The 57671-nt window shown below is 73.6% G+C and carries 43 protein-coding genes (2 of these 43 running past the window's edge); 18 read left to right on the top strand and 25 right to left on the bottom strand.

Translation table 11 applies throughout. From position 1 onward, the window contains the following. Together WME95_RS02765 and WME95_RS02760 are read right to left on the bottom strand one after the other, a co-directional pair. On the bottom strand, positions 1 to 15 hold the beginning of the coding sequence (locus WME95_RS02765; RefSeq protein ID WP_437906879.1) for a GAF domain-containing protein. Its footprint begins 1830 nt before the window's first position; the window shows 15 of its 1845 coding nt (coding positions 1-15); it begins with the start codon at positions 13 to 15; its stop codon lies beyond the left edge, outside the window. A 434-nt stretch (positions 16 to 449) separates the two neighbouring features. Next, the gene (locus tag WME95_RS02760; RefSeq protein WP_437906878.1) at positions 450 to 2915 is read right to left on the bottom strand and encodes a thioredoxin domain-containing protein; all 2466 of its coding nucleotides are present in this window, start codon (positions 2913 to 2915) and stop codon (positions 450 to 452) included. A 435-nt stretch (positions 2916 to 3350) separates the two neighbouring features. Here WME95_RS02760 and WME95_RS02755 point away from each other — a divergent pair, with 435 nt between their 5' ends. The 8 genes from WME95_RS02755 to WME95_RS02720 all read left to right on the top strand — a co-directional run bounded on the left by WME95_RS02755 (position 3351) and on the right by WME95_RS02720 (position 15353). Beyond that, entirely contained in the window at positions 3351 to 5762 is a 2412-nt protein-coding gene (locus WME95_RS02755) for a hypothetical protein (RefSeq protein ID WP_437906877.1), read from the top strand. Position 5763: 1 nt separating this feature from the next. Next, positions 5764 to 8196 carry a hypothetical protein gene (locus WME95_RS02750; protein WP_437906876.1) on the top strand — a complete coding sequence of 811 codons (2433 nt, stop codon included), beginning with the start codon at positions 5764 to 5766 and terminating at the stop codon, positions 8194 to 8196. A gap of 38 nt (positions 8197 to 8234) precedes the next feature. Next, positions 8235 to 8675, top strand: coding sequence for an HU family DNA-binding protein (locus WME95_RS02745; protein ID WP_437906875.1), 441 nt, complete (start codon positions 8235 to 8237; stop codon positions 8673 to 8675). Between the two features lie 168 nt (positions 8676 to 8843). Continuing rightward, a complete protein-coding gene (gene tyrS / locus WME95_RS02740; protein ID WP_437906874.1) occupies positions 8844 to 10073 on the top strand; it encodes a tyrosine--tRNA ligase in 1230 nt (409 codons plus the stop codon). Next, positions 10066 to 11112, top strand: coding sequence for a hypothetical protein (locus WME95_RS02735; protein ID WP_437906873.1), 1047 nt, complete (start codon positions 10066 to 10068; stop codon positions 11110 to 11112). The genes tyrS and WME95_RS02735 overlap by 8 nt, the downstream gene beginning before the upstream one ends. A gap of 42 nt (positions 11113 to 11154) precedes the next feature. Continuing rightward, on the top strand, positions 11155 to 13266 hold the full coding sequence (locus tag WME95_RS02730) for an alpha/beta hydrolase (RefSeq protein WP_437906872.1): 2112 nt from the start codon (positions 11155 to 11157) through the stop codon (positions 13264 to 13266). A gap of 58 nt (positions 13267 to 13324) precedes the next feature. Beyond that, positions 13325 to 14662, top strand: a complete 1338-nt coding sequence (locus tag WME95_RS02725; protein WP_437906871.1) for a metallophosphoesterase — start codon at positions 13325 to 13327, stop codon at positions 14660 to 14662. Positions 14663 to 14747: 85 nt separating this feature from the next. Then, a complete protein-coding gene (locus tag WME95_RS02720; RefSeq protein ID WP_437906870.1) occupies positions 14748 to 15353 on the top strand; it encodes a Uma2 family endonuclease in 606 nt (201 codons plus the stop codon). Positions 15354 to 15397: 44 nt separating this feature from the next. On the opposite strand, the gene WME95_RS02715 is transcribed toward WME95_RS02720, so the two are convergent. From WME95_RS02715 to WME95_RS02680, 8 genes are all read right to left on the bottom strand, one after another. Next, positions 15398 to 16009 carry a DUF2914 domain-containing protein gene (locus tag WME95_RS02715; RefSeq protein WP_437906869.1) on the bottom strand — a complete coding sequence of 204 codons (612 nt, stop codon included), beginning with the start codon at positions 16007 to 16009 and terminating at the stop codon, positions 15398 to 15400. A 241-nt stretch (positions 16010 to 16250) separates the two neighbouring features. Beyond that, positions 16251 to 17585 (bottom strand): multicopper oxidase family protein, encoded by a 1335-nt coding sequence (locus WME95_RS02710; protein ID WP_437906868.1) that lies wholly within the window; start codon positions 17583 to 17585, stop codon positions 16251 to 16253. A 1-nt stretch (position 17586) separates the two neighbouring features. Further along, on the bottom strand, positions 17587 to 19062 hold the full coding sequence (locus tag WME95_RS02705; protein WP_437906867.1) for a TolC family protein: 1476 nt from the start codon (positions 19060 to 19062) through the stop codon (positions 17587 to 17589). Further along, positions 19052 to 19402: a hypothetical protein gene (locus WME95_RS02700; protein WP_437906866.1), complete on the bottom strand. Its 351-nt coding sequence runs from the start codon at positions 19400 to 19402 to the stop codon at positions 19052 to 19054. Before WME95_RS02700 ends, WME95_RS02705 begins: the two co-directional genes overlap by 11 nt. 207 nt (positions 19403 to 19609) lie before the next feature. Further along, positions 19610 to 21175: a L,D-transpeptidase gene (locus tag WME95_RS02695; RefSeq protein WP_437906865.1), complete on the bottom strand. Its 1566-nt coding sequence runs from the start codon at positions 21173 to 21175 to the stop codon at positions 19610 to 19612. 132 nt (positions 21176 to 21307) lie between these two features. After that, positions 21308 to 22237 carry a hypothetical protein gene (locus WME95_RS02690; RefSeq protein WP_437906864.1) on the bottom strand — a complete coding sequence of 310 codons (930 nt, stop codon included), beginning with the start codon at positions 22235 to 22237 and terminating at the stop codon, positions 21308 to 21310. Between the two features lie 23 nt (positions 22238 to 22260). Next, positions 22261 to 23793 (bottom strand): S53 family peptidase, encoded by a 1533-nt coding sequence (locus WME95_RS02685; protein ID WP_437906863.1) that lies wholly within the window; start codon positions 23791 to 23793, stop codon positions 22261 to 22263. Between the two features lie 119 nt (positions 23794 to 23912). Next, a complete protein-coding gene (locus WME95_RS02680; protein WP_437906862.1) occupies positions 23913 to 24530 on the bottom strand; it encodes a hypothetical protein in 618 nt (205 codons plus the stop codon). Positions 24531 to 24927: 397 nt separating this feature from the next. On the opposite strand from WME95_RS02680, the gene WME95_RS02675 reads away from it, so the two are divergent. From WME95_RS02675 to WME95_RS02665, 3 genes are all read left to right on the top strand, one after another. After that, on the top strand, positions 24928 to 25818 hold the full coding sequence (locus WME95_RS02675; protein WP_437906861.1) for a homocysteine S-methyltransferase family protein: 891 nt from the start codon (positions 24928 to 24930) through the stop codon (positions 25816 to 25818). Positions 25819 to 25984: 166 nt separating this feature from the next. Further along, complete coding sequence (locus WME95_RS02670) at positions 25985 to 26674, top strand: glutathione S-transferase N-terminal domain-containing protein (RefSeq protein ID WP_437906860.1); 690 nt, start codon at positions 25985 to 25987, stop codon at positions 26672 to 26674. A gap of 504 nt (positions 26675 to 27178) precedes the next feature. Next, entirely contained in the window at positions 27179 to 27844 is a 666-nt protein-coding gene (locus WME95_RS02665; RefSeq protein ID WP_437906859.1) for a hypothetical protein, read from the top strand. Between the two features lie 297 nt (positions 27845 to 28141). Here the strand turns inward: WME95_RS02665 and purU are convergent, their stop codons facing one another. The 3 genes from purU to WME95_RS02650 form a co-directional block, all read right to left on the bottom strand. Next, positions 28142 to 29047 carry a formyltetrahydrofolate deformylase gene (gene purU, locus WME95_RS02660; protein WP_437906858.1) on the bottom strand — a complete coding sequence of 302 codons (906 nt, stop codon included), beginning with the start codon at positions 29045 to 29047 and terminating at the stop codon, positions 28142 to 28144. Positions 29048 to 29140: 93 nt separating this feature from the next. Next, positions 29141 to 29878, bottom strand: a complete 738-nt coding sequence (locus WME95_RS02655; RefSeq protein ID WP_437549220.1) for a histidine phosphatase family protein — start codon at positions 29876 to 29878, stop codon at positions 29141 to 29143. Between the two features lie 122 nt (positions 29879 to 30000). Then, positions 30001 to 30306, bottom strand: coding sequence for a hypothetical protein (locus tag WME95_RS02650; protein ID WP_437906857.1), 306 nt, complete (start codon positions 30304 to 30306; stop codon positions 30001 to 30003). A 347-nt stretch (positions 30307 to 30653) separates the two neighbouring features. Between WME95_RS02650 and WME95_RS02645 the strand changes: the two genes are divergently transcribed. Next, entirely contained in the window at positions 30654 to 31259 is a 606-nt protein-coding gene (locus tag WME95_RS02645) for a hypothetical protein (protein WP_437906856.1), read from the top strand. 78 nt (positions 31260 to 31337) lie between these two features. On the opposite strand, the gene mgtE is transcribed toward WME95_RS02645, so the two are convergent. Both mgtE and WME95_RS02635 read right to left on the bottom strand, forming a co-directional pair. Next, on the bottom strand, positions 31338 to 32672 hold the full coding sequence (gene mgtE, locus WME95_RS02640; RefSeq protein ID WP_437906855.1) for a magnesium transporter: 1335 nt from the start codon (positions 32670 to 32672) through the stop codon (positions 31338 to 31340). A 372-nt stretch (positions 32673 to 33044) separates the two neighbouring features. Beyond that, a complete protein-coding gene (locus tag WME95_RS02635; RefSeq protein WP_437906854.1) occupies positions 33045 to 33824 on the bottom strand; it encodes a Maf family protein in 780 nt (259 codons plus the stop codon). A gap of 178 nt (positions 33825 to 34002) precedes the next feature. On the opposite strand from WME95_RS02635, the gene WME95_RS02630 reads away from it, so the two are divergent. Continuing rightward, positions 34003 to 35754, top strand: coding sequence for a right-handed parallel beta-helix repeat-containing protein (locus tag WME95_RS02630; RefSeq protein ID WP_437906853.1), 1752 nt, complete (start codon positions 34003 to 34005; stop codon positions 35752 to 35754). 16 nt (positions 35755 to 35770) lie between these two features. Here WME95_RS02630 and WME95_RS02625 read toward each other — a convergent pair whose 3' ends face one another. Continuing rightward, the gene (locus tag WME95_RS02625) at positions 35771 to 37960 is read right to left on the bottom strand and encodes a bifunctional alpha,alpha-trehalose-phosphate synthase (UDP-forming)/trehalose-phosphatase (protein WP_437906852.1); all 2190 of its coding nucleotides are present in this window, start codon (positions 37958 to 37960) and stop codon (positions 35771 to 35773) included. Positions 37961 to 38059: 99 nt separating this feature from the next. After that, positions 38060 to 39766, bottom strand: coding sequence for a serine/threonine protein kinase (locus WME95_RS02620; RefSeq protein WP_437906851.1), 1707 nt, complete (start codon positions 39764 to 39766; stop codon positions 38060 to 38062). A gap of 479 nt (positions 39767 to 40245) precedes the next feature. On the opposite strand from WME95_RS02620, the gene WME95_RS02615 reads away from it, so the two are divergent. Continuing rightward, positions 40246 to 41220, top strand: a complete 975-nt coding sequence (locus WME95_RS02615; protein WP_437906850.1) for a tetratricopeptide repeat protein — start codon at positions 40246 to 40248, stop codon at positions 41218 to 41220. Between the two features lie 18 nt (positions 41221 to 41238). On the opposite strand, the gene WME95_RS02610 is transcribed toward WME95_RS02615, so the two are convergent. Further along, complete coding sequence (locus tag WME95_RS02610; protein WP_437906849.1) at positions 41239 to 42612, bottom strand: hypothetical protein; 1374 nt, start codon at positions 42610 to 42612, stop codon at positions 41239 to 41241. A 386-nt stretch (positions 42613 to 42998) separates the two neighbouring features. On the opposite strand from WME95_RS02610, the gene WME95_RS02605 reads away from it, so the two are divergent. Further along, entirely contained in the window at positions 42999 to 43967 is a 969-nt protein-coding gene (locus tag WME95_RS02605; RefSeq protein ID WP_437906848.1) for a hypothetical protein, read from the top strand. 46 nt (positions 43968 to 44013) lie between these two features. Here the strand turns inward: WME95_RS02605 and WME95_RS02600 are convergent, their stop codons facing one another. Then, complete coding sequence (locus WME95_RS02600) at positions 44014 to 44676, bottom strand: hypothetical protein (protein ID WP_437906847.1); 663 nt, start codon at positions 44674 to 44676, stop codon at positions 44014 to 44016. Between the two features lie 43 nt (positions 44677 to 44719). Continuing rightward, on the bottom strand, positions 44720 to 47332 hold the full coding sequence (locus WME95_RS02595; protein WP_437906846.1) for a hypothetical protein: 2613 nt from the start codon (positions 47330 to 47332) through the stop codon (positions 44720 to 44722). A gap of 74 nt (positions 47333 to 47406) precedes the next feature. Between WME95_RS02595 and WME95_RS02590 the strand changes: the two genes are divergently transcribed. Beyond that, a complete protein-coding gene (locus tag WME95_RS02590) occupies positions 47407 to 48942 on the top strand; it encodes a WD40/YVTN/BNR-like repeat-containing protein (protein WP_437906845.1) in 1536 nt (511 codons plus the stop codon). Between the two features lie 95 nt (positions 48943 to 49037). Here the strand turns inward: WME95_RS02590 and WME95_RS02585 are convergent, their stop codons facing one another. From WME95_RS02585 to WME95_RS02565, 5 genes are all read right to left on the bottom strand, one after another. Continuing rightward, positions 49038 to 49943 (bottom strand): hypothetical protein, encoded by a 906-nt coding sequence (locus tag WME95_RS02585; RefSeq protein WP_437906844.1) that lies wholly within the window; start codon positions 49941 to 49943, stop codon positions 49038 to 49040. 10 nt (positions 49944 to 49953) lie between these two features. Continuing rightward, positions 49954 to 50811, bottom strand: a complete 858-nt coding sequence (locus tag WME95_RS02580) for a hypothetical protein (RefSeq protein WP_437906843.1) — start codon at positions 50809 to 50811, stop codon at positions 49954 to 49956. Positions 50812 to 51077: 266 nt separating this feature from the next. Then, positions 51078 to 52658, bottom strand: coding sequence for a vWA domain-containing protein (locus WME95_RS02575; RefSeq protein ID WP_437906842.1), 1581 nt, complete (start codon positions 52656 to 52658; stop codon positions 51078 to 51080). An 11-nt stretch (positions 52659 to 52669) separates the two neighbouring features. Further along, positions 52670 to 54232 (bottom strand): hypothetical protein, encoded by a 1563-nt coding sequence (locus tag WME95_RS02570; RefSeq protein ID WP_437906841.1) that lies wholly within the window; start codon positions 54230 to 54232, stop codon positions 52670 to 52672. A gap of 353 nt (positions 54233 to 54585) precedes the next feature. Further along, the gene (locus tag WME95_RS02565; protein WP_437906840.1) at positions 54586 to 55743 is read right to left on the bottom strand and encodes a zinc-dependent alcohol dehydrogenase; all 1158 of its coding nucleotides are present in this window, start codon (positions 55741 to 55743) and stop codon (positions 54586 to 54588) included. A gap of 163 nt (positions 55744 to 55906) precedes the next feature. On the opposite strand from WME95_RS02565, the gene WME95_RS02560 reads away from it, so the two are divergent. Together WME95_RS02560 and WME95_RS02555 are read left to right on the top strand one after the other, a co-directional pair. Then, positions 55907 to 56962: a DUF58 domain-containing protein gene (locus tag WME95_RS02560; RefSeq protein ID WP_437906839.1), complete on the top strand. Its 1056-nt coding sequence runs from the start codon at positions 55907 to 55909 to the stop codon at positions 56960 to 56962. Position 56963: 1 nt separating this feature from the next. Next, positions 56964 to 57671, top strand: the start of a protein-coding gene (locus WME95_RS02555) for a vWA domain-containing protein (protein WP_437906838.1). It continues 1350 nt past the right edge of the window; only the first 708 of its 2058 coding nucleotides appear in the window; the start codon lies at positions 56964 to 56966; its stop codon lies beyond the right edge, outside the window.

Raw genomic sequence — 57671 nt, 5'->3', positions numbered from 1 at the left:
GACGAACCAACGCATCGTTTGCGGTTCCAATCCGCGCTGGCGCTGACTGGGTGGCGCGCTCGGGCGCGAAGATCGTTCTACTCGACGCGCGCGAGAGGGGTCAACGCGCAGGCCGCACGGGACCGCGCAGAGAGCGCGCGGACGCCTTTGGAGGATGGCGCGAAATCTTCTCGACCGGGACCGGCAAGAAGAATCGGGCCTGTCCTGAAATCACGCCGCCCGCGCCGCGAGTCGCCGCGGACGAACCCGGTCGTCCACTGAACGGCCGCCGGGTATCCCCGGCCCCCCACGGCGATACGAGCGCGCGGGTGAGCGCGCGAGCCCGGCCGAACACGAGGTGGGCGGCGAGCCCGGCCCACGCGACGACCTGGGATGATCGACTCTGCATCTCCGCTCGTGCGCCGATCACCCCCTGTGAGGGGGTGAGCGGAGAGGTCCGCGCACCATCGCTACTGCGTCCGCAGGATGACGTGGAAGCCGAACGGCGTCTCCACGACGCCGCTCAGCGAGCCGACAGCGATCTTCTCCACCGCGTGCTCGAACTCGGGCACCATGGCCCCCTTCGGGAACTTTCCGAGATCGCCGCCGCGCCCGGCGGCGCCCGGCTCGTCGCTGTACTGAGCCGCGAGTTCCTCGAACTTCGCCCCGCGCTGCGCTCTCTGGAGCAGCTGCTCGGCGAGCGCGCGCGCCTCGTCCCGGGTGCGGGCGACGTGCGGCGGCGCACGCCGTGACCCCGCGTACATGATGAGAAGGTGCTTGGCGCCCAGCATGCCAGGAATCAGCGCCCCCTGCGCCGGGGGCGGCTGCGCTGCGCCCGGCTGGGCCGCCCCCGGCTGGGCCGCCCCCGGCTGGGCCGCCCCCGGCTGGGCCGGCGTCGGCTGCGCTGCTCCCGGCTGGGCCGCGGGCTTGCCCGCGCCGTGAAGCGACTCCTTCGTGGGGGGATCGTGCGGGCCGAGCGCCCTGTCGACGAGCCGCTTGAAGTGCGCGGTCGGCTGCGCCCCGCCGAGAAAGTAGTCGTTGATGGCGAAGGACGGCGTGCCGGTGATGTGCAGGCGCTCGGCGAGCTTCAGGTCCGCCTCGACCGCCGCGCGGTGCGCTCCCGAGTCGAGCGCGGCGCGGAACTTCGCCACGTCGAGGCCGATCGCGGCCGCGTGGTTCTCGAGCGCCTCCCGGCCGAGCCCGCTCTCGGACTGGTCCTCCCACAGGCGCTGCGCCATCGCCCAGAAGCCGGCCTCGCCCTTCTGCCGGAACGCCTCGATCGACGCCTCGGCGGCGAGGGGCGCCCGCGTGTGGAAGGGGAGCGGCAGGTGCCTGAAGACGACGCGGACCTTGCCCGGATAGGCGGCGATGACCTCGTCGATCGTGGGCTGGACGCGCTTGCAGAACGGGCACTGGAAGTCGGCGAACATCTGGATCGTCACCTTCGCGCCGGGCTTCGCTCCCTTGCCGGGGTTGTCCTTGGTCGGCGCCGGGGCGAGGATCCGCTCGGGCGCGTTGCCGGCCCTCGCTTCCTTCTGAAGCGCGTCGTAGACCTTCGCGGGCGGCGTGCCCGCGGCCACGAGCTTCGCGGCGCGCGCGATCTGCTCATCGATGAGGGCCTCGAACTTCTCCGCCGGCTGGGCGCCGGCGAGGCGCCTGCCGTTGATGAAGAAATGGGGCGTCCCCCTCGCCTGGAGATCGTCGGCGAGGCGCTGATCGCGCTCGATGCGCGCCGCGTGGCGCCGCGCGGCGATGGCATTCTGCGCGCGGGCCACGTCGAGGCCCAGAGACTTCGCGTGCGCCGCGAGGTCCGCGTCCTCGAGGCCCCCGGTCTTCAAGAGCTCGTACGCCCGCCAGAACGCCGCGTCGCCCTTCTGCGCCTTGGCCTCCAGCGCGAGCTCCGCGGCGGGCTCGGCCCGCTTGTGGAAGGGGAGCGGGTTGTGCTTGAAGACGACGCGCAGCTGAGCGCCGTACTTCTTTTCGAGGCCGTCGACGGTCGGGGCGACCCTGCGACAGAACGGACACTCGAACTCCGAGAACATGACCAGCGTGACCGGAGCGCCCGGATTGCCCCGGATCGGCGATCCGTCGACAGGCACCTTCCACACGGTCGTGTCCTCGGGGGCCGGCGGAGTGGGCGGCTTCGGGGCCGGAGCGCGCGCCTTGTTCCGCTCGGACAGGGCCGCGTAGACACGCTCCTGCGGGACGCCCGATCGCCGGAGCTCCTCGGCCGCCCGGAGCTGCTCGTCGATGATGGGCCGGAAGTCGTCGATGGGCCGCGCCCCGCTGACGGACACCCCGTTCACGAAGGTCGCCGGGGTGCCCCCGACGCCCGCGGCCTTGCCGGCCTCGACGTCCCGGTCGATCTTCGGCGCGTGCTGCTGCTCCTCGAAGGACGCGCGGAACGCCGCCTGATCGACGCCCGCCTCGGCGGCCCACGCCTCGAACGACGCCGGCGCGAGCGAGCGCTGGTTGGCGAACGCGAGCTGATGGAATCTCCAGAACGCCTCGGCCCCGCCGAGCCGGAACACCGTCTCGGCCGCCAGGTGCGCCGGGCGCGCATTCTTGTGGAACGCGAGCGGGAAGTGCTTCCAGACGATGCGCAGCCGATCGGGCCCGTAGGCCTCCTTCAGCTGCTCCAGCGTCGCCATGTGCCTGGAGGTGAAGGGGCACTCGTAATCGCCCCACACCACGAGGGTGACCGGCGCGAGCGGCTCGCCCCACCACGGATCCGCGCGGGTGACAGGCACGGCGGTGCCCGGCTCCGGCTCGGGCTCGGCCGCCACGACAGCGGCCGGCACGGCCAGCGGCGGGACGATCACCGTCTTCGGCGGCTCGACCGCAGACGGGGTCACCGCGCCCGAGGCGCAGGCAGCGAGAAAGCTCCAGAGGAACAGCAGCAAGAACAGACGGGAAAACGGCGGTAGCGCAGGCATGAGCCCCCTCGAGTGTCGCGGTCCGTGGACGGGATCCTACACGGACGGCCCCAGCTCAGGTCGCCCGGGCCGCGCGCCATCGCTGCAGACGGGCCCACAACGGGAGCCCCGGCGAGCCCAGACGGCGAGCGCCTGCCAAGGAACACCCGCAGATCCGTCTGCCGGCCATCCGATCAGCGAGGCAGCGGAGAAAAAAAAGAGCGCCCGCTCGACGGCGGGGGGGGGAGACCGTCACGGGCGCTCTGCACCGCTCACTGAGCAGGATGCGGGCCAGGAGCTTCCCTTCGGAGTTCGAGGACTTTCGCTAGTAAAATGACTTTCCCATTTCAATCCTGAAGCAGCCGCTTGCAAACGTGCTGGGCAGAGCTGGCGACCTCAGCCTTCGCGGGCGGGCTCCTCGGGTCAGGCTGCGTGAAAGTCGTGTAAAAGAGCCGCGTGTCACCGTCCAGCGCCGACCCTGGTCCCTCCTCGCCGCCCGGAAGCGCAGCGCCCCGGCCGAGCAGCGCCTCCCCCGACGGAACGGACGGAACCGAGACCGCGGCCTCCCGGGGCGCCGGCCCGGCGGCGCCCCCCGGCTGGCTCGATCGCCTGATCGCGGCCTGGCCGCGCGTCGATCCGGTCCTGTTCGCCGCCTACGCCGGCGCATGCGTCCTCTACGCCGCCGTCGCGTTCTACAGCGCGATGCACCAGCAGACGGGCGGCATGTGGTCGGCGCCGCTCGACGACGTCTTCATCCACTTCGATTACGCCCGCGCCACCGCGCGCGGGTACCCGTTCGAGTGGTCCGAGGGCAACGGCTTCTCGAGCGGGAACACGAGCCTGAGCTACCCGTTCGTCCTCGCGCTCGGCTATCTCGTCGGCTTCCGCGGCGTCCTGCTGATGCAGTGGGCGGCGATCGTCGCGTGCACCTCGACGCTCGGCTTCCTGCTCGTCGGCGCGCGGCTCCTCGAGCCCGTCGGGCGCTGGGCGAAGTACCTCCTGCCGCCCGTGGCGCTCTCCATCGGCGCGCTCGACTGGTCGCTGTTCAGCGGGATGGAGAACGCCTTCCACCTCGGCGTCTGGGCGCTCGCCACCCTCGCCGCGCTCTCGGTCGCCCGCGCGGCCGACGCGCCGCGCGAGATGGGGGCACGGGCGATAGCAAGCGCGCGCGCCGCGGCGCCGCCGAAGCGCCTCGCCCACCTCGGCTGGGCCGCCGGCCTCGCCGGCGCGCTCCTTTACGCCACCCGGCCGGAGTCGGTCGTCTGCGTGGCGGCGCTGAGCGTGTACGCGGCCATCGCCGTGAGGCGGGCCCACGGCGCGCGCGCGGCGATCGCGACCCTGCTCCGGACGTCGGTGCCCGGCGCGCTCGCGTGCCTCGCCCAGGCGGTCGCCAACCGCGTGTTCACCGGCGAGTGGGCGGCGAGCGGCGCCATCGCCAAGCTGGCGCTGAACAACCCGTACATGACGTCCTCCGAGAAGTGGGACACCTACGAGTTCCTCGCGACGTACGTCGTCGCCCGCAACACCAACCACCACTTCTCGGACGCCCTCCCCTGGGGCTGGCTCGTGCCCGCCCTCGCGCTCATCCCCCTGGCCTCGCGCAGGACCCGCGGGGCCGCGGCGCTGCTCTGGGTCCAGGTCGTCGGGTGGCTCGCGCTCGTGGCCCTGAACGGTCAGGTCCGCTGGCAGAACGAGCGCTACACCATGCCCGCGGTCGCCTGGCTGCTGGTGCTCGCGGCGATGGGGCTCGCGCTGCTCGTCGCGCGCGCCGCATGGGCCAGCGGCGGCGAGCGCCGCCAGGAGCGGCCAGAGAGCGCCCCGGCCGGGCTCGGAGCGCGGCTCGGGGCCCTCGGCGGCCTCGCGGCCGCGGCCCGCGGCGGCGCCCTTTCGCGCGGCCTCTGGTGCGCGCGCGTCGCGCTCGCCCTCGCCGTGGCCGCGCTCTTCTGGGCGCACCAGCTGCCCAGGATGCGCGACCAGATCTGGTTCTTCGGCCGCGCCAGCCGCAACATCCGCGATCAGCACCTCGTCGCCGGCAAGCTCCTCGCCCAGCTCGACGTGCGCCGCGTCCTCGTCGGCGACGCGGGCGCGCTCCTCTACGCGTCGGACCGACCCGGCCTCGACATCATCGGGCTCGGCGGCTACCACGATCTGCCGTTCGCGCGCGCGGGCGTCCACGGCCTGGGCGCCTCGCTGGAGCTCATCGAGCGCATCCCGGCCGACGACCGCCCCGACACGCTGGCCATCTACCCGGGCTGGTGGGGCGACCTCCCGGCCATCTTCGGCAGCCGGATCGCGGCGATCCCCGTCGTCGGCAACGTGATCTGCGGCGGCGCGGAGAAGGTCATCTACCAGGCCGACTGGAGCCCGCTCGCGCACGGCGAGGCGCCCGCGTCGATGCGCGAGGACGAGCGGGTCGTCGACGAGCTCGACGTCGCCGATCTCGTGAGCGAGCGGGAGCACGGCTACGCCTTCCCGCGGCCCCAGGCCGGCTTCGTCGGCTTCAGCGTCCTCCCGGATCCGCGCGGATCAGGGCACGATCGCTTCGACGCGGGGCGCGTCATCCCGGGCGGCAGGAGCGAGGCGGCCCGCCTCCACGCCCCCCGCGAGGGCCAGGGCAGGCTCGTGGTCCGCACCGCCGCGCCCCGCGCCGCCACGATCCGCGCGACGGCGGATGGCCGGGAGATCGGCCACCTCGCGCTCAAGAGGGGCGACGGCTGGACCGAGGCCTCGCTCGACCTCCCCGAGGGCCTGCCCGAGACGTTCACGCTCACGCTCACGCCGGTCGACGGGGAGTGGGTCGATCACCACGTCTGGATCCTCGATCGCCCCGCGCGCGGCGCCAGCGCGCGCCCGCTCGCCGGACAGTGACGTGCGCGCCGGCCTGCCCCGCGACCCCGCGCAATGGATCGCGCTCGCGCTCGCCCTCGCGGCGGCGCTCGCCGGCGCCTGGCTCCTCCGCCGCTCGCCCGCCACCGCGCGGGCCGGCCCCGCGCCTCCACGCCCCGGCGCCGCGGGCTCGGGCCGCGACCCCGCGCCCCGCTCCGGCGCGTCCCTGGGCGCCGCGATCGCCGCGGCGCTCTCGGTCGTCGCGGCGCTGCTCTCGGCCGCGTACGTCGCGGTCTACCTGCGGGGCGGCCCCCGCATCATCGACGCGACCAGCTACTGGCTCGAGGCGCGCGCGATGGCGGCCGGCTACCTCGCGTGGCCGCTCGATGAGCCCGCGGCCTCCGTGCTCGGCCGCTTCCTCGTCCGCAGCGACGCGATGGGCGACACGATGGCCGGGCCCTCTGGCGCGAACCGCGCGGCCGAGGTCGCGGTCCTCTTCCCCCCGGGCTACCCCGCCCTGCTCGCGCTGGGCTTCCTCGCGGGCGCGCCGCTCGCGGTCGGCCCAGCGCTCGCCGCGGCGCTCGCGATCGCCACCTACGACCTGGCCGCGCGGTTCGCGCCGGAGGGCCCCGCCCCGTCCGGGAGCGCCGCGCCGATCCGCTTCGTTCCGCTCGTCGCCGCGCTCTTCTCGGCGCTCTGCGCCGCGCTCCGCTACCACACGGCCGACACGATGTCGCACGGGCTCGCGGCCCTCTGCTTCACGGTCGCGCTCGCGTCGGCGCGGCGCGCGCTCGACCAGGCCCGCGCCTCCGCATCGACGGGCGCCGCGACGGGGCCCCTCGGTCCGGCGGTCCGCGCCGCCGCGCTCGCCGGGCTGGCCGCCGGCTGGCTCGCGGCGACGCGCCCGCCGAGCGCGCTCGCCCTCGCCGCGACGCTGCCCTTCGTGATCCTGCCGGCGATCGCGCCGGGGAGCGCGGCGGCCGGCCCGCGCGAGGGCGATCCGCCGCCGCGCCCCTCGCCGCGGCTCGCGCGGCTCGCCGCGGCGATGGCGATCGGCGCCCTCCCCGGCCTCGCGCTGCTCGCGGCCCACCAGCGCGCCGCGACGGGCGCCTTCGCCTCGTCGCAGGCCGCGTACTACGCGGTCTCGGACGGCCCGCCCGGCTGCTTCCGCTACGGCTTCGGCGCCGGCGTCGGCTGCCTCGGCGAGCACGGCGACTTCGTCCGTCACAACCTCGCGGAAGGATACGGCTTTCTGGCTGCTGCCGGCACGACGCTGCGCCGCCTGAAGCTCCACCTCGTGGACGCGCTCAACGCCGAGCCGCTCGCGCTGCTCGTGCTCGCCGGCGCCTTGATCGCCTGGCGGCGGCCGCGCTCGCGCGCCCTCGCGATCGCCCCGCTCCTCCAGGTCGCCGCTTACGCTCCCTTCTATTTCGACGGCAACTACCCGGGAGGCGGCGCGCGCTTCTTCGCCGACGTGCTGCCGGTGGAGCACGTCCTCGCCGCCATGGCCGCCCTCGCGCTCGCCGAGCGCGCCGCGACGGCGGCGCACGCGGAGCGCGGCCCCGCGCGCCGGCGTGGCGCGCTCCTCCCGGCGGCGCTCCTCCCCGCGGCGCTCCTTGCGGCGGCGCTCTTCGCAGCGGCGCTCCCGCTCGCCGGCTTCGCCTTCCGCGCGGGCTTCGACCACGCAGCGCTCCGCGATCGCGAGGGCGGCCTGCCCATGTTCGACCCCGGAGCCGTCGCGCGCGCGGGCGTCTCGCGCGGCCTCGTGTTCGTCGACACCGATCACGGCTTCAACCTCGGCTTCGATCCCGCGCCGGAGGACGTCGCGGTGCTGCGCTACCGGGGCGACGCGATCGACCGCATGGCGTGGGAGGCCCGCGGTCGCCCCCCTGCGTACCGCTACCGCTTCGCGATCCCGGACGGAGGCGGCCTCGCCTCGGTCTCGATCACGCCGCTCGTCTTCGACACCGAGCCGCCCGGCGAGGCCCGCATCGAGGGCGAGTCGCTGTGGCCACCCCGCGACCAGCGCGGCGCCTTCGCGCTGCCCGAGCACGCCGGCGGCACGTGCGCGTCAGGCGGGCGCCTGCTCGCGGTGCACGCGGCGGGGCGCGGCGAGGCCGTCGTCCGGGTCGGCCTGCCCGCCCCCTGGCTCCGCGGGGCCCGGATCAGCCCGCGCGTGGCGCTCTCGGGCGACGGCGCCGGCGAGGTGCGCCTCGTCGTCGACGGCGCCCTGCTCCACGTCTGGCGGGTCGAGCCCGCCGCGCCGAGCCCCCCGGGCGCTCCGCTCGCCTGCCCCGAGCTCCCGGCGTATCCGATCCCCGAGGGTGCCGTCGGAATCGAGCTCTCCCTCGCCCGCGAGGACGCGGCGGCAACGTGGGAGACCGCGGAGACCGGGCAGACCGGGCACGGAGAAACCGGAGCCCTCTTCGCGCTCGACGCACTCTCCGTTGTGGGCGGGAATTCGGTTGACCGCTAGTCCCGTAACATGCGAGCTTTTCATAGGATTCTGTTGTCGTGCGGCTCCTGGAGCGGCGCATCCCCTGGAGCTCTGCGGTGGAAAGCGGCAAGTCGAGCGCCGGCGGCGGTCCGCTCGGGTGGGGGAGGTCGACCATGACGAAAAGCGAGCTCATCGACGCGATCGCGGGACGGGGGGAGCTCACCAAGGCTCGAGCGGAGCTCGTGGTGAACTGCGTCTTCGACGCCATGACGCAGGCGCTCCAGCGCAACGAAGGCATCGAGATCCGCGGGTTCGGCAGCTTCACGGTCAGGCCGTACAAGCCCTACAGCGGCAGGAACCCGCGCACGGGCCAGCCGGTGCCCGTGCCCGCCAAGCGCCTTCCTTTCTTCAAGGTCGGCAAGGAGCTCAAGGAGCTCGTCAACGCGAGCCGCGCGTACGCGATCTCCGGTGACGACGACGACGAGGACGAGGACGACGAGGAGACCGACGACGAATGAGGCGGCGCGCGGCGCGTGCGTGACGTGACTTGACGTGACGCGCCCCACGGCGTCGGCGTGACGACGTCGCTCCCCGCGCCCTGGTCGCTCCCCGCGCCCTCTCCGCGCGCGCCGAGGCGCGTCGCCCCTCTGGCGGGCGGTTCCGCTGCGCGGTAGAAGCGGGCCCCCATGGTCCCCGCCGAACGTCAGCTCCAGATCCTCTGCAAGGGTGTCGTCGACCTCCACGTCCGAGCCGAGCTCGAGGAGCGGATCCGCGAGGGCAAGCCGCTGCGCGTGAAGGCCGGCTTCGACCCGACCCGACCCGATCTCCACCTCGGCCACACGGTGGTGATGCAGAAGATGCGGGAGTTCCAGGAGCTCGGGCACCACGTGGTCTTCGTGGTCGGCGACTTCACGGCGATGGTCGGCGACCCGACCGGCAAGAACGAGCTGCGCCCGCGGCTCTCGCGCGAGGAGGTCGTCGCCGCGGCGGAGACCTACCAGGCGCAGGCGTTCAAGGTCCTCGACAAGAACAGGACCGAGGTCCGCTACAACTCCGAGTGGCTGAACAAGCTCGATCCGACGCAGATGATCGAGCTCTGCGCGAAGTACACCGTCGCCCGCATGCTGGAGCGCGACGACTTCAAGAAGCGCTACGAGGAGGCGCGGCCCATCTACGTGCACGAGTTCATGTACCCGCTCCTCCAGGCCTACGACTCGGTCGAGCTCGAGGCCGACATCGAGCTCGGCGGCACCGATCAGCTCTTCAACCTGCTCGTGGCGCGCGACCTGATGCCCCGCTACGGCAAGCGCGCCCAGATGGTGATGACGATGCCGCTGCTCGAGGGCACGAACGCCCGCGTCGAGGACGGGAAGGTCGTCGGCGCCAAGATGTCGAAGAGCGCGGACAACTACGTCGGCATCACCGAGCCGCCGTTCGACATGCTGCAGAAGCTGATGCTCGTCGATGACGGCGTGATCTGGCGGTACATGGAGCTCCTTTCGTCGCGCCCGCCCGAGGAGATCGCCGCCCTGCGGGGGGCGGTCCTCCGCGGCGAGCAGGGCGTCATCGCGGTGAAGGAGCTCTTCGCGCAGGAGATCGTCACCCGCTTCCACTCGGCGGAGGACGCGAGCGCGGCCCTCGAGCGGCGCCGCAGCGTCGCGGCCGGCGGCCTGCCGGAGAACATCGAGGAGCTCCAGGTGGCGAGCGACCGCGACACGATCCCGATCGGCAACGCGCTGGCGCTGGCGGGGCTCGCCGAGTCGACCTCCGCGGCGCGGCGCCTCGTGAAGGGCGGCGCGGTGCACCTCGAGGGCGAGGTGGTCAAGGACGAGCAGCTCAAGCTCGAGCGTGGGAAGCGCTACCTGGTCCGCGTCGGCTCGAAGAACCGCCGCTTCGCCTACCTCGTCGTTGGCTGACGCGCCCGGGCGAGCGCCTCGCCGGCGCGCCGTGCTCGGCGGCTTCCTGGGCTGCGCCCTCGGCCTCGCGCTGCCCTCGTGCGGCGGCGCGCCGCGGCCGCCCGCCCGGCCGAGCCCGCCGCTGCCGCCGCTCGCCACGGCGGACCTGACGCGCCTCCTGCCGCAGGCGGGGCTCAGGTGGCTGCTCCTCGTCCGGCCCCGCGAGGTCGCGGCGGTGCCGTGGCTCATCCCCTCGATCGCGCTCGTGGCGCCCGAGGAGAACCTGGCCCGGCACGCCCGCGCGACCGGCGTCGATCTGCGGCAGGTGCGCGAGGCGGCGATCGCGTCGTACGCAGGCGTGGGGCCGGCGGGCGGCGCCACGCTCTACGTGGCGCGCCACAGCGGCGATCCGCGCGCCATCGAGCGCCTCTTCCGGCGGCGGCTCACGGGCAAGGAGCGGCGCGCGCTCGATCGCCCGGACGTCGTGCGCGTGACGGGCGACATCGGCACGAAGCCGCACGCGCTGGTGCTGCTCGGCGAGGACGTGGCCTGCGTACAGGACGGCGGCAGCCCGCTGCGCGGGCCGGCGCGCGTCGCGTCGCTGTACGCGCTCGGGCGCCTCAAGCGCTCGCCGGCGGCGCTCTCGGGCGGCCCGCTGCGCGCGCTCGAGGCCCGCCTCGGCCCGGCGCCCGTGCGCGCGTTCGCGCCGGGGCCGTTCGACGGGGAGCTCGCCCGCGGCGCGCGGGGGCTGCTCGCGGCGGCGACCGCCGTGGGGGCGGCCGCGAGGCCGAGCGCGCGCGAGGGGATCGCGCTCGCGATCGCGGTGGCAGGCGACTTCTCGACGAGCGGGGAGGCCGCCTCGGAGGAGCTGCTCGCGGCCTGGAGCGAGCTGGCGGGCGGCTCGTTCGGCCACCTGCTCGGGCTGGACGCGCCGGTCGAGCCGCCGCTCGCCACCCACGCGCCGGACGCGGTGGCCGTCGCGGTCGAGCTGAACCCGCGGGCGCTCGCCCGGGGGCTCGCGGCGGCGACCGGCGAACGGCTCGCCGAGATGCTGCGGTAGGCGCGGCGGCGCCTCGCCGCTAAATTGGGTGCCGTCAGCGCCATGCCCACCACGACCAGCGGCTTCTTCCTGCAATGCGCCTCCCGCGGCACGCTCGAGCTCGTCTTGCCCACCGCCGACACGCCGTTCGGCGTCGAGCACCACCGCCGCGAGGAGGCCTCCGGGCCGTGGCGTCACGTGGCGACGTTCGCCGGCGGCCTCGGCCCGGTCGAGGCGGTGTCGCTCATCCAGAGCAACTTCGGCGATCCAGGCCACCTCGAGGCGGTGGCGCGCATCGGGGATCGGCTGGCCGCGTTCTGGTGCGCGCCCTCGAGCGAGCCGTCGTGGAGCGAGCCGCGCTTCTTCGCGGAGGGCGCGGCCGGCGACCCCGCCCTGATCCAGGGCGGCTTCGGGGGCAAAGGCAACTTCGAGCTCGTGGTGCCCCACGCGAGCGGCGGGATCGCGCACTACCACCGCGACAACGACACCGCGGAGCTCGGCTGGCGCGGCCCCGTGATCTTCGGCGAGGGGCTCGGTCGATTCGAGGCGGTCGCGATGATCCAGCGCGTGGGCGGCGCGCCGCACGGCCTTCACGCGCCGGGCGACCTCGAGGTCGTCGCGCGCGTCGGCGATCGCCTGGTGATGTTCTGGCGCTCTCCCGGGTCCGGGGCTGCGTGGCACGGCCCGGAGGAGGTGGTCTCCGGGGTCCGCGGGGCACCGGCGCTCGTCCGGAGCACGATCGGCGGACCTGGGACGCTCGAGCTGTTCTCGCCGCTCGCGCGCGTGGGGCTCGCGCGGTGGTGCCGCGACGACGGCGCCCGCGGGGCGCGCTTCCGCGGTCCGACGGTGTTCGCCACCGATCTGGGCCGGTGTGACGCGGTATCGGTGATCGAGAGCTGGCCGCTCGGGCGAATCGAGCTCGCCGTGCGCGCCGAAGGGCGGATCGTCCACGCGGCGCGCGACGGCGCGGTCTGGTCGCAGCGGGCGATCGTCGGCAACGCGTCGCCTTCCCCGGCGGATGTCCCCTCTCCGGCGACGCTCCCTCCGCCTGCCACCACGACGAATCGCCCGCCTGCTGCGACGACCTCTCGCCCCCCCGCTGCGACGACGAATCGCCCACCTGCGGCGACGCCGTCTCGACCGCCTGCAGCGACGACCTCTCGCCCGCCCTCCTCGACGAGCTCGCCTCCGCCTGCGCCGCTCCCCACGGGCGCTTCGCCGCGGCTGCGCGCCGGGCCGCACCGGGCGGGGTTCCGGCGCATCGGCGCGCTCTCGCTGTCGGCGGACGCCTGCTACCCCGATACGTGGCCGTTCCAGGGCGCGATTTACCGATGCCCCGCGCGGAGCGCCGCGCTGCTCTACTACCCCGCGTCCGCGGACGGCGAGGAGGCGCCGCTCTCGTCGGGAGGCCCGTTCCCGGTCATCGCGATCGCCCACGAGCGGCGCCTCGCCACGAGCGCGGCCACCGCCGGGTCGCCCGCGGGTCTTGCCCAGGACTACCGCCAGCTCGCCGGCGTGATGGCGCACCTCGCGCGCTGGGGCTTCGTCGTCGTCGCGCCCGATCTCTCGTGGCTCACGCCCGACGACGCGCCGCTGCGCCGCGCCGCGGTGCTCCGGGACGCGCTCACGCACCTACGGGCCGGCTCCCGGGGCCCGCTCCTTGCCGACTTCGCTCGAGTGGGCTTGCTCGGCCACGGGCTCGGCGCGCAGGCGGCGCTCGCGCTCGCGCTCGACGCCGCTTGCCCGTTCGATGTTCGCGCCCTCGCGCTCCTCGCGCCGGCGGGCGCCCCCGAGCGCGCGCTGTCCATCGACGCGCTCGCGCCTCGGCCGGCGCTCGTCGTCCGCGGCACCGCGGACCCCATCGCCGCCGCGGTCCCGGCGGCGCTCTACGACCGCGCGCGCGCCCCGAAGCACCTCGTGACCCTGCCCGGCGCGAACCACTTCGGCTACACGACGTCGCTCGGCCTCGCCGAGCCGCTCGACGGCCGCGCCGGGCTCTCGCGGCGCGAGCAGCAGGCGATCGCGATGGGCTACCTCGCCGCGTTCTTCAATGGCTACCTCCGGGACGCGCGCGGCGACCTCGACGCGCTCTCGGGCAAGGCGTCGCTCGAGGGGCTCGAAGCACGCGAGATCCCGGTCAGCGCCGAGGTGCCTGACGGAGCGGCTGGCTCCTAGGCGCAGCCGGCGGGGCCGCGGCCGGACGCGCTATCGACGCGATGCTACTTTCCGTGGCGTGTACCAGCTCGGCGGCCTCGTCGTCACGCTCGTCAACGGCCTCCTCGGCCTGATCCTGTGGCGGCGGCTGCGCGCGGCGTTCCCTCGGCATGCAGCGCTGATCAGCGGCCTCTGCGCTGCGGGCCTGCTGCTGGCCGCGCTCCCGGCGCTGCTCATGGCCGCGGCGAGCTTCTCGGGGCTGCGCGCGCTCCAGCGCCACGCGCCGGAGCCGCTGGCGCTGATCGCCATGGGCGCGCAGGTGGGCCTGCTCCTCTACGGGTTGCTCCTCGGGCTCGCCACGCTCGCGTGCGCGGCCGTCCGGGCGCTCCACCGGCTCCAGCCGCCCCGAAACGCGGGGCCTTCAACTGACGTCCAGACTGCGACGAACGCGCAGGCCAGCGCCGGCGCTCAGGCCGATCCAGCCGCTCAGGACATCCCTGGGCCTGCGGAGGTCGAGGCCCGGCCGGAGGCTATCGACGAGCGCCGCCGCCGCCTCGTCGTCGGCGCGACATGGGCGCTGCCCGCGGCGGCGGTCGCGGTGTCGATGGGCGGCGTGCTCGCGTCGCGACAGCGTCCGGCCGTCGTGAGGCTCGCGCTGCCGGTGCGCCGCGAGCTGACGAGCCTGCACGGCGTCACCATCGCGCAGCTCAGCGACGTGCACGTCGGCAGCTTCATGGATGCCGAGCGGCTCGACGAGCTCCGCGACGCCATGAACGCGATCCGCGCGGACATCCACGTCGTCACCGGCGATCTGCTCGATCACCACGTCTCGCAGCTCGAGCTGTCCGCGCGGCTGCTCCGGGGCCTGCGCCCCGCCCGAGGGCAGCTCTTCTTCTGCATGGGCAACCACGAGTACATCGCTGCGCGGTCGGCCAGCGTCGGGACGATCGTGAAGGGCCTCGAGGAAGCGGGCGCCCAGGTGCTCGTCGACGAGGCGCGGGAGGTCCGCATTGGCGGCGATCGCCTGTGGATGGGCGCCATCGACTACCCGAGCCGCGCGCGCCCAGGAGAGCCCGCCCGGCGCCCGATGCGCGACGGGCTCGATCGAGCGCTCGGCCAGATGCGGGACGACGGCGCGCCGCGCGTCCTCCTCAGCCACCACCCGGGCACGTTCCGCACCGCGCGCGAGCTGCCGTTCGATCTGATGCTGTCCGGCCACACGCACGGCGGGCAGATCTCGCTCGGCCGGATCGGCGATTACGCGCTCACGCCGATGTTGCCCGCCGGGCTCTACCACAACGGGCATTACGAGCACGGCGGCCGGCGCCTCCACGTCAACGCCGGCGCCGGGGGCTGGCTGCCGGTCCGCATCAACTGCCCGCCGGAGATCACGCTCGTCGAGCTCGTGCCCGCCTGACGGCGCAGGAAGGGTCCCACCCCCTTGCGCCCGTGGAGCTCTCGACTGGTGGACGCGTTCCGTCTCCCGGGTGAAACTCCGGGACATGGCACAAGCCGCGGTCCGCACCGGCCTTTCGCCGCAGGAGTACCTGGACTTCGAGCGCTCGTCGCCGCTTCGCCACGAATACGCGGACGGTGAGCTCTTCGCCATGGCGGGCGGCACGCTGGAGCACAGCGCGATCGCCGCGAACATCCTCGGTGAGCTGCGGAACGCGCTCCGCGGTCGGGGGTGCCGGGTGCTCACCTCCGACATGCGCATCAAGATCGCCGCCACACGCCGCTACGTGTACCCCGACGGCGCCATCGTTTGCGCGCGTCCCGAGTTCGAAGACGAGCAACGCGACACGCTCCTGAACCCACGCGTCATCGTCGAGGTGCTCTCCGACTCCAGCGAGGCCTATGATCGCGGGGACAAGTTCGCCCAGTACCGGACGCTACCGTCGCTCGAGGAGTACGTGCTCGCATCGCAGAAGGCGCCGCGAATCGAGGTGTTCACGCGGCAGCCAGACGGCAGCTGGCTGCTCCGGATCCACGGCCCGGGCGAGCAGGCAGAGCTGTCGTCCCTCGGCGGCGCGCTTGACGTCGACCGGGTGTACCTGGACGTCTTCGAACGGGATGCGATGGGAGAAGCGCCGAAGGACGCGCCCTGACGCGCTGACGACGACCGGCGTCTCCCGGGGCCAGCCGCCCTCGGCTACAGGGTCACCTCGAACGGCGCGCGCGCGAGCTCTTCGCCCGTCTCCGACCGCACGACCGCCGTCCATTCCCCCGCCTTCCGCGCCCCGCGCGTGAACGCCCACGTCCGCCACCGCGGCGACGGCCCGACCCCGAGCGTCACGTTCCCGACCGGCTCCCCGCCGCCCGGCGGGACGAACGCCACCGTCACCTCGCCCTCCACGTCGCTCCGGTTCTCGACCTCCAGGTACGCATAGAGCCGCGGTGTCTCCGGCGCGTGGAACGTCGTCCCCGGCGCCACCGGCTCGCGGTCCTTCACCCCCTCCGCGATCACCAGCCGCTTCACCTTCAGCTCCGCCGCCCCCCTCCCCTTCTCCTTGGCCTCACGGCTCCCCTTGCCCCCCGTGTCCGCCACGACATTCGCGTCCGGCGCGGGCGCCGTCACCGTCGCGGCCGGCAGGCCTGCGGGCGCCGCCGCCGTGGCGGCAGCAGGCTCGGGGCACTGCGTCACCGCGGGGCACGCGGCAGCGGCCGGCGCCGGAGGCCGCGCGTCGTGACGCTCGCCGCAGCCGGCGAGCCAGACCGTGCAAAGCGCCAGAAACGTCATCCGTCGAGCCATCTTCATTGCCATCGAAGCACTCCTCCGCGATCCGGGGCGTCCCGGCCTCGCCACCGGATATGGCAAGGCGTGGACCGCTTCTGGCTCATTGAAATCACTGAAGATTTTGGCTGACCTGTGGTCGCGGGGCCGCGCCCCGTGTGTCCATCGAGACGGCCGACCCGCGCCGCCGCGATCGACCCGAGCCCCCCGGCCTCCTCGAGTCGACGCGCGGACGAGACACCGACCGCGAGCCTTCGCTCACGTCGAGAGATCACCCGCCCCGCTTCCCTCCAGAAGCGGGGTCAATCCCGTCCGCCCGCATCCGCTCGGCGCTCGCCGGCCCGGCCACGGTGCCGGCCGGGTGCACATACCACCCTGCCGGATCCGCCTTGTCCGGGTCGTCACGGACCTTGAGGACGGTGAACATTCCCCCCATGTCGATGTACGAGAACGGCCCGGCCCCGCCGCGCATCGGCAGGCTGTTCGCGGGGATCGGCATGGGCATCTCGCCCATGCCGCCCATCCCCGTGGTCCCCATCGTCATGTAGCCGGGCATCACGCGGCTCATCCGCCGATCGAGCGCGCGGGTCTCGGCGCCGACCATGTTCGGCAGGCCATGGCCCATCTGCATCATCGTGTGATGGGTCATGTGGCAGTGCATCGCCCAGTCGCCCGGCTCCTCGGGGACGAACTCGATGACCCGCGTGCTGCCGACCGGGACCAGGACCGTCGTCTCGGGGTACTGGGCCGACTCGGGGACAAACCCGCCGTCCGTCGCCGTGACCTGGAACGACAGGCCGTGCAGGTGGATCGGGTGGTGATCCATCGGGCCGAGGTTCCCGAGGCGCACGCGCACGCGCTCGCCGCGGCCGACGACGAGCGGCGCCGTCGCGGGGAACGCCTTGCCGTTGAACGTGAGGACATTGAAATCGCTCATCGCGTTCGGGTCGGGCCGGCGCGCCCCCGCGTTGATCTTCCACTCGTGCGTCATCAGCACGAAATCCCGGTCCACGCGCGGCCCCCGCGGCCTCCTCGGGTGCACGACGAACATCCCCACCGCGCCCAGCGCGATCTGGGTCATCTCGTCGAAATGCGAGTGGTACATGTACGTCCCCGGATACCGCACGACGAACTCGTACACATACGTCTCGCCGGGCTCGATCGGGCGCTGGGTGAGCCCGGCGACTCCATCCATGCCGTTCGGCAGCACGAGGCCGTGCCAGTGGACCGTGGTGGCCTCCGGCAGGGAGTTCGTCACGTAGATGCGCAGGCGATCGCCCTCGACCGCCTCGATGGTCGGGCCGGGCGTGCTCCCGTTGTAGCCCCACACCTCGCTCTTCAGGCCGGGGGCAATCTCGTGCTCGAGGGGGCCGGCGACGAGGTGGCCGACCTTCACGCCGTCCACCACGCGCAGCGGGAGCGTGCTGCCGTTCGGCGTCACCACGGCGGGCTGCCCCCCGGGCGCCGCGGTCCGGCGAGGCGGGGGCGTCGCGGCGCCCGCGGCGGGCGGCGCGCCAGGGCGCTGCTGCGCGTGGGCGAGCCCTTGCGTGAGGATGGCGGCGCCGGCGGCCAGACCGCCCGCGTGGATGAAAGCACGTCGGTCCATGTCAATGCCCTCCTTCGCCGGTGGCCGAGGCCCTCGGCATCGCCGCGGGAGCTCCGGCCCCCGCGGCCTCGACGCGGCGCCCTGCCAGGAGCGCGTCGAACGCAGCCTTCGCCGTCCAGTGCTCGCGCAGCGCGTCGACCGCGGCGAGCTCGGCGTCGAGCTGCTCCCGGCGCGCCGAGAGCAGCTGGAAGATCCCGACCTGCATCGCGTTGTACTGGAGCAGCGTCTGCTCCAGCACCCGCTTGCGCGCCGGGAGGATCACGCGCGCGTAGTGCCGCGCGCGCGCGTGCGTGAACGAGAGCCGGCTCTGCGCCTCGCGGACCGCCGAGCGGACGTCGACGGCGCGCCCGTGGTAGCGCTCGAGCAGTCCGTCGAACTCGGCCGCCTGCGCCGCCTCGGCCCCCTGACGCCGATCGAAGAGCGGGAGCGAGAGGCGGACCCCTGCGCCGAGGACCCACGGGTGCTCGTGCGCCTCGCCGCTCGCGCCGAGCTCCCGCTCGCCGTGCACGCCGATCGCCACGTCCGGCACCCAGCCCTCGGCGCGCAAGGCCCCGGCGCGCCCCGCCGCCGCCTCGAGCCGGCTGCGCAGCTCCGCGAGCTCGAGGCTCGCCCGCAAGGCCAGCGACTCCGCGCGCGGCGGCGTCGCGAGCGCGTCGGGCGCCGCGGGGACCGCGCCGGCGATCGTCCAGGAGGTCGCCGCGCCCGAGAGGCCGAGCAGCCGGGTGAGCCGCTCGCGCTGCGAGAGGAGCTCCAGCTCCATCTGCGCGGCCGTGACGCGGGCCTCCTCGTAGCCCGCCTCCTGCGTCGCCACGTCGAGCTCCGGGACGTTGCCCGCCTCGAAGAGCGCGCGGGCGGCGTCGCGGGCCGCGGCGAACGCGTCGAGCGCGCGGTTCGCGATGCCGAGGCGCTGCTCCGCCGCCTGCGCGGCGTAGAACGCGGCGCGCACCTGGTAGCCGAGATCGACGACCGCGCCCGCGGCGCGGTAGCGCGCGGCCTCGTGCTCCGAGCGCGCCGCCCTCGCGTGGAGCGGCGAGAGGAGCGCCGACGTGAGGTCGATCTCGACCTCGAGCTCGAGGTGCGCGTGCTCGACCCCCTCCTGCTGCGGCGTGACCCCGATCGCGATCTCCGGGTTCGGCAGCTTGCCCGCCTGCTCGAGGTTGCCCCGCGCGACGCCGACCTCCTTCAGCACGGCGCGCAGCTCGCGGTTGTTGAGCAGCGCGATCCGCACCGCGGCGTCCGCGGTGAGCGGCTGCCGCGGCGCCTGGCCGAGGGCGCGCGCGCCGTCGGCCGGCGCCGGATCGACCTCCTCCGACGCCGCGCTCGGCGGGAGCTCGAGGCGGGAGAGCTCGCGGATCCGCGCCATGTCGGCGGTCGACGACGGGGCGGCGCAGCCGGCCGCGGAGAGGAGCGCGAGGCCCGCCGCGAGCGGCAGGAGGCGCGAGGCGCGCGCGCGGGCTCGCCGACGTTCAGTGCGCATGGACGGGCTCCTCGGGCGTGGCAGCCGCCGGGCCGCCCTCCGGCGGCCTCGCCGGCGCCGGGCCGTGATGATGGTGGTGGTGGTGGTGCTGGTGAGGGTCGGCGCCGGCGCCCGCGGCCCCCGCCGGCTCGAGCCCGACCCAGCCCGCGGCGGGCTCGCCGGGCAGCGGAGGCTCCCCCGAGAGGGCGACGCCGATCCGCGGCGAGGGAGCTTCCGCGGCCTGCGGCGAGGCAGCAGAGGACGCGGGGAAGCTCGCGGGAAGGCTGCGCGGCGCGCAGCCGGCGAGCGCAGCGACGAGCATCAGCAAGGCGTTCAGGCCGGCGAGGTGAGGTGATTTCATGGAAGCCGCTCCAGCGTGGCGAGTGCGATCACGTGCGGGGCCCGAGGGCGACCGCGCCCCGCGGCGGCTTCATGCCGCATTTGAGCTCGAGCGCTCCAGAGCTCAGCGCAGGAAGTTGGATCGCCAACAGCATCGTCCCGGGTTGCATGCATGGCCGACGCGCGCGGCCCGGCGGCATTACACGTCGCCGCTCCTGACCGCGCGCGGTCAGGCGTGGATGTACACGAGCGTCCCGCCCTTGTCGTTGAACGCGGCGTGCCAGCCCTCGGGGACGGGGGGATCGGTCCACGCGAACAGCCACGCCGCGTCGGCGGGCGCGAGGTTCACGCAGCCGCTGCTCCGCACCTTGCCGAACGCGTCGTGCCAGTAGACGCCGTGCAGCGCATAGCTGTTGTGGAAGTACTGGACATAGGGCACGTCCCGCAGGTCGACGGACGACTCGCTGAGCTCGTCGCCGTCCATCGTCGCCGTGACGTGCTTCTCGCGGATGAAGAACGTGCCCTGCACGGTGGCGCTGGTGGTCGCGGGATCGCCGAGCTCGCCCCTGCCCGTCGAGACGAGGGTCGCGAAGACGGGGCGCTCGCCCTCGTAGGCGACCAGCGTCTGGAGCTCGATGGAGATGTCGATCCACTTCCTTCCGCGCGCCGCGTGCCCCCAGAAGTCGCGGCCCAGCCGCGCGACCCGCAGCGCGGACGCGGGGATCCACACGCCCGCGTCGGTCTCCGCATAGGCGCCGCCGGCGGCCGTCTTGCCGGTGAGCACCCAGCCGGAGCGGTGCGCCGCCCAGCCGTCCGGCTTGAGCTCGCCCGAGGCGTCCGGCTTCAGCGTGCGCACCCCGTGGTGCATGACGAACGCGGGGGTCCCCTCGCTCTTCACCTCCACGCCGCGCATCGCCGTGGGGGCGACGGCCGAGGTGCGATCGATCGGGATGAGGTCAAGCTCGGTCGTCAGGCCGAAGCGCCGCCCTGTCCACGCGAAGGTGGAGATCAAGCCGAAGGCCGAGTCGGCCCGCGCGCGCCCGCGGTGCGCGGGGAAGCGGACCTTCTCGGCAGCGCCGGGCGGCTTGGGCAGGTCGCGGCGGCTCGCGAAGAAGGGCGTGAGCGGCTCCGGCTCGCCCAGGAGCGCCTCGTCGCGGCGGGACCACGCGGGGGTGCCCTGGGCGCGCGAGCGCCCCTCGACGCGCCGCTGCTCGGCCTCGCTGGGCAGGTGAACATAGAGGTGCGGCGGCGGCTTCCGCGACACGACGTACCGGTACGGATACGGCTCGCCCCGGCGCGGGCCGGCCGGCGTCGCGGCGACGATGTCGTGCTCCAGGTCGAGCGAGGCGCCCTTGCCGACGCACACGAAGCCGCGGGGATGGATGGCGTACCACCCGCCGGCGCACCCCGCGTCGCCCGACGGCGCCGCCGCGCGCTCGACGAGCGCGCCGGCCCGGAGGTAACCGAGCTTGAGCGCGCCGCGCTCGGGCGCGGCGTACACGAACGTGCGCATGGCGATGCTCGCGAGCTTGTCGCCGCGCCCGGGCCGCAGCGCCTCCCTGGACGCCGCGGGCTCGGCCTCGACATCCGCGCCGCCGTCCAGCGGCTCCACGACGCCCGCGGCGGCGAGCGCCGGCTCCGGGGCCGCCGGCTGCGCTGCGGCCGAGCGCCCCGGCGGCTCCTCGCCCGGGCCGCAGGCGGCCACGAGCGCCGACGCGGCGAGCGCCGATGCGCGCCGCAGCCGATCCAGACCACCGCGGCGGCGCGCGTGCGCATCCGGGAAAGAGCAAGCCATGACGAGCAACGGGACTCGTCTAGCTCAGAGGCCGCCCGCCGACCAGACCGCCCGCGCGGCGCGACGTCTCGACGCGGCCGAGCAGCCACGACAGTTCATCGCGCGCGCTCCCCTCGCGTCGCCGAGCGGCGTTTACCAGCGCGGATCGCCGTCGATCAGCCAATCCAGCGCCCTTCGGGTCTCCTCGGCGACCGGCCCGTCGTACCGGTGCCCGGCCTCCTTGCTGCGCGCCACGCGAGTCAGCACCCCCGCTTTCTCCAGGCGCGCCGCGGCCGCGGCAGCGGCGCCGCCGCACCCGGCCTGCGCGCAGACGAAGAGGACCCGCTGCCCGCCGCCGTCCGCGAACGCCTTGGCCGTCGCCGGGGTCCACTTGTCGTGTCCGCCCTCGACAAGCACGAGGCGCGGGAAGAGCGCCGCCCGGCGCGCGGCGATCGCAGAGCCCATGATCGCGCCCAGCGAGAAGCCTGTATAGAGCACCGCGCCGGGATCCACGTGCTCGGGAAAGCGCGCCCGCAGCGCCGCGAGCCCCGCGTCGATCTCCTGCTCCAGGCGGGCGTTGCTCTCGTACGTGAAGCGGACGTCGCTCGCCGACGGTGAATCGGGCCGCGCGACGCCCCTCGGGCACAGGACGAAGACGCCGTCTCCCACGATGTCGCGCCACACCTGGCACTGCCACTCGGGCCGATCGTAGTTGCCGTGCGACGCGATGAGCACGGGACGCCGCGCGGTGGCGCCGTTCGGCACCGACACCACGGCGCTCGGAAACCCCTCGACAGGGAGCTCCACGAACGGCGCGTCCGCGCGGAGCGGCGCGGCCCTCGCCGCTGCGGCCGCCGCGTCCCCGGCGGCGGCCGCCGATGTCGCGCCGCCGTCCGCGGCCTCCGGCGTCACGCCGCCGTCCGCGGCCTGCGCTGCCTGTTCCCGCGCCGGGGCGGGCGCGACGCTGGGCGGCGCGGGCGCCGGACCGGCGGAGCGGCCTGAGCGGTCACAGCCGAGCGCCGCCGCCGCAAGGAGCGGCAGCGACACGAGCGAGAGGAAGAGGAAGGTGACAGGGAACGCCATCCGACCCAGAGGATGACGCTTTCCTACGGGAGCGCCTCCGCGAGCTTGTCCGCGAGCGGAGCGCCCCAGCCGGTCGGATAGTCCCAGCCGGGCCCCGCGCTGAACCCCTCGGGGGTCTTGCCCTCGGTGATGTCGCGGAACGCGGCCTGCACGCCCGCATCGGTGTAGAGCGCCCGGTTCAGCCACCCGGCGACGGGCTTGCCCTGCGCGATCCGGTGGCTGTTCACCGACGCCATCAGCCCGGCGAACACCGGCGCTGCGAACGAGGTGCCGCCGCGCTGATCCCACTCTCCCAGGAAGTAGAGCCAGTACGGGAAGTCCGACGACGCGCTCAGCGCGACGTCGGAGACCGCGCGCGTGCCCTGCGCGTCCGTCACGACGCTCTCCTGCCACCACGGCGTATCGAAGGCGCGCGATCGGCCCGAGCCCGAGCCGCTCCACGCCACCTCGCGCGCGACCTCACCGCCGCCGCCGAGCTCGAGCACCGTCCCGCCGACGCACGTCACATACGGGCTCGACGACGGCACGTCGGGCCTGCTCGAGTCGCCGCTCGCGACGACGATCGTCATCCCGAGCGCCGCGCCCATGCGCGCCGCCTCGTTGTATTGCTCGCGGATCGGCTGCGCCTCCGTCTCCTCGCGGTGCGCGAACGACGTCGAGAGCACCGACACCTCGCCGGCGGCGATCGCCTCGTTCCACGCATAGAGGATGGAGTGGGTGCGCGCGTCCGGCCCCTGGTACGCGATGAGCTCCGCCATGGGCGCCATCACGCCCGACCACTGCATGTCCAGCGTGCTCTCGATATAACGCGTGGAGATCGGATCCGCGGTGACCACTTCCTCGGGGTTATTGCGCGAGACGCCGAACGACCGCCAGAACGACTGGAGATCCCATCTCTTGAACGTCGCCCCGACAACGACGCCGAGCTTCACGCCCTGCCCGCTGTGGCCGGCGGTGTGGAGCGCTTCGACCCCATAGACCCGCGCGATCTGCGCGGGCGTGTACCCCTGCTCCAGCTCCGGCGGTGGCTCCTCCTCGATCGCGCCCCCCTCGCCAGGAAGCGGATCGGTGTCGGCGGGGATCTCGACCGAGATGACGCCCGACGCGAGGTCGATGATCCGCTGCGGCGGCCTGAGCGGATCGAGCGCGCCGAACGTGCGGAGCGGCTTGCCGCCGGCCGCGGGGTTCTCGCGCTCGAAGTCGCGGAGCTCGGTGTCAAACGCGGTATTGAACTGCTCGACCGTGCCCGCGAACTCGAGCAGGAGCCGGTTCTTGGACCGCCGCCGGATCTCCATCCCCTGCTTGACGAGCCAGTCTTCGACGGCCGCGATGTCGCTCTCGGACGGGGCGTGGCGCTCCATCCAGGTCTCGACCGACATGTACTTCCGGAACGTGTCCGGCTTCCCGGGATCGTACATGTCCTCGATCGCGCTCTCGAGCCCGGGGACATCCCGGGTCGGGAACCCCATCAGCGCGCGGAAGCGGTCCTCCTCCGGCGCCGCGCCGAAGTCCATGTAGATCCCCGCGAGCGGCCGGGGAAGGCCGCTCGGGAGCACGGGTCCGTCTTTTCCGCACGCTGTGCCCCCGAGGGCGAGCAGCGCAGCGCACCAAACCGAGAGCGAACGCATCAACGAGGCCCTGCGAGCGAGGGGGGAAGGAGTCCGTCAGGCGCGTCTCAGCACCACACGTGCTCGATGAGGTAGCAGGTGTAGGTCCCCGGCTTCCATGTCTCGGGGCGCCCGCCGGTCGTGTTGTCGGTACATACCTCGCAGTAGGCGTGGATGCAGTCGGGGTCGGTGCTCTGCGGCTTCGCCCCGGGGGCCGGGGGCTCCTCGGAGTAGAAGAACCCGTCGGTCCTCAGCTGGTCGAGCTCGCTCTCCGACAGCTTCCCGAAGGCGGTCTCGTCCGAGGAGATGCTGAACCGATCGTCCGACGCCTCGGTCAGGACGGGCGCCCGGTAGTCGCCGTAGTCCGCCTGCTCGATGGCGGCCATCTGCTCCGAGAGCAAGATCTCCTTGCCGTCGCCGGTGGAGAGCTTGATGCGCGCGTAGTCGATGGCCCCCCCCGAGTAATCGAGGGCGTAGACCGTGTCTCGGCTCATGTCGAGGCTCAGGAACTCGCTCGTCTCGAGGGCCTTCGAGACCTCCGCCTGGGTGATCCGCTCGTGCGCCACCGCGTCATCGACGGGCGCCTCCTCCGACGCGCCGCATCCGGTGAAACCGGCCGCTGCGATGACGCCGAGCGCAACACTGAGAGCGAGCGATTTGGAAGAACGGATGGACTGTCGAATCATGATGGCGTTCCTTTCTTATGGGCTCACTGACGGCGCTCGCCTGGCCTCGCGCGGCCAGCGGGAGCTCCCCCATGTCGGTCCTGCGTCGGTCCTGCAAACGATCGTTTGCTTGTCAGACGCCACGACTCCGGCGAGTCGAGTGGAATGAGGGGAAGATGAATTCATTTCAACGGTGCCGCAGGCCCCCCATACCTGGCAAGTAATTTCCCGGCGCGAAAGACAATTCCATCGTTCTTTCTGCGGCACAGTGGTCGGGACGGTGCGCCGTGCGGGGCCTCGCTTACCCCGAGCCGCGGACGGGCCATGACCCGACTCAGGGGTTGCGGTGGGAGCCGGCCGCGGACATACCGGAGCCTACATGGAGGACGTGGCCAGATCGCCGTTCGGTTCAGCTGCTGTGTCCGCCGAGGCTGCCATCGTGGTCCTCGACGGCCCGCTCGGGACCGAGCTCGCCGCGCGCGGGGTCGAGACGCCGGCGCCGCTCTGGAGCGCCGCGGCCCTGCTCGATGCGCGCGGCCGCGACGTGGTCCGCGCGATCCATCGGGATTACGCGCGCGCAGGCGCGACGGTGCACACGGCGAACACGTTCCGCACCAGGCGGAGGCAGGCGGGCGCCGCCTGGGCCGAGCTGACAGCGCGCGCGGTCTCGCTGGCGCGCGAGGCCGTGCGCGGCGAGGGCCCACGGCACCGGGTCGCCGGCAGCATCGCGCCGATCGAGGATTGCTACCGGCCCGACCTGAGCCCGGCCGACGCGCGGCAGGAGCACCGCGAGCTCGCGCAGGCGCTCGCGAGGGCGGGCGTCGACCTCCTCCTCTGCGAGACGTTCCCGCACGTCGGCGAGGCGCTCGTGGCGCTGGAGGAGGCGGTCGCCACGGGCGTCGAAGCATGGGTGTCGTTCACGGCGGGTCCGGGGTCGGATCTGCTCTCGCCCGGGGACGTCGGGCTCGCCGCGCGGGAGGCGGCCGCCCGCGGCGCGAGGGCCGTGCTCGTCAACTGCACCCCTGCGACTCGCACGCTCGCGCACATCGAGCGGCTCGCGGCGTGCGGCGTCCCGTTCGGGGCCTACGCGAACGCAGGCGCGGAGGCCGAGGGGCTCGGCTGGGGCGTCGGCGTCGACCAGCGCGGCTCGGCGGCCGCGCGTTATGCGGAGCTCGCGCGCCGCTGGCTCGAGGCGGGCGCCACGATCGTGGGCGGGTGCTGCGGGACGGGGCCCGGGCACATCGCGGCGCTGCGCGCGCTCGTCGACGGGGCGAGGCCCGCGCGCGAACCGGCGGGATCGCCGCGCTGAGGCCACGCGCCCAAACGCCGGTTGCTCCCCACGGGGCGACGTGCCACCGATTGTCCGACGGGCCGGGCGGCCAGCGCGAAGCGGCGCGGCGCCCGGCAGACACGATCCATCGCCTGAGACAGCACGCCGTCGCGATCGGCGACGACCGACGGACACGGAGCGCAAGATGATCGATCTCTATTACTGGCCCACCCCGAACGGCTGGAAGATCAGCATAATGCTCGAGGAGACGGGCCTCCCCTACAAGCTCGTCCCGGTCAACATCGGGCGTGGCGAGCAGTTCAAGCCGGAGTTCCTCGCGATCAGCCCCAACAACCGGATGCCCGCCATCGTCGATCACGATCCTCCGGGCGGCGGGGCGCCGATCTCCGTGTTCGAGTCGGGCGCGATCCTGCTCTACCTCGCGGAGAAGACGGGCCAGTTCATCCCCTCGGACGTCCGCGGTCGTCACGAGGTGACCCAGTGGCTCATGTGGCAGATGGGCGGCCTCGGCCCCATGAGCGGCCAGGCGGGCCATTTCAATCACTATGCGCCGGAGAAGATCCCCTATGCGATCGAGCGCTATACCAAGGAGGTACGCCGGCTCTATGGCGTGATGGACAAGCGGCTCGCGGACCGGCCTTTCCTGGCGGGCGAGTACTCGATTGCCGACATGGCGAGCTATCCCTGGGCGATGGCGCACGAGCGGTACGGGGTGTCGGCCGACGAGCTCCCGAACTTCAAGCGTTGGGTCGATGCGGTGCGCGCGAGGCCCGCCGTCGAGCGCGGGCTCGCGGTCGGAAATGAGCTGCGGAACGCGAGCCAGCCCATCGACGACGAGGCGAAGAAGTGGCTGTTCGGGAAGAAGCCCGAGTGAGCCGACCGTCCCGCACGCGCAGGGACCGCGCCCCCCGCGATTGCGCGGTGGTGCGCCCTGGGCGCGCGGCGCCTCGCTGACGGACTGCGACCGGGGCGGACAAACCAAGCTCCAGCGAGCCGTCCAGCGCGCCAGCGCGCCACGCGCGCCGCACCCCAGAGCGTCCTGAGCAGGGCGGGGCCACCAGCGCAGCGCGCCCTGCCGTCAGGGCTTCACCTGGCGCGCCGGGCCGCTGGTGCGCCCTGGCTGGACCCGACACCTCCTTTCGCCGGAGAAAAGGGCAACGAGCGCTCCTCGACGATCCGCTCAGCCCGGATCGCGCGGGCTCCGCTGCGGGGCGCCGATCGCGCGAGCGTGCTGCATTGACGCCCTCGCGGACGTCAAGCACGCCGGGAGCGGAAACGTCTGCACAGCTCCGCCAGGCACACACTCTGCTCTGCGGTGAGCCAGAGATGTCTGGGCCTGGTGGGCCCTCGCGGACATCGGGGGGAAACGATCATGTCGATGCATAGCAAGATGCTGGTGCCTGCATTTCTTTTGGCTGCTCTGGCCGCCGGTTGTGCGGTGAATACGGACGACGCGGACCTCGATCAGAGCGATCTCGGTGACGACGAGATCGGGGCCGTCGAGCAAGCGTTGGAGGAGGAGCGAGGCGGATACCTGGGGATGGGCGCGGCGCAGCTCGCGCCCGGACAGGCCCAGATGGGCCCGAGCAAGGGCCAGCTGTTCCCCAGCAAGGGCGAGCTCGGACCGAGCAAGGGCGGGATGTTCCCCAGCAAGGGCGAGCTCGGCCCGAGCAAGGGCCAGCTGTTCCCCAGCAAGGGCGAGATCGGCCCGAGCAAGGGCCAGATGTTCCCCAGCAAGGGCGCGCTCGGACCGAGCAAGGGTGAGGTGTTCCCTGGCAAGGGCGCGCTCGTGCCGAGCCAGGCCGGGATGTTCCCCGGGCAGGCTCAGATGCCGTCCAAGGCCGGGTTCGGCGGATATGCCGGCCAGCAATCCAGCCAGGGTATGCAGGGCTATGCTGGTCAGCAGGCCGGCCTTGGCCAGTCGGCCGTCGCCGGGCAGATCGGGCCCTCCGTCATCGGGCAGATCGGGCCCTCCGTCATCGGGCAGATCGGGCCCTCCGTCACGGGCCAGATCACCGCGCCCGGCCAGCAGGGCCGGCCGTAACGCCTCGCGCGCGCGCTCGTCGGGCTCCCAGGAGAGCACGCCCGGGCGCGCGCACTTCACCCGCGCTCGATCGCCCAGGTTGCCCCGACTGCCAGGTCGGTCGGGGCATTGTCTGGAGATCTACAGCGCTCTCCGCCCCTCTCTGCACCATCCAGAGCAGAGCCGCAGAGCGGCGGTCACCCGCACAGGAGACGGGCCCAGATCGGCGTTTTCGGCGCGGAAGCGCACTCCGGTGCGCTGAGCACCGAAAACGTCGAGATGGGCCCGTATCCGAAGCGGGTGACCGCCGCTCTAGCTCTAAAAGACGACGGTGCGGCGGCCTTCTACGATGACCCGCCGCTCCAGGTGCGCCCGGACGGCGCGAGAGAGGACGAGCCGCTCCACGTCACGCCCCATCCGGGTCATCTCCTCGGGGCCCATCTGGTGATTCACGCGCGCCACGTCCTGCTCGATGATCGGCCCCTGATCCAGGTCCCGCGTCGCATAATGCGCCGTCGCGCCGATGAGCTTCACGCCGCGCGCGTGCGCCTGGTGGTAAGGCTTCGCGCCCTGGAACGCGGGCAGGAAGCCGTGGTGGATGTTGATGACGGGCGGCGCCTCATCGAGCATCTGCTCGGAGAGGATTTGCATGTACCGCGCCAGCACGACGAGATCGACATGGTGCCTCTTCAGCAGGTGAAGCACCTGACGCTCCTGCTCGCGCTTGGTCTCCGGGGTGATCGGGATGCAGAAGAAAGGGATTCGAAAGCTCTCGGCCACCGCCTCGAGCGTGGGGTGGTTGGAGATCACGAGCGGGATCTCGCAGCGAAGCTCGCCCGCGCGCTGCCGGAGCACCAGATCGTAGAGACACGCGGGATCCCTGGTGACGAGGATCGCCATCTTCGGGACGTGATCGCTGTATTCCACCGACCATCGCGCCGAGAGCGACGCGGCGAGCTCGCGAAAGGCGGCCTCGATCGCGCCGCGGGTGGCCGAGCCGCCCAGGGCGGCGACGGCGGCCGGCGAGGCGAGGCCGGACAGATCGACGACGAGACGCATGAAGAAGCGCGGGCCCTCGTCCATGAACGCATCGGTGTGATTGCTCGCGTCGATGATGTTCAGGCCGATGTCGTAGAAGAACCCCGCGAGTCGCGCGACGAGACCGGGCTGGTCGGGAGCGGCGATGAGGAACGTTGCGTGAACGGGACCCGTCATACGGGTCATGTAGCTCGCCCCGAGGCGGAGGCGCAAGCGCGAGGGCCGGGAGGGACCGCGGGCGGGCGGCAGCCTGTCCGCCAGGCTGCCTGGCCGCGCGTGCTAGCGCCCCTCGCCGCTCTCGGAGGACGGCGGCCCAGACGGATCATCCACGAGCCTCGGCGCCAGCGTGGAGAGCTCCGCCCAGGGGATGCGCACGGTCCGCTCGACGTCGCGCAGGTGCGCGCTGTCGTTGTAATAGATGAGGTGCCAGGCCTCGGCCCGACCCCAGCGCCGCCTTCGCTGCCAGTGGGTGAGCGAGGTGTGGCGGGTGGCGAAGTGCGCGCTCGGGAAGGCGAGCGCGTTCATCCTGAAGAAGTGGAGGAACGCGACGTCGATGAAGCCGCCGTGGGTGACGACGACGATCGTCCGCCCCTCGTGCTCACGGGTGACGCGATCGAGGGCGACGGAGACCCGCAGCATGAACTGAGCCCAGCTCTCTCCACCGGGGCTCGCCGGCCGGTACGGCTCGCGCTCGAAATCGATCGCGTAGCGCACCATCGCCTCGCCGACCGGCATCCCGTCCGCCTCGCCGGGGCGGAGCTCCTGCACCTCGTCGTCGAGCGTGACGGGCAGCCCCAGGGCGGGAGCGACGATCTCGGCCGTCTGCTGCGCCCGGCGATAGGTGCTGGCGATCAGGACGTCGGCGGGGATCTCGCGCGTCGCGGCCAGGCGATCGCGCAGGCGCTCCGCCTGGAGCACGCCGAGCTGCGTCAGCCCGGTGTCGCCGCGCATCCCGCCCACGATATGGTTCACGTTGACCTGCGCTTCTCCATGCCGGATGAGATAGAGGTTCGTCACGATCTGAGCCTCCGAGGCGCGCGACCTTGTGGGGGGAGGGCCGCGCGGGGCGGTCCGCGCTCGCTAGGAAGAGCAAGGCCCTCCTCGAATGTCAAGGGTTTGTACCGCCGCCGCGCGGGCGCTCAGGGACAGCCGTGGAAGAGCGCGAAGATGGCCGCGCTCTCGGAGCAGACCTGCTCGCCGCGCAGGGCGCTGCAGAAGTCGTCCTCCGTCAGGAAGGTCTTCTTTCCGGTGCTGCCCTCGATGCAGGAGATCGAATAGACGAACCGCGAGGCGCCCTCCCCGGGCAAGCCTGGGATCTCCAGCTCGGAGCCCTCGCCCACCTGCGAGCCGCTGCCACCCGCGTCCTCCGGCGGATCGACGCCGAGCAACGGGAGCACCAAGATGGGAAAAATGCTGAAGAGACCGGCCACGAAATTCGGGATCATGGGTTTACCTCCAACGTCGATAGAAAGGCACCCTCGTGCGAGGTGGCCATTGCAGCTGCCAAATCCAACATGCATCCGACAGGCCAGCTCCGGTCATGTCCGCCCATTGCACAGCGCGCGAGCGCGGGGCGAGCCCGCGCGCGCGCCATCGATCGGATCGAATGCGCGGCCGCCTGCCCCGTCCGGGTCGGAGGGCCGCGCGGGCCGCCGCCGCGTGATCGCGGCGGGCCGGACCGGCCCGCCTGGGCGCGGCGCGCCGGACCGGCCCGCCCGGGCGCGGCGCTGCGCCGCCCTTGCCAGCTCGCTCGGACATGGCCTACAAGGCGGGCCCTCTGAAGGAGACTTTCATGCACCGTCGCAGCTTCATCGCGGCCGCGCTGCTCGGCTTCGCGGCCCTCGCCGGGTGCGGGCCGCGCTGGCGCGTCGTGACCCAGGCGAGCCCCGACACGTTCGTCGGCCAGCGGTATTTCGCCCTGATGCCCATCGACTACGTGGGCCTCTTCATCCTCGACCAGCGCGAGGACCAGTACCTCGCCGGCAAGGACGCGGACGATCACCAGCGCTTCGTGGAGGACAAGGAGACCATCAACGAGGAGTTCACGAAGGCCCTCGTCGCCGCCGCCCAGGAAGAGGGCATCGAGGTCGCGCCGTCCGACGGCCACACGTCGGCGCCGTTCGTGATCAAGCCCTATGTCGGCTACATGAATCCAGGCTTCTACGCGGTCGTCTCCTCGGCCCCGAGCCAGATCCGGCTGACGCTCCGGCTCACGACGCCGGACGGCCGGGTGCTCGATGAGGTCCAGTTCTCGAGCCGCACGGCGTCGCCCATCCCGAACACGAGCCTGAGCTCCGCGGACGCGGACAAGCTGAAGCCCGGCGGCCGCTGGCGCGAGGACGCGCGCGTGATCGGCGCGTATGTGGCGCGCTACCTCGCGTCGCGCGTCAGCCCCTAGGCCCCCGCGGCCGGGGCTCTCCCCGGCCGCGCGCTTCGGGGAAGCCCCAGGGAAGCGCGCGGGGGGCGCTCGCCCGCTTCACAGCAGCACCCCGCGGAGCAGGAGCTCGGCCACGCTGAAGTAGATCACGAGGCCGGAGACGTCGACGAGGGTCGCGACGAACGGGGCCGAGGCGCTCGCCGGGTCGAAGCGGAGCGCCCGGAGCACGAACGGCAGGAGCGCCCCCGCCAGCGTGCCCCAGGTCACGACGCCGACCAGGCTGATCGCGACGGTCAGGGCGAGGAGCCCGTAGTGCGGGCCATAGGCCCCGAAGAGCTTCTCCCAGGCGATGACGCGCGCGAAGCCGATGGCGCCGAGGATCCCGCCGAGCGCGAGGCCCGACGCGAGCTCCCGGCGGCTGACGCGCCAGAAATCGGCGAGCCGGATCTCGCCGAGCGCCATCGCCCGGATGACCAGCGTCGTCGCCTGAGAGCCGGAGTTGCCCCCGCTCGAGATGATGAGCGGCACGAAGAGGGCGAGCACGACGGCGCGGGCGATCTCGCTCTCGTAGTGCCCCATCGCCGTGGCGGTGAGGAGCTCGCCCACGAACAGGGCAGACAGCCAGCCCGCGCGCTTGCCGAGCATCCTGGAGAGGGGGGTCCGGAGGTAGGGCGCGTCGAGCGCCTGCATGCCGCCGAGCTTCTGGATGTCCTCGGTCGCCTCCTCTTCCACGACGTCCACGATGTCGTCCGCGGTGACGATCCCCTTCATCCGACCCTCGCTGTCAACGACGGGTATCGCCACGAGATCGTGCTCCGCGAAGGTCCGCGCCACCGCCTCCTGGTCGGCGTCCTCGTTGACCGACACGACGTCGGTCTTCATCACGTCGCTGACGCGCCGGTCGCCGGGGGCGATCATGAGCTGCCGGAGCGACACCACGCCGCGCAGCCGCTGCTCGGCGTCGAGCACATAACCGTAGTAGATGGTCTCGAGGTGATCCCTGGCCTGCCGCTTGAGATAGCTGATCGCCTGGTCGACGGTCGCCTCCGGCCGCACGCGCGCGAACCACGGGCTCATGAGCCCGCCGGCCTCGTCCTCGGCGTACGCGAGGAGCGCGATCACCTCGCGCCGGGTCGGCTCGTCCAGCAAGGAGAGGAGCTCCGCCTGGTCGGCCGGCGACACCTCGAGGAGGAGGTCCGCCACGTCGTCGGGCGCGAGCAGGCGGAGCCATAGCTTGCGTTCGCCCCTCGTGAGGCCCGCGAGGAGCGCGGCCTGGTCGGCCGTGGGGAGACCCTCGAAGAAATCCTCCGCCTCCTCGCGCCGCAGGCGGCGATAGGCCTGCACCCGCTCCTCGTTCTGCAGGGCCGACCAGGACAGCGTCAGATCAGCCGCCGTGAGCGCCTCGGCCGCGTTGAAGGGCGGGCGTTCCATCATCGCCTCACCTCGTCGAGCGCCTGGCCCGCCCCGTCGGCGTCGCCCGGCAGAAGATGCTCATTCGTGAGGGCCCAGCGGCAGGCTCGACCCTGGAACCACGATTAGCAACGCGCGCGCCACGGCCGCCCCTCCCTGGGAGCCCCGGCACGCACAGCGCCGCGGCCCCCCGCCTGCGCCGCCGGACAGCGAAGCGCCTGGAGCAGCCGGCAATTTCCCGGCTGCCTCGGGCTTCTTCTCGGCGCTCGGATCGCGGCGACGCGCAATGGCGCGTTTTGGCGGGAACCTACCGGTTCTCCCAGGATGCAGGCTCTTTCTCTGGCCTGCGTGGCGCCCGCCGGCGCTCTCTCTGACGTTCTGCGCGCGCGCCGGCGCTCAGGCGCGCGCGGGCGGGTCGAGCCGATCGACCCCGAAGCGGCGCAGGAGGCGGCAGAGCGGGACGAGCGGCAGCCCCACGATGGCCGCCTCGTCGGCGTGGCGCACGTCGTCGAACAGCCACGGTCCGTGCTTCTCGAAGAGGTATCCTCCCGCGCTGCCGATGGGCCGATCCAGCTCGACATAGCGGCGGATCTGCGCGCGGCCGAGCGGGCGGACGCGCAGCTCCACCGTGACGATCTCGGCCAGCGTCCGCGGCTCGCCGGCCGCGAGCGGCACCCCCGGCGGGGCGTGCACCGCGACGGCGGTGTGGAGCGCGTGGACGCGCCCCGAGAGCCGCCCGAGCTGGTCTGCCGCCTCGTCGAGCGAGGCCGGCTTGCGGAGGAGCTCCCCATCGAGCTCGAGCGCCTGATCGGCGCCGATGATCAGGGCGCCTTCCCGGGCGGGCGCGAGGCTCAGCGCCTTCCCCTCCGCGAAGAGGCGGGCGCACGCGAGGGGCGGCATCCCCTCGGGCGCGATCTCCTCGAACGCCGGCGCGACGGCCTCGTACGCGAGCCCGAGGCGATCGAGGAGCGCCCTCCGGAAGGGCGACGTGGAGGCGAGGACAACCGGGAACATGGTCGGCTCCATGGCACGGAACGACGCGCGCGCCGAGAGGAACCGCCCGCCTCGCCCCTCGCGCTCCTCCAGCCCCTCGCGCTCCTCCCGCTCCTCCCGCGCTTCACCCGCGTAGCCCTGCTCTTCACGCTCTTCGCGGCGTTCGCACCGATTTGCTTTCATTTACCAAAATTTATCGAGAAATGGCAGACGACACGGATTCTCAGCAATGGTGACAGCCGCTGTGGACACGGGAATAGCGGCAGGAATTCCTGCCGTCAGGTGTCGCCTGAATTACCCATCATGCATTTCATTAAAAAGCAGCTTGCACTCGGACTCTACAGCACGCGACAGTACGCCAATGCAGCAACTCAACACAAGGCACCTCGTCACACTCTCTCTCGTCGCGCCGGGCATCGGGCTCTCCGTGCTGCTCGCCGCCTCGCCGGCGAGCGCAGCGACGTACGAGGTGGGGCGGGGCAAGCCTTATGCGAGCCTCGCGGAGGTCGCCCCTCGCCTCGCTGCCGGGGACGTGGTTCTGGTCGAGGGCGACGCGACCTATCCGGGGGATCTGTTCTTCAAGAAGTCGGGCACCGAGGCGCAGAAGATCACGATCCGCGGCGTCCGCGTGAACGGCCGCCGCCCTGTCCTATCGGGGGGGACGAACACCGTGATCTTCGCTGGCAATCACTATACCTTCGAAGGCTTCGACATCACCGGCGGCTCGAGCCGCTGCGTGTTCCACAAGGCGCACGACATCACGATCCGCGACTCGGTGGTGCACGACTGCGCCGGGCACGGGATCCTCGGCGCCGACTCCGAGTCGGGCTCCCTCACGCTGGAGTACGTCGAGGTCTATGCTTGCGGCTCGGGCGACACCAGGCACCCCATCTACATCGCGACCGACGAGGAGACGCGCCTCGGCTCGGTGTTCCGCATGCGGCACTGCTATGTGCACGACGGCAATGGCGGCAACAGCGTGAAGAGCCGCGCGGAGCGGAACGAGATCTATTACAACTGGATCGAGGGCGCGAAATACCACGAGCTCGAGCTGATCGGGCCGGACGGCCAGGACGAGGGGCTCGCGCGCGAGGACTCCGACGTCGTCGGCAATGTCATCGTCAAGACCGGCCAGCACTTCGCGGTGCGCGTCGGGGGCGACGGCACGGGGCAGACGTGGGGTCGCTTCCGGTTCGTCAACAACACCTTCCTGCTCGCCCCCGGGTCGCGGCCGGCGATCAGGATGTTCGACGGGATCGAGAGCGTCGAGATGAGCAACAACGTGTTCTATCGGCGCGGCGGGGGCGGCGTGGAGGTCTATGTCGACAGGAGCGCGACCTGGAAGACCGGAACGGCGTTGATCTCGGGCGCGAACAACTGGGTGCCCACCGGCTCCTCGGCCCTCCCCGCGGCGTGGACGGGCACGGTGCAGAGCACCGACCCCGGCTTCACCAACCTCAGCTCGCTGGACCTCCGCCCGGCGTCGAACAGCCCGCTCGTCAACGCCGGCTCCAGCGCGATGCCGAGCCCGGCAGGGTACCCCTTCCCGAAGCCGCTCACCGCGCCGCAGTCCTCGCCCAGGAGGGGCGTGCGCACGGCCAGCGGACCGCTGCAGCGGCCGGTCGCTGGCGCGATCGACATCGGAGCCTACGAGTCCGGCTCCGGCCTCGCGGCGCTCGCCATGAGGGCCGCGGACAGCGATCGGGACCTCGACGACAGCGACAGCAGAGCCGCAGAGGAGGGGTGGAACGTCGACGGCGATGCCGCCCCGAGCGACGGTGAGGCGGACGCCAGCGACGCCGACGCCAGCGACGCCGACGACGGCGATGCCAGCGACGCCGACGACAGCGATGCCAGCGACGCCGACGCGGAAAGCGACGCGTCCGCCGGCGACTGCGCCGCGGACGGCGACGACACCGCGGCGCGCGCCGCTGCGTGCTCCGAGGCCGCGCAGGGCAGCGCGGACGCTCCGCGCGGCGCCCACGCCAGCGCGTGCAGCGTCGGCGGGGCGCTCGCGGGCGGCCCGGTCGCCGGCTCGGGGGCGTTCGTCGCCGGGGCGGCGGCGCTCCTCGGCGCCGCCCTCCGGCGGCGCGGTCGCCGCCCCGGGGCGTGAGCCGCGGCGCGAGCCCTCAGGCGATGAGCGCGCGCAGCAAGCGACGCGCCGAGGCCGGGTCGGGCAGCTGAAACGCCGCGGAGCTCTCCCCGCCGCCCACGTGGATCGTGAGCGCGGTCGGGGGGAGCGCCGCGAACAGATCCTCGTCGGTCCTGTCGTCGCCGAGCGCGATCACCACCGCGTCGGGCCCCATCGTGGCGAGCACCCGCGGCACGATCACCCCCTTGTTGACCCCGCGGAGCCGCACCTCCAGCACCTTCCGGCCCGGGATGAGCTCGAGATCGTGCTCGCGCAGCGCCTCGCCGAGCTCCAGAGGCACCTCGCGGGCCGTCTGGCTGGCGAGCTCCGGGTCGGCGGCCCGGTAGTGCCACGCGATCGAGACCCTCTTCTCCTCGATGAAGCTGCCCGCCGTGCGGTCGACGAAGCCTTGGAGGACGTCGCGGACCCTCGGCTTCCAGTCGAGCGCCGCCTCGCGGAGCGCGACCCAGGGCTCTCCGGGCGCGCCGCGGGAGAAGAACCCGTGCTCCGCGTGGAGGCTGATGGGCAGCTCGCCCAGCCACCGCTCGAGGTCCTCGCGCGGCCGGCCGCTCACCACGTGCACCTGCGTCCGCGGGCGCGCCGCGAGCTCGCGCAGCTCGGTGACGAGCGCCTCGTCCGGCTGAGCGAGCTCGGGCATGGCCTCGAGGGGGACCAGCGTGCCGTCGTAGTCGAGCATCACGATCAGCGACGCCGCGCTGCGCGCGCTCGCGATCGTGCTCCCCTGGGGCGCGCCCTCCGGCCGCCGGGCGGCCCCCACCGCGGGCGGGGCGCCGCCCGCGCGCTCGAGATCGTTCAGGAAGCGGTGCGACCAGCGGTGCGCGTCGTGCGTCATGACGCGGCGCCGGAGCGCTTGCATCCGGACGCGCTGCTCGGACGGCGGCATGACGAGCGCCCGCTGGATCGTCGACGCCACCGCGTCGATGTCGTGCGGGTTCACCAGGAGCGCCTCGATCAGCTCGGCGGCCGCGCCCGCGAACTCGCTCAGCACGAGCGCGCCGGTGTCGTCGAGCCGCGAGGCCACGTACTCCTTGCAGACGAGGTTCATCCCGTCGCGCAGCGGCGTCACCATCATCACGTCGGCCGCGAGGTAGAGCGCGACGACCCCGGCCATGGGCATCGACCGGTGCAGGAAGTGGATGGGGACATCGTCGAGCGTCCCGTAGCTGCCGTTGATGCGGCCGACGAGCTCGTTCACGACGCGCCGGAACTCGGCGTAGGCGTCGACGCTCTCGCGCGTCGGCACCGCGAGCTGGATGAACCGGACCTTGCTCCGGAGCTCGGGCTCGCGCTCCAGGAAGCGCTCGATCGCGAGCATGCGCCGCGGGATGCCCTTCGTGTAGTCGAGCCGATCGACGCCGAGCACGATCTTCCGGCCCTGGGCGCTCTCGCGGATGCGCCGCGCCTCGGCGCGGACCTCCTCGTCCCGCGCGAGCCGCACGAACTCGTCGACGTCGATGCTGACCGGATAGGCGCCGAGCCGCACCCGCCGCCCCTCGTACGCGAGCGTCTCCAGGTCGGGATCGAGCCCGAGCACGCGCGCGGCGGAGTAGACGAAGTGGTACCGATAGGCCGTCGTGTGAAACCCGACGACGTCGGCGCCGAGCACGCCGCGCAGCACCTGCTCCCGCCAGGGCAGGATCCGGAAGACCTCGGCCGCCGGGAAAGGGATGTGCAGGAAGAAGCCGATCCGCGCGTCGGGGATGCGCCGCCGCAGCATCGCCGGCACCAGCGTGAGCTGGTAGTCGTGGATCCACACCCTGTCGCCCGGCCTGTACCGGGCGACGATGGCCTCGGCGAAGCGCTCGTTCACCTCGCGGTAGCTCTCCCAGTCGTGCCGGGCGTCGAGGTGCAGCTTCTCGACGAGGTAGTGGAACAGCGGCCACAGGACGCCGTTCGAGAAGCCGTCGTAGTAACGGCTCACCTCGGCCGAGGTGAGGTGCACCGGGACCGCGCCGAGCTGCTCGAGCCGATCCTCGACCTCTCGGCGCTGCTCGTCGGTGAGGCGCGCGAGGTCGCCCGGCCATCCGAGCCAGAGGCCGCCGTGGCGCTCGTGAGGGCCCCGGAGCGCGGTCACGAGGCCGCCCGCCGAGGGGACGACGGAGACGTCCCCCTGATCGGCGTGGACGGTCACCGGAAGGCGGTTCGAGACGATGAGCAGGCGGGACATGCGCGGCCAGGAAGCTAGCGCATGGCCCCTGCACCACGCCCTTGCGGCGCGGTGAAATCAGGGGCTAGCCGATGCTGCTCGTCGGGCGCGCCCTGATCGCTACCGGTCGACCCGGATCGACGGCGCCGTGTTCTCCGGAGGGCTGGGCTTCGATGTGGCCGTGGGCGCTGCGGGGCGGACGGGCCGGCCCCAGTTTCGCCTGCCGCCCGAGCTCGTGTTCGAGGGCGCGTCCTCGGTCTTCGCGGGCGCGGCCACCTGCGCGAGCCGCGCGACGGTCTGCACGGACATCTCCGACGGCCCCTGCACGATGGAGTAGGGCTGGAAGCCTTCCTTCTGCAGGGTCAGCCGGCGAGGCGACGCGCGCACCTCGTCGTTCGTGATCGAGAGCTGGAGCGGCGTCTGCCCGAGCGATTTCCCGTCCTCCAGGACGTCGGCGCCCGGCGGGATCGACTCGATGATCAGCATGAACGAGGGCGCGCCCTTGTGCTCGCCGGGCGTGCCGGTCGCCGCGGGCGCCGTCGTTGGCGCGGTCGCGACCTCGGGCGTGGCCTCGGTCTGCGCGGGCTTGCGGGTCAGCATGAACGCGCCCGCCGCCACGACGACCGCGCCGATGGCGGCGAGGATCACCGCCTTGCGCCCGCCGCCGGAGGGGGCCTCGTGCGCGCCGGTCGCGCCCTTGGACGCGCCCGCCGCGGTCGCGGAAGCGCCCGGGCCCGAGCCGACGCCGGAGGTGCGGCCGCTCGGATCGTCATCACTCGACGGCGCCGGGAGCGTCACCGCGTCCTTGAGCGCTTGCACCGTGGACGAACGCGACGAGATCTGCACGCCGGGCAGCGACTCGAACGAGGTGATCTGCGTGCCGCCGAACGCAGTCGTCACGCCCATGCCGCGGGCGCACTCGCCGAGGCCCTGGATGAGGGCGTCCATCGTCGCGGGCCGGCCGTCCGGATCCTTCGCGAGACAGCGCATCACGAGCGCCTCGAGCGGCTCCGGGATGTCGACGTCCGGGTTCCGCTCCTTCATGCGCGGCACCGGCTGCTGGAGGTGCGCCATCAGGATCTGGATGGACTTCTCGGACTCGAACGGGACCTTCCCGCAGAGCATCTGGTAGAGGATGACGCCGAGCGAGTAGATGTCGGTCCTGAGATCGACCTTGCCGTGCGAGATCTGCTCCGGCGACATGAAGCGGGGCGAGCCCAGGAACGCGCCCTGCTGCGTGAGCTCCTCCGAGTCGTCGCCGAGCTGCTTCACGAGGCCGAAGTCGAGGATCTTGACCGCCTCCTCCGCGTCCTCGTTGGAGACGAGCATGACGTTCGACGGCTTGAGGTCGCGGTGGACGACGCCGTGCTTGTGCGCCTCGCGCAGCCCGCGCGCGATCTGCCGCGCGATGCGCATCGCCTCGGGCGGCGGCAGGCGCCCCTGCCGGCGCACGCGCCGGAAGAGCGTCTCGCCCTCGAGGAACTCCATCGCCATGAAGAACCGCTCCTGATCGTCGGCCTCGATGCGGCCGTAGTCGAAGACGGTGACGATGTTCGGGTGCTGGAGGCGCGCGAGGATGCTCGCTTCGAGGAAGAAGCGCTTGTGGAAGTTCGGGTCGAGCTGCCGCGAGGCCTGGTTGGGGATCAAGACCTTGATCGCCACCTGGCGCCCGAGCGGGAGCTGCTCGCCGCGATAGATCGTGCCCATGCCGCCGGTCGCGAGCTGGGAAAGGATCTTGAACTTTCCGTTGAGCACCTTTCCGAGCAACGGATCGATCGGCTCGCTGCGCGCTACTTCATCGACGACGTTTTCGTTGGCACCACTCATATGAACTCCGTCGCCTTCCCCGTGCGGGCGCGGGCGAGCCCTCCCCTCGGTGACGATGCCTCGCGATGCGTGAGCCTGGACCTCATGATCGTGGGGAGCGTCGGCGCGTGGGGCCGTCGGGGCAGTCTAAACGGAAGAAATGTCCTTGGCGACCTTTCCTCGATCGCCTCCACGATCGCCCCGCTCGTGAGGCCGGGGCCCCCGCGCGAGAGGCCGATCGCGAGGCCGTCCGTGAGGCGCTGCACCATGCGCCGTGCGCCATAGCCCCGATCGACGGGAGCCGCCAGTTGCTGGCATCGAGCGTCTGCATCGCACCTTCGCGCCACGAGATCCTGCGAGCAGAGTACACTGCTCCGCGCCCGCGCGATGCTCTTCCGATCATCCTTGTCGGGCGCCGCCGCCGGACGCCGGCCGGTGCGCGCCGGACGTCCCTGCCGGCCTTCTCGCCCTCCCGGGTGGGGACGAGGTAGTAGAGGAGGATGCGACCGGATCGCGCCGTGCTGCGCTGGTGGAGGGGAAGAGAGTACCGGCGCCTACTCGACGTGGCCGCGTCCGAGCTTGCCGGCTCGCGCCACGCCGACGCGGAGGCGACATGCGCGCAGGCGCTCCGGATCGCCGAGGAGATCTACGGCGACGGGGACGCCGAGCTGACGGCGCCGCTCTACGCGCTGAGCTCGGCGCGGCTCGCGCAGGGGCGGCTGGACGAGGCGCGCGCGAGCTCCGCGAGGGCGATCGCCATCGCCGAGGCGGCGGGGAGCGCCGATCCGCCGCTGCCGAGGCTGCTCGAGCAGCTGGCCGCCATCCTCGAGCGGCAGGGCGAGCTCGACGACGTCGAGGCGCTGTTCCGCCGGATGCTCGCGGGCTACGAGCGGATGCGCGATCCCGACCCCATCGAGCTGTCGGCGCTGCTGAACCGGCTCGGCCTGCTGCTCGGCAGGCGGGGGGCCCGCGCCGAGGCGGCGCCGCTCTTCCGGCGGGCGATCGCGCTGCGGGAGGGGGCGCTCGGCGCCCGTCACGCGCTCGTCGCGGAGGCGCTCTACAACGCCGCCACGTTCCTGGAGCAGGAAGACGACCTCCCGACCGCCGAGCGGGAGAGGATGCTCCGGAGGGCGCTCGAGATCGCCGAGGCGGGGGCGGGCGTGGACGGGGCCCTCCTTGCGTCGATCCTGCACAACCTGGCGGCCGCCCGGGAGGCGCTCGGGGACGCGGCCGAGGCGGCGGCGCTGTACGAGCGCGCGCTCTCCGCGCGGGAGGCGCTGGCCGGGGCCGCCCACCCGTCGCTCCGGCCGACGCTGGTCCGGCTCGCGCAGGTCCACCACGCCGCGGGGCGGCCGTCCACGGCGCTGCCGCTGTACGAGCGGGCGCTCGCGCTCGCCGAGGCGGAGCTCGGGGCGGATCACCCGGTGGCCACGGCGATCGGGGCCTGGATGGCCGAGGCGCGGAGCCGGAGCTGACCCTGCCGCTCCCGTCGATCAGCGCTCGGACGACGGATCGCCGCCTTCTCGCCAGCGCTCGACGAGCTCCGGGAGGACGGTCGAGGCCATCTGGAGCAGGTGCGCCATGTGGTGTTCGGGCGTGTTGCCCCGGAACCCGCGGACATGGAGCTCGCCCACGCTCGCCTCGGTGGTCGGGATCATCTGCTTCTCGAGCTTCTTCGAGACGGCGCCCTCGGCCGCGCGCAGCCGCAGGTGCGGGGGCGCGTCCGACGCGGGCGACCGCTCGACGTGGCGCCCTGCCCCGGCGTCGAGCAGGTAGCTGGCCGTGGCGGCGGAGCTGGCGTACGCGATCGGGTCGATCTCCGAGTGCGTGATGGTGAACAGCAGCTTCTCCGAGGCGGCGAGCTGCGCGGCGCGCGCGAACGAGGCGAGCTGCAGCGGGTTGAGCCCGCTCGGCTGCTCCGGGACGAAGCCGCAGTGGATGCCATCGGTGACGAGGATCGCGTCGAGGGCCTCGGTGCCGCGGCGGAGCTCGAGGATCTTGGCGACCGCGCCGTAGCCCGCGCTCCACGAGGAGAGGGCGACCCGGCGGAGCCGCGGGGTCGGCAGCCCGCGCTGCGCGAGCGCCCGGTCGATGTCCGCGAGCAGGCTCTCGTAGACGCCCGGCGTCGCGTAGAAGTCCTCGTACGCGCCCGAGCCGATGCCGAGGTTGATGACGGCGACCGCGGCGTTCAGCCCGGCGACCTCGGCGCTCTCGCGGACGAGCTGGGTGTTGCCGTGGAAGTGCAGCAGGAGATCGTAGCTCGACCCCGTGGGCCTGAACGTGTCGGGCGTGAAGAGCACGCCGCCGCGGATCGACGCGTACCCCTCGTGCTTGATCGCGGGCGGCGGCGTCACCGGCGCGGGAGGCGGCGCCGGCGGCTGCAGGCGCGCGAGCCCCTCCGGCGCGACGGCCGCGCTCGCCCCGGCGTCCTCGCGCGAGGAGCGCAGCGCGAGCAGCGATGCGCGGTTGACGGGGGTCATGGCGCGGAAGGCCTCGGCGGAGGCGATCGGCATCCGCGCGGCGATCCCGCGCGCGGCGGCGGCGACGACGACGATCACGGTGGCCGCGGCCAGGACGAACGCCCCGAGGGCGCGCCACACACGCGCGCGGCGCTCGTCCGGCGAGGGCGAGGACCAGGAGCCGTACGGCCCGGCCCCGGCCATGGGGAAGGGCGGCGTCCCCTGCGGCGCTGGCGGGGCGAAACCGGGCAGGAACGCTTGCTCCTCCGGCGCGGGGGCCATGCCGAGGGGGGGCAGGTCGAGGGGAAGACCGCGATCCGCGCAACCCTGGATCACGGTGACGGGCGGCGGCGTGGGCGTCGGCGACAGGTCCGCAGGCGACCCGTCAGCGCGCACGTTTCCCTTCATTTCGATACCCCTCCCTTACAACGGGGATGTAGCGCCGAGCCCTGGTTTGCCAGGCGCTGCGTCTGTTCCGTGAGCGCGCCGCATGGCGGCAGCGCGCTGCGTTTCTGCTCCTGCCGTGAGCCCGGAAGGCGTCGCGGCAGGCGGAGCATCGACCAGTACGGTCTCCAGCTCAAGCGACAACCGTTCCGTACGCGCATATTTAAGCGTGGCCGTAATACCCTGTCCCCTGCTGGAACACGCGTGGGTGAGCCTGTCGGGCCGCAAAGCGAGGGAGCGGGCGGGGTGTGCCCGGGGCTGCGCTGGTGCGCGCGAGCGGGGACGTGAGCACGCCGGCGACGAAACGCGCACTTGCGCCCCTGTCCGGCACCCACCAAGGTGCTCGGCGCTTGCTCTCCCGCGAGGTCCGCTTCCTGCTCGCAGCGACGCTGCTCCATGCCGCCATCCCGCTGCTCGCGCGGATCGCGGGCGCCCCGGGGCCGGTGCTCGAGGCCCGATCGAGCGGCGCGCGCCGCGAGGTGGAGATCGAGATAGAGCCCGTCGCGCCGCGCGGGTCGGAGCAGGACGAGGCGCGCACGCCCCCGCCGCGCACGCCGGACGAGGCACGGCCGCGCGAGGCAGAGCCGGTCCTCGGCCGGACGGCGCGCCGCGAGCGGCGGCCGCTCGATCCACGAGCGCCGACGGAGGCGCCGGTCGAGCCGCGGGAGGGTCCCGTGGCGCCTCCGGCCCCCGCGCCGTCGAGCGAGTACGACGGGCCGCCGACCGCCGAGGCGCCGCGCGGGGTCGCCGGCCTCGGGGGGGCGCCGGTGTGGCAGCTGCCCGGCGTTCTGCCGGATCGCGCGCCGCCGGCGCCGGCGCCGACCGCGCCGGCCGCGCCGCGCGAGGTCTCGGCGGACAGGGCGGGCGAGCTGCTGCGCGAGGCGATGCGCGATCGGGACAAGACGCTGGGGCTGGATCTGCCCGCCGCCGGCACGGTCGCGTCCGTTGTGGCGGACGCGGTGCGCAGCGCGGAGACGCCCTCGACGGCGCGCGCGGTGTTCGAGGTGCACCTGAGCGGCGCCGGCGCGGTGCTCGGGGTGCGCGCGCTGTCGTCGACGGCCGGAGCGGCGGCGCTCTGGGCGCGGGTGGCGCGCGAGGCGGCGGCGCAGCTCGCCGGGCGCGTGCTCGCGATGACCGCCGCGTTCGCCAAGGGGGCGAAGGTCTACGTCACGGTGAGCTCGTCGGTGCAGATGCCGAGCGGCGCCACGTCGGGCGGGATCCACCACCAGGGCGCGGGCTTCGGGTTCGACGTCGCCGACATCGGGGCCCGGCCCCGCCGCCTCGTCCAGTCGAGCTTTCGCGTCGAGGCGATCGACTGAGGCGATCGCAGAGGCGGAGGCGCGCGACGCGCGCGAGCCCGGGCGATCAGCGGCCCCGGCGCGCCTTCCAGCGCCTGGTGCGCGCGGCGCTCGCGGCGAGGCCGATCCAGAGCAGCCCGAGCAGGCTCAGCGCCGCGGGGACGCCGGTGAGCCAGACGAGCGCCGGCAGCGGCGGGCGCGTCGGACAGGGGCGGCGCGTGTCGAAGCGGCAGGCGTGATGCCGATCGAGCTCCTCCGCGGCGGCGCGGACCTCGGGGACGTCGTCCGGCAGACCCCGCAGGGCCGCGGAGGCCATCATGTACGCCGCAGACGCGGCGCGATCGTGGGCCGGGTCGGCCGGCACGCGGTCGCGCACGAGCTCGCTCAGCCGGGCGGCGCGCTGCGCCGGCGCCTGCTCGGCCAGCGCTCCGGCGAGGTGCCGAGCGAGCGCCTCGTCGAGCTGCAAGGCGCAGGCGACGGCGCGATCTTCCCCAGGCGTGAGGTAGACCGTCTCGCCCGACGCCGTCTGGCGCGGCTCCGTGCCGGACGCCGCGACCGGCTTGCGCAGCGCGACCCGCGCCCCGCGGACGCAGCTCGGGACCCTCGGGAGGGCGCGCAGGTGCACCGCGGCGTAGCGCTGGTACGCGACGCCGGCGATCGCGCCGAGCGAGAGCGCCAGCGCGAGGAGCGCGGCGACCCGGCGCGCGCCGGAGGGCTCTCGGGACGACATGGCCGGCGGTATGGACAGCCGCGACGACGCTGTCAATGCGCCGTCACGAGGGGGGCGCCGCGCCGGCGAGGCGCGCCACCTGCGCCCACGCGCGGGCCGCCTCCTCGTGCCCGGTCGCGGCCGCGAGCTGCGCCAGGAACTGCGCGCACGCCTGCTCGCCGTGGGCATCCTCGGCCTCGCGGGCGCGCGCGAGGGCGCTCAGCGCCTCGAGGAGCGCGCCCTCCGTGCGGCCCGCGGCGGCCAGCGCGACGCCGTAGGCGAGCAGCGCCCGGGCCCGCTGCGAAGGCGACGCGTCGGCCTCCGCGGCGATCCGGAAGCGCCGGAGCGCCTCCTCCTTCGCGCCGCGCCCGAGCGAGATCAGGCCGGTCATGCGCTCCGCCAGATCGAGGTGCTCGCCGGTGCGGCGGAGCTCGCCCACGAGCCGCTCGAGCGTGCGGAGGTCGCCCTGGACGAGCGCCTGCTTGGCCAGCTCGGCGAGGCGGAGCGCGATGTCGTTCATCGACATGACGGGCGACTCCGTGGTCTTCGCGAGCAGATCGTCGGAGGCGTCGCCGCACGGAAGGCCGACGTCCGGGGAGGTCGCGTCGGGAAAGTCCGTAGGCGGGTCGTCCGGCTGCGCCGCGGGCGCGCCGGGGCGGGAGCGCTCGCCGACAGGCGCCGGCGCCGCGCGCTGCGGCTCCGGCGCGTCGCCGACCACCTCGATGGGCGTGCGGTGGGTGGGCGGCTGGCTCGACGAGCTGTCCGGCGCCTCGTCGCGGTGATCTCTCGCGGTCTCCTGCTCGTCGGCGAACGCGAGCAGCTCCGCGGCCGCGCCCTCGAGCAGCGCGTCGCCGGCCGCGCGCCCGGCGCGCCCGGCGAGATCGGCCGCGGAGCGCCGATCGCCCGCCTTCGCGGCGTGCCACGCGGCGTCGGCGAGGCCGAGCACGCTGGCGTGATCCTCGACGACCCGCGCCGCGGCCAGGTGCCACGCGGCGCGCTCGCCCGGCGGGACGCCCGCGAGCAGGGCGTCGCGCAGCGTGCGCGAGGAGAGCCGCAGCCAGCCAGGCTCCGGCCGGAAGACCCAGCCGGCGCCGAGCAGCGCCGCCTGGACCGCGGCCACCTTCGGGGCGCCGGTGCCGTCGCACAGCGCGTCGATCGCCGCGTCCGACGCGTCCCCGCCGAGGGTCGCGAGCGCGGTGAGCACCGTGCGCTGGCCGATCGCGAGAAGGCGCAGCCGGCCCTCGATCGAGCGGAGCGCGGGGGGCGCGGCGAGCTCGGCGCCGGTCATCGTGCGCGGGGGCCTGCCCCGCCCGGCGCTGCGCCGGCGCGGCCCGACGCTCCTGCCGATCCAGCGCAGCGCGCCGCTCTCCAGCGCCTCGCAGAGGAGCTCGCGCACGGCCAGCGGGAACGCGGGCGCGCGCGCGGCCCAGCGGCGCGCGCCCGCCTCGTCGATGCAGCCGTCGAGGAGGCGGCGGACGAGATCCTGCGCGCCCGGCGCGGGGAGCGGCCCCAGCGTGACCGTGGCGGCGGGGGTGAGCGCGGTGAGCGGCGCGGGGAGCGGATCCGAGCGCCCGAGCCGGGCGACGGCGCGCGGGCCGCCGCCCGGCGAGAGGGCGAGGGCGATCGCGTCGAGGCTCGCGGCGTCGACCTCGGAGGCGTCGTCGACGGCGAGCAGGCCGACGCGGACGTCGGACGGGGCGAGCCACAGGGCGAGCACCTCGGCGGCGATCCTCGGCTCGACGCCCTCGCCGGCGAGGAGCCGCGCGAGCGCGGGCTTCAGCCGATCCGGGAGCACCGGCGCGCGGGCGCGGCTCTTCTCGGCGCGGAGCGCCGCGCGCGCGAGGGCGCGCCGGAGCGCGCCGAACGGCTCGCGCGAGGCCCCGATCGGCGCGACGAAGAGGCTCCGCGACGGCGCGAGCAGCCGCTCCAGCTCGAGGAGCAGCCGCGTGCCGCCGGCGCCGGGCTCGGCCCGGACGATCGCGAGGGAGCCGGGGGGCACCGCGAGCTCGGCGAGCTCGGCGTCGCGGCCGATGAGCGGCGGCTTGCACAGGCGCGCCACGCTCTCGGCGACCTGCCTGCGCAGCGGCTGCTGCGCGTCGAGGCGGAGGCCGCGCACCCGGCGCGCGCCGTCGATGCCGCGGTGGGCGCCGAGGGTCATGAGCTCGCCCGAGAGCACGGCGGGGAGCGCCGGATCGAGGAGCACGTCGCCGGGGAGCGCGACGCGGGCGAGCATGACGGCGACGAGCAGCGGCTGTCCCCAGGACAGCGCGGTGAAGCGCCCCGCCTCGCCGACGTAGGTCATCTCGCCCCGCGCGATGCCGACCGCGAAGCGCGCGTCGGGGTGCACCGACGCGTCCTCCGCGGCGAGCGCGGCGAGCAGCACGGCCTCCTCGACGTCGTCGGGGGTGAACTCGAACGAGAAGGTCTGGGCGCTCCAGGCGCACAGGGTGGCGCCGAGCGCCTCGGCGCGCTTCTTCAGCGCGAGCGCCCTCGCGAGGTAGCTCTCCTCGCCGCGCGCGGCGCCGCCGCCGGCGCGCGCGGCGCCCTTCTGGCGCGACGGCGGCGCGGGCGCCCGCGCCGCGCCGCGGCGGCCGGGCCACGGCGCGACCGCGTCCGTGCTGTCTGGCTGCGAGAGGGCCGCAGTACCTCGAAAGGACACGACGATGCGCTCCGGCATTGCGGCGAGTGTAGCGGGGCGCGGAGGGCGCGTGGGCGGTTCTCGGCGCGCGCCGCGGTACGATGGATCCCTTGATGCGACCGTCTCCCCCGCGCGCCGTGAGGCCGAGCTCTCGCCCGGCGCGCGCCGCCGCGCTCGCCGCGCTCGCCGTCGCGGCGCGCGCCGTCGCGCTCGTCGCCATGGCGCTCCCCTCCCCTGCGGCCGCGAACGGCGTCTTTCCCTCGGCGGACCAGATCGTGTTCGACCCGGCGGATCCAGCGCGCGCCGTCGCCCGGATGACGTACGGCCTGCTGACCACGCGAGACGGGGGCGCGAGCTGGCGCTGGATCTGCGAGGGCGCGGTCGGGTACGACGACACGGCCGGTCAATCCCCGCCCATCGCGGCGGCGGCGAGCGGCCGGGTGTTCGCCGCGCTGACCGACGGCATCGCGGTCGGCGCCGACGGCGGCTGCGCCTGGGCGCGCGCCGCCGAGCTCGCCGGGCGGGAGGTGATCGATCTCTCGGTCCGGCAGGGCGATCCGTCGCACGTCGTCGCGGTGGCCGCGGGGACCAGGCACGGCCTCTGGGCGTCGCGCGACGGCGGCGCGAGCTGGACCGGCGCGGGGGCGCCGCTCCCGGTGGGCTTTGTGGCCCGGACGGTCGACGTCGCGCCGTCGGATCGGCGGCGGGTCTACGTGAGCGGCCTTGCGAGCGAGGGCGGCTCCGTCAAGGGGGTGCTCGCGCGCTCGGCCGACGGCGGGGAGACGTGGCAGACCGCGGCGGTGCCGGGGAGCACGACGTCGCGCGAGCCTTACATCGCGGGGGTGGATCCGGTCGACGCCGACGTGCTGTACGTGCGGATCGCGAGCGCGCCGGGGCGCCTGTTCGTCTCGAAGGACGGCGGGGCGGCGTTCGCGCCGGTGTTCACGACCGAGGGCTTCGTGCGCGCGTTCGCGATCTCGCCGGACGGCGCGACGGTGGTGGTGGGCAGCGACATCGACGGCGTCTTCCGCGCGCCCTCGTCGACGCTGGCCTTCGAGCGGGTCTCGAGCGTCGCGCCGCGCTGCTTCGCCTGGACGGATTCGGGCCTCTACGCGTGCGCGAGCGAGTTCCTGGACGGCTTCACGATCGGCCGCTCGCTCGACGGCGGCGCGACGTTCGAGCCGCTGCTCCAGCAGGGGTGCATTCGTGGTCCTCTGGAGTGCGCGGCGAGCACCGCGGTCGGAGCGGTCTGCCCGGCGGACTGGCCGAGGATCGCGCTGATGACGGGCCACCGGGACTGCACGCCGGACGCCGGTTCACCCGCGGCCGGCAGCGGCACGAGCGCCGTCGCGACCGGCGCGACCGGCGCGGCGGCAAGCGGCGGCGGCCAGGCGAGCGCCGCGGGTGTAGGCGGAGCGCCCGACGGACCAGGAGGCGGGGCGCCGCCTTCTGGCGGGGCGCGGCCGGGCGGAGCGGGCTGCGGCTGTCGTAGCGGCGGCGCGGCGGAGGGCCAGGCCGGCGCCGTTGCCGCCGGGTCCCTGGCGGCGGCCGCGGCGGTGCGACGGAGGTCGCGACGCGCTGGCGTCATCGCACGAGGGGTGCAGGGCCGAGCCAGGACCAAAACGGACAGCCTCGAGGGCCGCCTCTGAGAGGTCGCGACGTGCGGGCGCCCCCTCGCGAAGGGGGCACGTCGATCCGGAACCGGAGTCGGCCCCCTCATGAGGCCGCTCCGACAGGTGACGAGTCAGGGAGAGATGACGACCCGCTGCGCGGCCATCGCGACGTCGCCGTTCGGGTCCTCCAGGGCAACCTCGATATCGAGCGGTTGCCCCCGGACGGCCTCGACCGGGAGCCCCCGGTCCACCTGAAAGCGCACGCCATCGATCTCGCAGCGGTCCTCCCCGGCCTTGTGCATCGTGACCTGCGCGGTGAAGGGAAGGAGCTCGAACTCCATCTCGGGGAAGTACCCCTCCACGGTCAGGCGCGACCCCATCTGCCGGAGGCCGGTCACGCGCAGCGCGAGCCACACGTGATGGCCCCCTTGAGGGCCCGCCTCGATCGGCACCACCTCGCCATGCTCCAGCGAAGCGAACGCGCTCTCCCCCTGCCCGATCACGACAGCGGGGTCGCCAGAGCCCGGCGTCTTGCACGCATCGCTCGCCGACGCGATCCACAGCGGGTCGTGGTCGGTGAGGGCGGAGGGGGCGATGAAGGGCTCGACGCACGCCCCCGCCGCGCAGGTCGCGCTCGCCGCGCAGGGGGTCGCGCAGCACGCCTCGTCGAGCGAGATGGGCAGGAGCAGACTCCGCCCGCCAGCCGCGCGGGTCGCGCCCCTCCGCGTCACGATGGGAGAGGCCTCGCCGTCGCGGAACGCCGCGATGGACAGCTCGATCTCCGCGCCGTCGGGCGCTGGCCCGACCACGAGCTCGGCCGGGAGCGACAGCTCTCCCCCGCCATACGAGAGACGCTCGGTGCCCGTGACGACGCCATCCACCTTCGTGGTCGTCTCGATGTGATCGAACTGGAAGCCAACCGCCATATCCGTGGTGAGGCCGAACACCACGAGCGCGTCAGCCGCCTCGCCCGCACAGCCCGCGGAGCACAGGAGGAACAGCGCGAGCAGCGCCTCGTGGGTCGGCCGCACGCTCACCTGGGGACGCTCAGCCCGACGTGCGCGATGAGCGCTTGCGGCGCCGCGCAAGCCAGCCTGCCGCCGCGGCGAACACGGCGAGCGGCGCGGTGAGGGAGGCCTTGCTCGCAGGCCTGGCGGCGCACATGCCGGCTGCGAGGTTCCCGTCGATGCCGTCTGGACCGATGGTGACCTCCGCCTTGGCCTCCACGCTGATGCCCTGCGCGAGCAGCGCGTTCACGCACGCCGGGATCTGCGATCCGGAGATGATGTACTTCCCATTGCAGAAGAGCGCGCCGTCGCCGCTGCAGGAAGCGTCGCAGTTCGCGCGGAACTCGTGCTCGCAGTCCTCGAACTCCTCGTTCTGACACGTGGTCTGGCAGTCCATGTTCGCGTCGGCCGTGCACGAGCCCCCGCAGCACTCGATGCAGTGCTGGTAGCAGCCGCCATCCACCGTCACGCACTTGGCGCCGCACTCGCTGTCGCAGTTCGCGTCCCACGTCGCGGCGCACTGGGCGGCGTCGACGGCGCCACGGCACTCGACGTCCCGCGTGGTGGTGCACTCGACGAAGCAGTTGTGGGAGCAGATGACATTGATGCCCCTGTCGCAGTCCGCGCTGCACTGCTCGGTGCAGCTGTCCGTGCAGCCCGCCTCCGCCGACAGAGTGCAGTCCGTCTTGCAGACTTGCACGAGCTTCGTGGCGCACGCTGTCTTGTAGATCCCGAGCTCGCTGCAGCCCGCGGTGCACTCGCCCGTGACGCGCACTTCGCAGTTCGACAGGCCCTCGAAGCGAATGTTGCCGCACTCCGGGACACCCGCGCTCGCCGGGAGAGCGGCCGTGAGACAGACGGTGATGCTCGCCAGCCCGAACCACATGGATCTTCGCATAGGTGCACTCTCCTCCTCGACGGCCGGGAAAATTCGATCCTACACAAGGCGATCGCCGCGAGGAAGCGACATCGCCGCGGCGCACGTTCGCGGCGCACGGGACGCGTTGTTGTGTACGCGTACACGCGTACACGCGTGGCGCATGTGGAGACGTGGAGACGTCGAGACGCGTGTTGACGGGGATCGACGTGAATGGGGGTCACGGGCGCGGCGCGCTGGAGTCACCTGGCGCGCCTCGCCGTCACCTGGCGCGCGGCGCGCGGGGCTCAATCGGCGGGCCAGGGGTTCGGCGGATCCGCCGGCGTGTAGGGCTGCACGTTCGCCTCCGCCGTGATGAGGTTCTCGATGAACAGATCGACGTAGCGCAGGTCGTCCTCGACGTCGGGGTCCGGATGATCCGCGAGCCACGCCTCGACGTTCGGCCGCAGCGCCTCGAGCGTGCGCCGCGCGGTGCGGGGGTCGGCGTCCGCGGCGAGCTGGGCGGCGAGCTTGAACCCGGCGAAGAGGTTCAACATCACGAAGCCCTTCTCGACGGTGTCGCCGGAGAAATGGCCGGCCTCGGGCGGCGCGTCGGGCGCGCTCGGCGCCTCGATGTCGACCTCCTGCGCGTGCGCCTCGCCCGTCAGCGGGTGCCGCCACGACAGCGCGAGGCTGCCCACGGCGCGCGGGTCCTCGACACCTTGCTGGTCGGGCTTCGGCACGAGCTCGAGCAGGATGGCGCCTCCGCCGCCGCGCCGGCCGGAGCCAACAGGCTCCGCGGCGCTCGTCCGGCCGGCGAGGAAGAGGCTCGGGATGTGCACGGCGCCGCCGCGCTCGCCGCCCTGCCAGCCGTTCGTGCCGTACGCGCCGCGCACGACGTAACCGTCGCCCACGGCGACGTCGAGCTCCACGTCGAGCGCCAGCGGCACGAGGAACGTCTTCACCTCCTCGGCGAAGACCTCCTCCACCGCCTTCGGGTCCTCGAGGAAGTAGAAGTTGCCCGCGCCGACCTCGCTGATCCCGCGCATCGCGTCGACGTCGAACTCGGCCCCGACGCCGATGGCGGTGAGGCCGATCCCCTTCTCCGCGTACCCGGCCGCGAGCGACACGAGCCGCTGAGGCGAGGTGAGCCCGGCCGTGGCCACGCCGTCGGACAGGAAGATCACGCGGTTCTGCCAGGCCGGATCGAGGTGCTGCTCGGCGAGCGCGTAGGCGGTGAAGAGCCCCTCGTACAGGTTGGTCGACCCCCGCGCGGTCAGGCCCTCGAACGCCTCCGTGAGCGCCTCCCTGTCCGAGCCCTCCGCCTGCTCGAGGACGACCTCGGCCGCGTCCGCATAGCGGACGAGCGAGATCCGGTCGGTCGGCTCGAGGGCGTCGATCATCTCGACGAGCCCCGCCCGGACGTAGGCGATCGGGTCGCCTTCCATCGAGCCGCTCGTGTCGACGGCGATGACGAGGTGCAGCGGCGGCCGCTCGAGCGCGCCGAGGTCCACGGGCGAGTTCATCCCGATCTGGATGAGCGTGCAGGGCGAGCCGCTGATCATGTTGCCCATGATCCCGAGCAGCCCGTGCATGCACACGTCCTCGCCGCAGGTCGCGGCCGGGTAATCGAGCTTGTGCTCGGCGAAGAAGCCGACGTCGTCGAGCGTGTCCGGCCCGGGGATCTCGCCGTCCTCGAGGATCTGCCGGAACAGGCCGAAGTCCTGCGCGCCCCCCTGGGAGACGCCCACGCTGCCCGGGGACGGGGACCCGGGGGGGCCCGGGGGGAAGGTGATGCCGCCGGATTCGCGGTCCGAGGACGCGCAGCCGGCCGCGCCGAGCGCGGCGGCGGCGCCGAGCGCGAGGACCTCATGCATTCGGATCTTCATGGCGTGACCTCCTACGGCGCCGCGGCGGCGGCGACCAAGACCGACTCGAGCAGGCGGGGTTGATCGACGGGGACGGTGAAGCACTCCGCGTCGCGCACCGGCATGTCGTCGGCGCGCACGAGGAAGAGCGCGCCGGCGCCCTCGGCGAGCGCCGCGCTCTCGCCGGGCCGCAGCGAGACGACCCCGGAGACGCCGTCGCCGAGCAGCGACGCCTCGAGCGGCTCGACGAGGCTGCCGCACGCGTCGTGGAACCCGCCGCAGGCCGCGAGCGGCGAGAGATCGGCCGTGAAATGGGCGGCCGGCTGCCGGCCGACCATCGACCAGCGGGCGAGCACGTTGCCGCGCAGCGCGAGCACCGCGTGCGTCTCGCTCTCGATGTGGAGGCCGCGCGCGAACGCCAGCTGGTCCTGCAGGAGCTCGGGGTACCTGCCGCCGTCGATCGCGACGGCGCTCACATGGAGGACGTCGCCCTCGCTGAACGGGATCGCCTCGGCAGGGGCGCAGAGGAAGAAGGTCTCGCCGCGATCGAGCGCGAGGGCGTGGCACCCGTCCGGCGACGACGTCACGCCGGTGAGGACCCCTGCTCTGGAGACGGGCACGGTCCAGTCGAGCCCGCTTCGATTGGCCGAGGCGCCGCATGCGCCCGCGGGAGCCGGCGTTTCGATGGGCGGCGCCGGGAAGATCGCCGGGTGCTCGACGAGCTCGAGCCTGGCCCCGGCGCGCTGCAGCGTGATCATCCGATCCGGCTGCGGGTTCTCCGTCGACGTGACGACCTCCTGCTCCGGAAACTCCGCAGCGGACCACGCGAGGAGCGTGAGCGGCAGCCCGTCAGCGTCGATCAAGTAGGCATCGCACCCCGCGTTGCCCAGCGGGAGCGCGCGGCCGGGCGCGATGAGCCAGGTCTCGGCGTTCGCGAACAGATCGCGCGAGAGGGCGCTCGTCGGGTCGTCCAGCACGACGCCGCAGTCGACCCGCACCGACTCCCGGAGGCGCCGCACGCGGATGAGCTGCTCGGTCCCGGTCGTGTTGCCGATCACGAGCGACGCGAGCTCCTGCGGCTGCGGCGGCGCGCACCCCTCGGCCTCGCCGCACGGAGGCGGATCGTAGCTCGTGGCCACGCAGGACAGGCTGCCCGCCATCAGCGCCAGGCGGTGCGCGACCGGGCGCGCGGGCGCCGGCCGCGCCATCGCCTCGCCGAGCACGCGGTACGAGGCGAGGAGGACCGGCAGCGCGATGAGGTCCGTCGGGTCGACGGTGATCCGCCACGGGAGCGGCGTGAGCGCCATCAGCCCCTCGACCGCGCGGGCGGCCTCCGGAGCGAGCTTGATGGCCGAGAAGACGACGCCGATGACGACGTGCGCGCCGAGGAATCCGCGGCGCGAGGTCACGCGGAGCAGCGAGGCGAGGACCGCGGGCGCGACCACGAGCCCCGCGAAGTCGCTGAGCTTCCCGGTCAACCACCCAGGGAGCACGCCAGAGCCCTTGAGGGCGTGATCGTTGAGGACGAGGAGCGCCAGGGCTCCCAACCATAAGGGGTGAAGGAGCGTTCGAGTTGAGCGCAGATCTGGAGCCATCGGGAGCTCTCCTTCCGTGCGATCAGAGGCCATCGCGGGCGGCTGAGCAAGCGAGCGGAGCGCTCGCCGAGGTCCGGCCCCAAGCAAGCGCCATACCCTGAACAAACAAACATCAATTCAACCAATTACACAGCAACGAGGCCTCGCGCCCCTGACGCCGGTGTCAGGCGTCAGGGCTGCGGCGGGCCCTGGTTCGCGTGGCCGCGGCGCCCGAGCGCGTGGCCGCTCTCGAGCGTGGGATCGACCGGCGGAGCATCGCGCGCCGACAAGAGGGCGTGATGGCGGTGTTCGAAGGGCGGAGGGCGCATGAAGGCGCGCCGGACGAGCGCCGGAGGGGTGATCCGCGCCCTGCGTCAGGGCTTGAGGACGACCTTGACGCAGTCGTCGAGCTTCTTGTTGAAGATCTCGTAGGCGTGCGGGGCGCGCGAGAGCGGCAGGCGGTGGGTGATGATGTCGTCCGCCCGGAGATGCCCGTCCTCGATGTGCTTGAGGATCCGGTCGATGTAGTTGTGCGCCGGCGCCTGGCCGGCCTGGAGCCTCAGGCCCTTGTCGAAGACCTGGCCCAGCGGGAAGTTGTCGTAGGGCACGCCGTAGACCCCAACGACCGGCACGACCCCGCCCCGGCGCACGGCGCTCAGGGCGAGCCGGAGGGCCGATATCGTCCCGACCTGGCCGTGAAGGGCGCTGGAGGCCTTCTCGAGGAGGCCGCGGTGCGCCTCCATCCCGACCGCGTCGACGCACACGTCCGCGCCGCGCCCGCTCGTCATCGCGCGGATCGCCTCGACGGCGTCGACCTTGTCGACGTTGACGGTCTCGGCCTTGGCGACCTCGCGGGCCGTCTTCAGGCGGTACTCCTCCCGATCGACGCCGATGACGCGCGCCGCGCCGCGGAGCCAGGCGCACTTCATGGTCGCGAGGCCGACAGGCCCGCATCCGAACACGGCGACCGTCTCTCCCCCCTTGAGCTCGGCCCACTCGATGGCCGTCCACCCGGTGGGGAGGATGTCGGTCGTGAAGAGGACCTGCTCGTCGGTGAGGCGCTCAGGCACCCTCCGTGGCCCGAAGTCGGCGTAAGGGACGCGCACGTACTCGGCCTGGCCCCCGTTGTAACCGCCGTAGAGGTCCGTGTACCCGAAGAGGGCGCCGCCCTTGCCCTCGAGCGTGCCGCCCTCGGGACCGTAGTGCTTGGGGTTGGAGCTCTCGCAATGGCCGGGCAGCTCGGCCTGACAGAAGAAGCAACGCCCGCACGCGATGGGGAACGGGACAACGACCCTGTCGCCTTTCCGCAGCTTCGTGACCTGCGGGCCGATCTCCTCGACGATGCCCATGAACTCATGGCCGAGCACCATGGGCTTCGCCTGGGGGAAGAAGCCGTTGTAGATGTGCAGATCCGAGCCGCAGATCGCGGTCGCGGTGACGCGCACGATGACGTCGGTGGGCTCTTCGATCCGGGGATCCGGGACGTCCTCGACGCGGACGTCCGAGGGTTTGTGGAAAACCAGGGCCTTCACGGTGCCTCCTTTCGGGTGACACATCGGTACGGGCGCTCGGCGGCTCTACCGGCCGGGCCGGCGCACGACAGCTGAACCACAGCGCTGGCTCGCATAAAGCGAGCCACGGAGCCGCGGCGCGCCTTCTGACGGGGGCCCGTCGGCCACGACGAACGCGGGTGGGGTGCCCTGCCCCACCGTGGCGGTCTGTCTCGACGCCGCGGAGCGACGCGGAACGACGACGAACCGGGCGCGGCCGGCGCCCCTGCCGAGCGCGGGCCGCCGCTCGCTCCTCCGCGACCCCGCCGACCCCGCTGGCACCCCCGACCGCGCCGAGGTCTACTCCCCTCCGATGCTCCCCTCGTCCCCCGAGCCGCTCCTCGGCGCGAGCTTCGTCCGCGAGCTCGAGGTGCTCCAGCGGCGGCTCGAGATCCGCGCCCGCTCCGGCGGCGCCGGCGAGCACCTCGCGCGGCGCCGCGGCGGCTCGGCCGAGTTCAAGGAGCACCGGGCGTACGCGCCCGGCGACGACATGCGGCGCATCGACTGGGCCGCGTACGCCCGCACCGGGGAGCCGGTGCTCAAGCTGTTCCGCGCCGAGGAGGACGTCATCGCCCGCATCGTGTGCGACGCGTCGGCGTCCCTCGACTTCGGGGAGCCCACGAAGCTCGACGCGGCCCGCCGGCTCGCGGCCGCGATCGGGTACATGTCGCTCGCGCGCTCCGAGCGCGCGCAGCTCTTCGTGGCGGGGGACGGCATCGCGCGCGAGCACGCGCCGGTGCGCGGGCGCGCGGGGCTCGCCGCGCTCCTCCGCGCCCTCGACGGCGTGAGGGCCTCCGGCGGGACGCACCTCGTGCGCGCCATCGACGCCGTCGTGCGGCAGAGCGCGCGGCCGGGCCTCCTCTGCGTCGTCTCCGACTTCTTCGACCCCGGCCCGGTCACCGCCGCGCTCGGGCGCGCGGCGCAGGCCGGCCACGACGTCGCGGCCCTCCAGGTCGTCGCCGCCGACGAGCTCGAGCCGAGCTTCGAGGGCGACCTGACGCTCGAGGACGCCGAGACCGGGGCGCTGGTCGACGTGACGCTGGACGCCGCGGCCCTCGCCGCCTACGCGGCCCGCTTCGCCGGCCTGTGCGAGGCGCTGCGCGCCTTCGCCCGCCGCCACGGGGCGACGTACGTGCGAGCGCGGAGCGACGAGCCGCTCGAGGGCGCCGTCCGCCGCTTCGTCGCGAGGAGCGTCGACTGACGTGGCCGCCCCGCTCGCACAGGCCTCCGCGGGCGCCCCGCTCGCGCTGCTCTCGCCCGGCGGCCTGTGGCTGCTCGCGCTGCTCGGCCCGCTCGTCCTGCTCTACATCCTCAAGATCAAGCGGAGCCGCCGGCGCGTCCCCTCGACGTGGCTCTGGGCCGCCGCGCAGCGCGATCTCATGGCGCGCGCGCCCTTCAGGAAGCTCATCGCCCAGCTGCCGCTCGTCCTGCAGGCGCTCGCGCTCGCCCTCCTCGCGCTCGCGCTCGCACGCCCCGCCTCGCGCGGGCGCGAGCTCACCGGCGATCACGTGGCGATCGTCCTCGACACGAGCGCCTCGATGTCCGCGGCCGCTCGAGGGCCGGCCGGCGAGGCGACGACGCGCGTCGAGCTCGCGAAGCAGCTCGCCAGGGACCTCCTCTCCGGCCTCGCCCCGGGCAGCGACGCGCTGATCGTCGAGGCGGGGCGCGACGCGCGCCTCGTCGCGGCGCTCGATCGCGATCTGGTCCGGCTCAAGGCGGCGATCGACCCCATCGCAGCGCGCGACGTCGAGGGCGACCTCGAGGCCGCGGTGGCGCTCGGGATCGACCGGCTCCGCCAGCTCGGCGGCGCCCGCCGGGTCGTCGCGATCACCGACGGCAACCTCGCCCGCCCCGCCTCGCTGCGCGGCGTGTCGCTGCCGGTGGAGGTCATCACCGTGGGTGATCCGGTC

Origin of the sequence: Sorangium sp. So ce327 (assembly GCF_051530205.1) — a bacterium.
GTDB lineage: Bacteria > Myxococcota_A > Polyangia > Polyangiales > Polyangiaceae > Sorangium > Sorangium cellulosum_B.
Note: the sequence above shows the minus strand (reverse complement) of the source record. Positions and strands in the feature narration are given on the sequence as shown.

Coding starts and splice junctions, on each gene's coding strand:
- WME95_RS02630 (WP_437906853.1), top strand. CDS start 34,003: ATGCAGCAACTCAACACAAGGCACCTCGTCACACTCTCTCTCGTCGCG.
- WME95_RS02615 (WP_437906850.1), top strand. CDS start 40,246: ATGCGACCGGATCGCGCCGTGCTGCGCTGGTGGAGGGGAAGAGAGTAC.
- mgtE (WP_437906855.1), bottom strand. CDS start 32,672: ATGATGGAACGCCCGCCCTTCAACGCGGCCGAGGCGCTCACGGCGGCT.
- WME95_RS02570 (WP_437906841.1), bottom strand. CDS start 54,232: ATGGCTCCAGATCTGCGCTCAACTCGAACGCTCCTTCACCCCTTATGG.
- WME95_RS02730 (WP_437906872.1), top strand. CDS start 11,155: ATGCCCACCACGACCAGCGGCTTCTTCCTGCAATGCGCCTCCCGCGGC.
- WME95_RS02650 (WP_437906857.1), bottom strand. CDS start 30,306: ATGATCCCGAATTTCGTGGCCGGTCTCTTCAGCATTTTTCCCATCTTG.
- WME95_RS02690 (WP_437906864.1), bottom strand. CDS start 22,237: ATGGCGTTCCCTGTCACCTTCCTCTTCCTCTCGCTCGTGTCGCTGCCG.
- WME95_RS02625 (WP_437906852.1), bottom strand. CDS start 37,960: ATGTCCCGCCTGCTCATCGTCTCGAACCGCCTTCCGGTGACCGTCCAC.
- WME95_RS02700 (WP_437906866.1), bottom strand. CDS start 19,402: ATGAAATCACCTCACCTCGCCGGCCTGAACGCCTTGCTGATGCTCGTC.
- WME95_RS02680 (WP_437906862.1), bottom strand. CDS start 24,530: ATGATTCGACAGTCCATCCGTTCTTCCAAATCGCTCGCTCTCAGTGTT.
- WME95_RS02595 (WP_437906846.1), bottom strand. CDS start 47,332: ATGCCGGAGCGCATCGTCGTGTCCTTTCGAGGTACTGCGGCCCTCTCG.
- WME95_RS02705 (WP_437906867.1), bottom strand. CDS start 19,062: ATGCGCACTGAACGTCGGCGAGCCCGCGCGCGCGCCTCGCGCCTCCTG.
- WME95_RS02600 (WP_437906847.1), bottom strand. CDS start 44,676: ATGTCGTCCCGAGAGCCCTCCGGCGCGCGCCGGGTCGCCGCGCTCCTC.
- WME95_RS02720 (WP_437906870.1), top strand. CDS start 14,748: ATGGCACAAGCCGCGGTCCGCACCGGCCTTTCGCCGCAGGAGTACCTG.
- WME95_RS02580 (WP_437906843.1), bottom strand. CDS start 50,811: ATGCGAAGATCCATGTGGTTCGGGCTGGCGAGCATCACCGTCTGTCTC.
- WME95_RS02695 (WP_437906865.1), bottom strand. CDS start 21,175: ATGGCTTGCTCTTTCCCGGATGCGCACGCGCGCCGCCGCGGTGGTCTG.
- WME95_RS02670 (WP_437906860.1), top strand. CDS start 25,985: ATGATCGATCTCTATTACTGGCCCACCCCGAACGGCTGGAAGATCAGC.
- tyrS (WP_437906874.1), top strand. CDS start 8,844: ATGGTCCCCGCCGAACGTCAGCTCCAGATCCTCTGCAAGGGTGTCGTC.
- WME95_RS02665 (WP_437906859.1), top strand. CDS start 27,179: ATGCATAGCAAGATGCTGGTGCCTGCATTTCTTTTGGCTGCTCTGGCC.
- WME95_RS02590 (WP_437906845.1), top strand. CDS start 47,407: ATGCGACCGTCTCCCCCGCGCGCCGTGAGGCCGAGCTCTCGCCCGGCG.
- WME95_RS02710 (WP_437906868.1), bottom strand. CDS start 17,585: ATGGACCGACGTGCTTTCATCCACGCGGGCGGTCTGGCCGCCGGCGCC.
- WME95_RS02610 (WP_437906849.1), bottom strand. CDS start 42,612: ATGAAGGGAAACGTGCGCGCTGACGGGTCGCCTGCGGACCTGTCGCCG.
- purU (WP_437906858.1), bottom strand. CDS start 29,047: ATGACCCGTATGACGGGTCCCGTTCACGCAACGTTCCTCATCGCCGCT.
- WME95_RS02760 (WP_437906878.1), bottom strand. CDS start 2,915: ATGCCTGCGCTACCGCCGTTTTCCCGTCTGTTCTTGCTGCTGTTCCTC.
- WME95_RS02575 (WP_437906842.1), bottom strand. CDS start 52,658: ATGAAGATCCGAATGCATGAGGTCCTCGCGCTCGGCGCCGCCGCCGCG.
- WME95_RS02715 (WP_437906869.1), bottom strand. CDS start 16,009: ATGGCAATGAAGATGGCTCGACGGATGACGTTTCTGGCGCTTTGCACG.
- WME95_RS02620 (WP_437906851.1), bottom strand. CDS start 39,766: ATGAGTGGTGCCAACGAAAACGTCGTCGATGAAGTAGCGCGCAGCGAG.
- WME95_RS02645 (WP_437906856.1), top strand. CDS start 30,654: ATGCACCGTCGCAGCTTCATCGCGGCCGCGCTGCTCGGCTTCGCGGCC.
- WME95_RS02635 (WP_437906854.1), bottom strand. CDS start 33,824: ATGAAAGCAAATCGGTGCGAACGCCGCGAAGAGCGTGAAGAGCAGGGC.